The sequence below is a fragment of the Streptomyces sp. NPDC022552 genome (assembly GCF_055561875.1).
The window spans coordinates 57,672-114,849 of sequence record NZ_JBVHGJ010000016.1 but is presented as its reverse complement, the minus strand read 5'-3'; the positions used below and the strand labels follow the sequence as shown (position 1 = coordinate 114,849).

The 57,178-nt window shown below is 71.5% G+C and carries 49 protein-coding genes (2 of these 49 only partly in view); 30 read left to right on the top strand and 19 right to left on the bottom strand.

Going from position 1 to position 57,178, the window contains the following annotated elements; genetic code table 11:
- Window positions 1–114, bottom strand: the beginning of a protein-coding gene (locus tag ACZ3OF_RS31170; protein WP_361678975.1) for an ArsR/SmtB family transcription factor. It extends 249 nt beyond the left edge of the window; the window shows 114 of its 363 coding nt (coding positions 1–114); its start codon is at window positions 112–114; its stop codon lies off the left edge, out of view.
- A gap of 183 nt (window positions 115–297) precedes the next feature.
- On the opposite strand from ACZ3OF_RS31170, the gene ACZ3OF_RS31165 reads away from it, so the two are divergent.
- From ACZ3OF_RS31165 to ACZ3OF_RS31140, 6 genes are all read left to right on the top strand, one after another.
- Window positions 298–1,668 (top strand): NAD(P)-binding domain-containing protein, encoded by a 1,371-nt coding sequence (locus ACZ3OF_RS31165; RefSeq protein ID WP_361678972.1) that lies wholly within the window; start codon window positions 298–300, stop codon window positions 1,666–1,668.
- Window positions 1,665–2,894 (top strand): MFS transporter, encoded by a 1,230-nt coding sequence (locus ACZ3OF_RS31160; protein ID WP_361678969.1) that lies wholly within the window; start codon window positions 1,665–1,667, stop codon window positions 2,892–2,894. The genes ACZ3OF_RS31165 and ACZ3OF_RS31160 overlap by 4 nt, the downstream gene beginning before the upstream one ends.
- A 231-nt stretch (window positions 2,895–3,125) precedes the next feature.
- Window positions 3,126–4,232 carry a dual-specificity RNA methyltransferase RlmN gene (gene rlmN, locus ACZ3OF_RS31155; protein ID WP_361678966.1) on the top strand — a complete coding sequence of 369 codons (1,107 nt, stop codon included), beginning with the start codon at window positions 3,126–3,128 and terminating at the stop codon, window positions 4,230–4,232.
- Window positions 4,233–4,454: 222 nt separating this feature from the next.
- The gene (locus ACZ3OF_RS31150; RefSeq protein ID WP_361679093.1) at window positions 4,455–5,534 is read left to right on the top strand and encodes a thiamine ABC transporter substrate-binding protein; all 1,080 of its coding nucleotides are present in this window, start codon (window positions 4,455–4,457) and stop codon (window positions 5,532–5,534) included.
- Window positions 5,535–5,602: 68 nt separating this feature from the next.
- Complete coding sequence (locus ACZ3OF_RS31145; protein ID WP_361679091.1) at window positions 5,603–7,219, top strand: ABC transporter permease; 1,617 nt, start codon at window positions 5,603–5,605, stop codon at window positions 7,217–7,219.
- Window positions 7,219–8,247: an ABC transporter ATP-binding protein gene (locus tag ACZ3OF_RS31140; protein WP_361678963.1), complete on the top strand. Its 1,029-nt coding sequence runs from the start codon at window positions 7,219–7,221 to the stop codon at window positions 8,245–8,247. Before ACZ3OF_RS31145 ends, ACZ3OF_RS31140 begins: the two co-directional genes overlap by 1 nt.
- Window positions 8,248–8,254: 7 nt before the next feature.
- Here the strand turns inward: ACZ3OF_RS31140 and ACZ3OF_RS31135 are convergent, their stop codons facing one another.
- From ACZ3OF_RS31135 to ACZ3OF_RS31105, 7 genes are all read right to left on the bottom strand, one after another.
- Window positions 8,255–9,223: a hypothetical protein gene (locus ACZ3OF_RS31135; protein WP_467308116.1), complete on the bottom strand. Its 969-nt coding sequence runs from the start codon at window positions 9,221–9,223 to the stop codon at window positions 8,255–8,257.
- A gap of 110 nt (window positions 9,224–9,333) precedes the next feature.
- A complete protein-coding gene (locus ACZ3OF_RS31130; protein ID WP_361678957.1) occupies window positions 9,334–10,329 on the bottom strand; it encodes a DMT family protein in 996 nt (331 codons plus the stop codon).
- Between the two features lie 117 nt (window positions 10,330–10,446).
- Window positions 10,447–11,547: an LOG family protein gene (locus tag ACZ3OF_RS31125; RefSeq protein WP_467308113.1), complete on the bottom strand. Its 1,101-nt coding sequence runs from the start codon at window positions 11,545–11,547 to the stop codon at window positions 10,447–10,449.
- Between the two features lie 110 nt (window positions 11,548–11,657).
- The gene (locus ACZ3OF_RS31120; RefSeq protein ID WP_361678951.1) at window positions 11,658–12,803 is read right to left on the bottom strand and encodes a hypothetical protein; all 1,146 of its coding nucleotides are present in this window, start codon (window positions 12,801–12,803) and stop codon (window positions 11,658–11,660) included.
- Entirely contained in the window at window positions 12,785–13,513 is a 729-nt protein-coding gene (locus tag ACZ3OF_RS31115) for an ABC transporter ATP-binding protein (protein ID WP_361678948.1), read from the bottom strand. The genes ACZ3OF_RS31120 and ACZ3OF_RS31115 overlap by 19 nt, the downstream gene beginning before the upstream one ends.
- Before the next feature lie 232 nt (window positions 13,514–13,745).
- Window positions 13,746–15,125, bottom strand: a complete 1,380-nt coding sequence (locus ACZ3OF_RS31110; protein ID WP_361603621.1) for an aspartate aminotransferase family protein — start codon at window positions 15,123–15,125, stop codon at window positions 13,746–13,748.
- The gene (locus ACZ3OF_RS31105; RefSeq protein ID WP_361434458.1) at window positions 15,110–15,601 is read right to left on the bottom strand and encodes an Lrp/AsnC family transcriptional regulator; all 492 of its coding nucleotides are present in this window, start codon (window positions 15,599–15,601) and stop codon (window positions 15,110–15,112) included. The genes ACZ3OF_RS31110 and ACZ3OF_RS31105 overlap by 16 nt, the downstream gene beginning before the upstream one ends.
- A 206-nt stretch (window positions 15,602–15,807) precedes the next feature.
- On the opposite strand from ACZ3OF_RS31105, the gene ACZ3OF_RS31100 reads away from it, so the two are divergent.
- From ACZ3OF_RS31100 to ACZ3OF_RS31090, 3 genes are all read left to right on the top strand, one after another.
- Complete coding sequence (locus ACZ3OF_RS31100) at window positions 15,808–17,244, top strand: gamma-aminobutyraldehyde dehydrogenase (protein WP_361678945.1); 1,437 nt, start codon at window positions 15,808–15,810, stop codon at window positions 17,242–17,244.
- Between the two features lie 164 nt (window positions 17,245–17,408).
- Window positions 17,409–18,572 (top strand): ABC transporter substrate-binding protein, encoded by a 1,164-nt coding sequence (locus ACZ3OF_RS31095; protein ID WP_467308109.1) that lies wholly within the window; start codon window positions 17,409–17,411, stop codon window positions 18,570–18,572.
- A 173-nt stretch (window positions 18,573–18,745) separates the two neighbouring features.
- The gene (locus ACZ3OF_RS31090) at window positions 18,746–19,300 is read left to right on the top strand and encodes a hypothetical protein (RefSeq protein ID WP_361678940.1); all 555 of its coding nucleotides are present in this window, start codon (window positions 18,746–18,748) and stop codon (window positions 19,298–19,300) included.
- Here the strand turns inward: ACZ3OF_RS31090 and ACZ3OF_RS31085 are convergent.
- From ACZ3OF_RS31085 to ACZ3OF_RS31060, 6 genes are all read right to left on the bottom strand, one after another.
- On the bottom strand, window positions 19,279–20,448 hold the full coding sequence (locus ACZ3OF_RS31085) for a serine hydrolase domain-containing protein (protein WP_467308107.1): 1,170 nt from the start codon (window positions 20,446–20,448) through the stop codon (window positions 19,279–19,281). The two genes, ACZ3OF_RS31090 and ACZ3OF_RS31085, sit on opposite strands and share 22 nt — an antisense overlap.
- 102 nt (window positions 20,449–20,550) lie before the next feature.
- The gene (locus ACZ3OF_RS31080; protein WP_361678933.1) at window positions 20,551–21,222 is read right to left on the bottom strand and encodes a response regulator transcription factor; all 672 of its coding nucleotides are present in this window, start codon (window positions 21,220–21,222) and stop codon (window positions 20,551–20,553) included.
- The gene (locus tag ACZ3OF_RS31075) at window positions 21,219–22,388 is read right to left on the bottom strand and encodes a sensor histidine kinase (RefSeq protein ID WP_467308104.1); all 1,170 of its coding nucleotides are present in this window, start codon (window positions 22,386–22,388) and stop codon (window positions 21,219–21,221) included. The genes ACZ3OF_RS31080 and ACZ3OF_RS31075 overlap by 4 nt, the downstream gene beginning before the upstream one ends.
- The gene (locus ACZ3OF_RS31070) at window positions 22,388–23,173 is read right to left on the bottom strand and encodes an SAM-dependent methyltransferase (protein WP_361678928.1); all 786 of its coding nucleotides are present in this window, start codon (window positions 23,171–23,173) and stop codon (window positions 22,388–22,390) included. Before ACZ3OF_RS31070 ends, ACZ3OF_RS31075 begins: the two co-directional genes overlap by 1 nt.
- Window positions 23,170–23,862, bottom strand: a complete 693-nt coding sequence (locus ACZ3OF_RS31065; RefSeq protein ID WP_361678924.1) for a glycerophosphodiester phosphodiesterase — start codon at window positions 23,860–23,862, stop codon at window positions 23,170–23,172. Before ACZ3OF_RS31065 ends, ACZ3OF_RS31070 begins: the two co-directional genes overlap by 4 nt.
- Window positions 23,863–23,883: 21 nt before the next feature.
- Window positions 23,884–24,909: an adenosine deaminase gene (locus tag ACZ3OF_RS31060; RefSeq protein ID WP_361678921.1), complete on the bottom strand. Its 1,026-nt coding sequence runs from the start codon at window positions 24,907–24,909 to the stop codon at window positions 23,884–23,886.
- Window positions 24,910–24,984: 75 nt separating this feature from the next.
- Between ACZ3OF_RS31060 and ACZ3OF_RS31055 the strand changes: the two genes are divergently transcribed.
- Entirely contained in the window at window positions 24,985–25,635 is a 651-nt protein-coding gene (locus ACZ3OF_RS31055; RefSeq protein WP_467308100.1) for a DUF4190 domain-containing protein, read from the top strand.
- A gap of 66 nt (window positions 25,636–25,701) precedes the next feature.
- On the opposite strand, the gene ACZ3OF_RS31050 is transcribed toward ACZ3OF_RS31055, so the two are convergent.
- A complete protein-coding gene (locus tag ACZ3OF_RS31050; RefSeq protein ID WP_361678916.1) occupies window positions 25,702–26,253 on the bottom strand; it encodes an NADAR family protein in 552 nt (183 codons plus the stop codon).
- 175 nt (window positions 26,254–26,428) lie between these two features.
- Here ACZ3OF_RS31050 and ACZ3OF_RS31045 point away from each other — a divergent pair, with 175 nt between their 5' ends.
- Genes ACZ3OF_RS31045 through ACZ3OF_RS31020 form a run of 6 tightly spaced genes read left to right on the top strand, consistent with a single transcriptional unit; the run spans window position 26,429 to window position 33,593 of the window.
- On the top strand, window positions 26,429–27,943 hold the full coding sequence (locus ACZ3OF_RS31045) for a gamma-aminobutyraldehyde dehydrogenase (RefSeq protein ID WP_467308097.1): 1,515 nt from the start codon (window positions 26,429–26,431) through the stop codon (window positions 27,941–27,943).
- 29 nt (window positions 27,944–27,972) lie between these two features.
- Window positions 27,973–29,220, top strand: coding sequence for a polyamine ABC transporter substrate-binding protein (locus ACZ3OF_RS31040; protein ID WP_361678910.1), 1,248 nt, complete (start codon window positions 27,973–27,975; stop codon window positions 29,218–29,220).
- 40 nt (window positions 29,221–29,260) lie between these two features.
- Entirely contained in the window at window positions 29,261–30,412 is a 1,152-nt protein-coding gene (locus ACZ3OF_RS31035) for an ABC transporter ATP-binding protein (protein ID WP_361678907.1), read from the top strand.
- Window positions 30,409–31,344 carry an ABC transporter permease gene (locus ACZ3OF_RS31030; RefSeq protein ID WP_467308094.1) on the top strand — a complete coding sequence of 312 codons (936 nt, stop codon included), beginning with the start codon at window positions 30,409–30,411 and terminating at the stop codon, window positions 31,342–31,344. Before ACZ3OF_RS31035 ends, ACZ3OF_RS31030 begins: the two co-directional genes overlap by 4 nt.
- Window positions 31,344–32,138, top strand: coding sequence for an ABC transporter permease (locus ACZ3OF_RS31025; RefSeq protein WP_467308092.1), 795 nt, complete (start codon window positions 31,344–31,346; stop codon window positions 32,136–32,138). The genes ACZ3OF_RS31030 and ACZ3OF_RS31025 overlap by 1 nt, the downstream gene beginning before the upstream one ends.
- A gap of 36 nt (window positions 32,139–32,174) precedes the next feature.
- The gene (locus ACZ3OF_RS31020; RefSeq protein ID WP_361678901.1) at window positions 32,175–33,593 is read left to right on the top strand and encodes an NAD(P)/FAD-dependent oxidoreductase; all 1,419 of its coding nucleotides are present in this window, start codon (window positions 32,175–32,177) and stop codon (window positions 33,591–33,593) included.
- A gap of 16 nt (window positions 33,594–33,609) precedes the next feature.
- On the opposite strand, the gene ACZ3OF_RS31015 is transcribed toward ACZ3OF_RS31020, so the two are convergent.
- Entirely contained in the window at window positions 33,610–35,904 is a 2,295-nt protein-coding gene (locus ACZ3OF_RS31015; protein ID WP_361678898.1) for an MMPL family transporter, read from the bottom strand.
- Window positions 35,905–36,186: 282 nt separating this feature from the next.
- Here ACZ3OF_RS31015 and ACZ3OF_RS31010 point away from each other — a divergent pair, with 282 nt between their 5' ends.
- A complete protein-coding gene (locus ACZ3OF_RS31010) occupies window positions 36,187–36,657 on the top strand; it encodes a hypothetical protein (RefSeq protein WP_467308089.1) in 471 nt (156 codons plus the stop codon).
- A gap of 67 nt (window positions 36,658–36,724) precedes the next feature.
- On the top strand, window positions 36,725–38,530 hold the full coding sequence (locus ACZ3OF_RS31005; RefSeq protein ID WP_467308087.1) for a chitinase: 1,806 nt from the start codon (window positions 36,725–36,727) through the stop codon (window positions 38,528–38,530).
- A gap of 73 nt (window positions 38,531–38,603) precedes the next feature.
- On the opposite strand, the gene ACZ3OF_RS31000 is transcribed toward ACZ3OF_RS31005, so the two are convergent.
- From ACZ3OF_RS31000 to gabT, 3 genes are all read right to left on the bottom strand, one after another.
- Window positions 38,604–39,269, bottom strand: a complete 666-nt coding sequence (locus ACZ3OF_RS31000; protein ID WP_467308085.1) for a hypothetical protein — start codon at window positions 39,267–39,269, stop codon at window positions 38,604–38,606.
- A 19-nt stretch (window positions 39,270–39,288) separates the two neighbouring features.
- A complete protein-coding gene (locus ACZ3OF_RS30995) occupies window positions 39,289–39,825 on the bottom strand; it encodes a phosphatase PAP2 family protein (protein ID WP_467308083.1) in 537 nt (178 codons plus the stop codon).
- A gap of 331 nt (window positions 39,826–40,156) precedes the next feature.
- Window positions 40,157–41,491 (bottom strand): 4-aminobutyrate--2-oxoglutarate transaminase, encoded by a 1,335-nt coding sequence (gene gabT, locus ACZ3OF_RS30990; RefSeq protein WP_361678883.1) that lies wholly within the window; start codon window positions 41,489–41,491, stop codon window positions 40,157–40,159.
- 216 nt (window positions 41,492–41,707) lie between these two features.
- On the opposite strand from gabT, the gene ACZ3OF_RS30985 reads away from it, so the two are divergent.
- From ACZ3OF_RS30985 to ACZ3OF_RS30930, 12 genes are all read left to right on the top strand, one after another.
- Window positions 41,708–44,074, top strand: a complete 2,367-nt coding sequence (locus ACZ3OF_RS30985) for a type IV secretory system conjugative DNA transfer family protein (protein ID WP_467308080.1) — start codon at window positions 41,708–41,710, stop codon at window positions 44,072–44,074.
- A 138-nt stretch (window positions 44,075–44,212) separates the two neighbouring features.
- The gene (locus tag ACZ3OF_RS30980; protein ID WP_361678877.1) at window positions 44,213–45,772 is read left to right on the top strand and encodes a PucR family transcriptional regulator; all 1,560 of its coding nucleotides are present in this window, start codon (window positions 44,213–44,215) and stop codon (window positions 45,770–45,772) included.
- Between the two features lie 128 nt (window positions 45,773–45,900).
- The gene (locus ACZ3OF_RS30975; protein WP_361678874.1) at window positions 45,901–46,863 is read left to right on the top strand and encodes an EamA family transporter; all 963 of its coding nucleotides are present in this window, start codon (window positions 45,901–45,903) and stop codon (window positions 46,861–46,863) included.
- Between the two features lie 171 nt (window positions 46,864–47,034).
- Complete coding sequence (locus ACZ3OF_RS30970) at window positions 47,035–48,480, top strand: aldehyde dehydrogenase family protein (RefSeq protein ID WP_361678871.1); 1,446 nt, start codon at window positions 47,035–47,037, stop codon at window positions 48,478–48,480.
- A 167-nt stretch (window positions 48,481–48,647) separates the two neighbouring features.
- Window positions 48,648–50,576, top strand: coding sequence for an acyl-CoA dehydrogenase family protein (locus ACZ3OF_RS30965; protein WP_467308076.1), 1,929 nt, complete (start codon window positions 48,648–48,650; stop codon window positions 50,574–50,576).
- A gap of 144 nt (window positions 50,577–50,720) precedes the next feature.
- Window positions 50,721–51,962 (top strand): 3-phosphoshikimate 1-carboxyvinyltransferase, encoded by a 1,242-nt coding sequence (aroA, locus tag ACZ3OF_RS30960; protein WP_361678865.1) that lies wholly within the window; start codon window positions 50,721–50,723, stop codon window positions 51,960–51,962.
- A gap of 25 nt (window positions 51,963–51,987) precedes the next feature.
- On the top strand, window positions 51,988–53,259 hold the full coding sequence (dxr, locus tag ACZ3OF_RS30955) for a 1-deoxy-D-xylulose-5-phosphate reductoisomerase (RefSeq protein ID WP_361678862.1): 1,272 nt from the start codon (window positions 51,988–51,990) through the stop codon (window positions 53,257–53,259).
- Window positions 53,256–54,560, top strand: a complete 1,305-nt coding sequence (locus ACZ3OF_RS30950; protein WP_361678859.1) for a M50 family metallopeptidase — start codon at window positions 53,256–53,258, stop codon at window positions 54,558–54,560. Before dxr ends, ACZ3OF_RS30950 begins: the two co-directional genes overlap by 4 nt.
- A 102-nt stretch (window positions 54,561–54,662) precedes the next feature.
- Window positions 54,663–55,820, top strand: coding sequence for a flavodoxin-dependent (E)-4-hydroxy-3-methylbut-2-enyl-diphosphate synthase (gene ispG / locus ACZ3OF_RS30945; protein WP_361434427.1), 1,158 nt, complete (start codon window positions 54,663–54,665; stop codon window positions 55,818–55,820).
- A gap of 140 nt (window positions 55,821–55,960) precedes the next feature.
- Window positions 55,961–56,107 carry a hypothetical protein gene (locus tag ACZ3OF_RS30940; protein WP_467308072.1) on the top strand — a complete coding sequence of 49 codons (147 nt, stop codon included), beginning with the start codon at window positions 55,961–55,963 and terminating at the stop codon, window positions 56,105–56,107.
- 117 nt (window positions 56,108–56,224) lie between these two features.
- Window positions 56,225–57,070 carry a GNAT family N-acetyltransferase gene (locus ACZ3OF_RS30935; protein WP_361678853.1) on the top strand — a complete coding sequence of 282 codons (846 nt, stop codon included), beginning with the start codon at window positions 56,225–56,227 and terminating at the stop codon, window positions 57,068–57,070.
- A 21-nt stretch (window positions 57,071–57,091) separates the two neighbouring features.
- A protein-coding gene (locus ACZ3OF_RS30930) for a GNAT family N-acetyltransferase (protein ID WP_361678850.1) crosses the window boundary here: on the top strand, window positions 57,092–57,178 show its beginning. It continues 459 nt past the right edge of the window; the window shows 87 of its 546 coding nt (coding positions 1–87); the start codon lies at window positions 57,092–57,094; the stop codon falls past the right edge of the window.

Genomic DNA, 57,178 nt, shown 5'->3' with positions numbered 1-57,178 from the left:
GAACATGATCGCGGTCCGTTCGGCCTCCTCCGCCGTCAGCGGGCGCTCGTTCAGCGGCGGACAGCAGGGCTCGACCTCGGGCTCCAGCAGCGGCAGCACCTTCACATTCGACATACGTCTATGTTGACACATGTCGAACCAAGCTCCCAGGGTGCAGCGGTCGCGAGGCCCGCGGGCTCGGCGCGCTCGACGAATGCAGCCGCTAAATCGAAGTCTGTCTATGTTGACGCTTGTCGATGTCGGTGTCATGCTGAGGGTGCAGGAGATCGACAAACGTCGAAACAAAGGGGATTCGCCATGAACGCCACCGCCACCGAGCAGCTGCCCGTCGTGGTCGTCGGGGCCGGGCCCGCCGGGCTGGCTGCCGCCGCGCACCTCGTCGACCGGGGCCTCGACGCCCTGGTCCTGGAGGCCGGCGCCCAGGCGGGTGCGGCGGTGCGCGAGTGGTCGCACGTGCGGCTCTTCTCCACCTGGGGCGAGCTCACCGACCCGGCCGCAGAGAAGCTCCTGGCTCCCACCGGCTGGGTGAAGCCGGACGCCGGCACGTACCCCACCGGCGGCGACTGGGCCGAGAAGTACCTCCAGCCACTCGCCGACGTCCTCGGCGACCAGGTTCGTGTCGGTGCCCGGGTCGCCGGCGTCTCCCGCGCGGGCCGCGACCGGATCGTCGACTCCGACCGCGAGGCCCAGCCCTTCACCGTCCACGTCGCCTACGCCGACGGCCGTGAGGAGCGGATCCTCGCCCGCGCCGTCATCGACGCGTCCGGCACATGGGCCATCCCGAGTCCGGCCGGCGGCGACGGCCTCCCGGCGCTCGGCGAGCGCGCGGCGGCCGACCGGATCTCCTACCGCGTCCCGGACCTGAGGGACCCTGCCACGCGGAGCCGGTACGCGGGCAGGCGCACCGCCGTCATCGGCTCCGGCGCCTCCGCGTTCACCGCCCTGGCGTCCCTCGCCGACCTCGCGAAGTCCGAGGAGGGCACCGGCACTCACGCCACCTGGATCCTGCGCCGGGGTATTTCCGGCTCCACCTTCGGCGGCGGCACCGCCGACCAGCTACCCGCCCGCGGAGCACTCGGCCTCGCCGCGAAGGCCGCCGTCGACGAGGGCCACGCCGACGCAGTCACCGGCTTCCGCACACAGGCGATCGAGCGCGCCGGCGAGCGGCTCGTCCTGGTCTCCGAGGACGGTCACCGCCTCGACCCCGTCGACGAGGTCATCGTCCTGACCGGCTTCCGCCCCGACCTGTCCTTCCTCGACGAGCTCCGCCTCGGCCTCGACGAGCGCCTCCAGGCTCCCGTCGACCTCGCCCCGCTGATCGACCCCAACCAGCACTCCTGCGGCACCGTCTACCCCCACGGCTTCAAGGAGCTCGCCCACCCCGAGGAGGGCGTGTACCTGGTCGGCATGAAGTCCTACGGACGCGCGCCGACCTTCCTCGCACTCACCGGATACGAGCAGGTCCGCTCCGTCGTCGCTGCGATCGCCGGTGACCGCGAGTCCGCCGCACGCGTCGAGCTCGTCCTGCCAGAGACCGGAGTCTGCGGCGGCGCGGGCCTCTTCGACCAGCCGCAGACCGACGAGGCGGCCGGCGGCGGTTGCTGCGCCCCGTCTCCCGACCTCATCCAGCTCGGCGCCGGCACCCCGGCACCCTCCTGCGGCTCGTGACCGACCTCGACACCTCTACGAGCGGGGCCGCGACAGGCGAAGGGGGCCGGTCGCGGCCCCGCGCCGTCCTGCCCGCGCTGTGCCTCACCCAGATCACGAGCTGGGGCATCGTCTACTACGCCTTTCCCGTCCTCAACCCGGCGATCCTCGCGGACACCGGTTGGAGCGCGGGCGCGACCACCGCGGCTTTCTCCGCGGCCCTCGTCGTCTCCGCCCTCGCCGGGATCTACGTCGGACGTGTGCTGGACCACCGTGGACCCCGCACCGTCATGACGGTCGGCTCCGTCCTCGGTGTCCTGAGCCTGCTGCTCGTGGCCGCAGCCCCCGACCCGGCAGTCTTCACCCTCGGATGGCTGCTCGCCGGCACGGCGATGGCCGCCACCTTCTACCAGCCCGCCTTCGCCGCGCTGACCCGCTGGTGGGCCCCGGACCACGTCCGCGCACTGACGATCGTCACGCTCGCCGGCGGGCTCGCCTCCACGGTCTTCGCACCCTTGACGGCGATCCTCGCCGACCACATGTCCTGGCGCGCCACCTACGTGGTGCTCGCCGGCATCCTCGCGGTCCTGACCGTCCCGGCCCACGCCCTCGCGCTGAAGGCACCCTGGCCACCAGCCCCCGAGAGCCCTCCGCACGTCACCGGCGGCAGCGGTGAAGCAGTGCGTAGCCGCGCGTTCTGGATGCTGGCCGCCACCTTCACCCTGTCCGCGTTCGCGATGTACGCCGTCGTCATCGGCCTCGTCCCCCTCCTCCTGGACCGCGGCTGCACCACGACCCAAGCCGCATGGGCCCTGGGCCTGGGCGGCGCGGGACAGACCCTCGGCCGCACCTTGTACGCGACTCTCGCCCGCCGCCTCGGTGTCACCGCGCGCACGGTCGCGCTCGTCGGCCTCGGAGGACTCACCACCGCGGCCCTGGCGGCCGTGGCCGGCCCGTACGCGGTTCTCATCGCGATCTCCGTGCTCGCCGGGGTGGTCCGAGGCAACCTCACACTTCTCCAGGCCACCTCCGTCACCGATCGCTGGGGGAGCGCGGACTACGGCCGGCTCTCCGGCCTCCTCGGCGCACCCGCCCACGTGGCAGCCGCTCTGGCCCCCTTCGCGGGCGCAGTCCTCGCTGGTCCGCTCGGCGGCTATCCCGCACTGTTCGCGCTGCTCGCGGCACTGTCGCTCGTCGCCGCCGTCACAGCCCTGGGAACCGGCCCTCGCCGAGATCGCGTGAGTTGAGGCCCGAAAGCTTCCCCGACCTGCCACGGCTCCGGACCCTGCCGTTGCACTCAGGGTGCCGGCGGTGCTGATCTGGGGTTTCGCGTGGCGGGCAGGGGCGCGAGGGAGTGATCCCGGGCCGTCTCCGGGCCGTCCGAGGTCCACGTGCGAAGTCCTGGGGCGGCCATGACGATCGCCTCCTACGGCTTCCGCCCCAGGCCACAGGGTTCGGTCTGCGACACTGGTACCACCATGCCCAAGCCCGGAGAACTCACTTTCGTCGCCCCCCGCGGAGCCAAGAAGCCGCCGCGGCACCTGGCCGACCTCACGCCCGCCGAGCGCAAGGAGGCCGTTGCCGCGATCGGCGAGAAGCCGTTCCGCGCCAAGCAGCTGTCCACGCACTACTTCGCGCGGTACGCCCACGATCCCGCCGAGTGGACCGACATCCCCGCCGCCTCCCGCGAGAAGCTGCAGGGGGAGCTGCTGCCCGACCTGATGTCCGTGGTCCGGCACATCTCCTGCGACGACGACACCACCCGTAAGACCCTGTGGAAGCTGCACGACGGCACGCTCGTCGAGTCCGTGCTCATGCGCTACCCGGACCGGGTCACCATGTGCATCTCCTCACAGGCCGGCTGCGGGATGAACTGCCCGTTCTGCGCCACCGGGCAGGCCGGGCTCGACCGGAACCTGTCGACCGCCGAGATCGTGCACCAGATCGTCGACGGGATGCGCGCCCTGCGCGACGGCGAGGTCCCCGGCGGGCCCGCGCGGCTCAGCAACATCGTCTTCATGGGCATGGGCGAGCCGCTCGCCAACTACAAGCGTGTCGTCGGTGCCGTCCGCCGCCTCACCGACCCCGAGCCGGACGGGCTCGGGCTGTCGCAGCGCGGCATCACCGTCTCCACCGTCGGCCTCGTGCCCGCGATGCTGCGCTTCGCCGACGAGGGCTTCAAGTGCCGCCTCGCCGTCTCGCTGCACGCGCCCGACGACGAGCTGCGCGACACCCTCGTGCCCGTCAACACGCGCTGGAAGGTCCGCGAGGTCCTCGACGCCGCCTGGGAGTACGCCGAGAAGTCCGGCCGCCGGATCTCGATCGAGTACGCCCTGATCCGCGACATCAACGACCAGGCCTGGCGCGGCGACCTCCTCGGTCGGCTGCTCAAGGGGAAGCGGGTCCATGTGAACCTGATTCCGCTGAACCCGACGCCCGGATCGAAGTGGACCGCGTCCCGGCCCGAGGACGAGAAGGCCTTCGTCGAGGCCATCGCCGCCCACGGTGTCCCGGTCACCGTCCGTGACACCCGCGGGCAGGAGATCGACGGCGCCTGTGGACAGCTCGCGGCGTCGGAGCGCTGACCTTGTAGTCTGTGCTCGAACACATCTCCATATTCCGACAGGGGAGCGCCACAGCGCTGAGAGTGCGGTCATCGGACCGCAGACCCTCTGAACCTCGCCCAGGTCATTCTGGGTAGGAAGTTCGGTCGCAACTCGAGCTGTTGCGCCCTGCCCACCTCCGGTGGGCAGGGCCGCGTCTCTTCCTGGTCACACCCAGGAGGAATTTCAGTGAGCACCAAGAAGATGGTCGCAGCGGCGATCGCCGCTGCGCTGGGCGTCACCACGCTCGCCGCATGCGGTACCGAGGACACCCGGGACGCTGCGGGCAAGAGCGGTGAGCCCGCGCCGAAGACCGTGACCCTCGTCAGTCACGACTCCTTCAACGCCTCCAAGGAGGTCCTGGCGGAGTTCACCAAGCAGACCGGCTTCACCGTCAAGGTCCTCAAGAGCGGCGACGCCGGCGTTGCCGTCAACAAGGAGATCCTGACCAAGGGCTCCCCGCAGGGCGACGTCTTCTTCGGCGTCGACAACACCCTCCTCTCCCGCGCGCTCGACAACGGCATCTTCGTGCCGTACGAGGCGAAGGGCCTGGACGGCGTGGCGGCCGAGACGAAGATCGACAAAGAGCACCGCGTCACCCCGATCGACACCGGCGACATCTGCGTCAACTACGACAAGAAGTACTTCGCCGACAAGAAGCTCGCGCCCCCGCAGACCTTCGACGACCTGGCCGAGCCGGAGTACAAGGACCTGCTCGTGGTCGAGAACCCCGAGAAGTCCTCTCCCGGCCTCGGCTTCCTCCTCGGCACCGCCGCGCAGTACGGCGACGACGGCTGGCAGGACTACTGGAAGAAGCTCAAGGCCAACGGCGTGAAGACCGTCGACAGCTGGGAGCTCGCCTACAACCAGGAGTTCTCCGGATCGGCCGGCGGCCAGAAGGCCAAGGGCGACCGGCCGCTGGTCGTCTCGTACGCCTCCAGCCCGCCGGTCGAGGTCCTCTACTCCGAGCCGCAGCCGAAGGACGCGCCCACCGGCGTCTCCACCGGCACCTGCTTCCGGCAGATCGAGTTCGCCGGTCTGCTGAACGGGGCGAAGAACCCCGAGGGCGGCAAGGCGCTGATCGACTTCCTGATCTCGAAGAAGTTCCAGGAAGACATGCCGCTGCAGATGTTCGTCAACCCGGTGACCGAGGGCGCCCAGCTGCCCGCGCTGTTCACGCAGCACGGCGAGGTGATCGACAAGCCGCAGACCATGGCGCCCGAGAAGATCGCCGACAAGCGAGACCAGTGGATCCAGTCGTGGTCCTCGCTCGTCCTGAAGTAGACCGCGGGAGCGGCGTCAGCGGTGTTCGCCGACGCGACGTGCGGGGAAGCGCGGCGCGGCTCGGCCTGATGGTCGTGCCCGTCGCCTTCTTCGCGCTCTTCTTCGCCTGGCCCGTCGCCTCGATCGTCGAGCGCGGGCTGCGGGCCGACGGCACCTGGCGGTTCGACCGGTTCGGCGCGACGCTCAGCCGGCCGGAGATCCTCGACGTCCTCTGGTTCACGCTGTGGCAGGCGCTCGCCTCCACCGCGCTGACCCTGCTGATCGCGCTGCCCGGCGCCTACGTCTTCGCGCGCTTCGACTTCCCCGGCAAGGGGCTGCTGCGCGCGGTCGTCACCGTGCCCTTCGTGATGCCGACCGTCATGGTCGGTACGGCCTTCCTGGCGCTCGTCGGGCGCGGCGGGCTGCTCGACGAGCTGTGGGGCCTCCGCCTGGACACCACCGTCTGGGCGATCCTCCTCGCACATGTCTTCTTCAACTACGCCGTCGTCGTCAGGACCGTCGGCGGCCTCTGGGCGCAGCTCGACCCGCGCCAGGAGGAGGCGGCCCGCGTCCTCGGCGCCTCCCGGTTCACCGCCTGGCGGACCGTGACCCTGCCGGCGCTCGCCCCGGCCGTCGCGGCGGCCGCGCTCATGGTGTTCCTCTTCACCGCCGGCTCCTTCGCCGTCGTCCAGATCCTCGGCGGACCGGCGTACTCCACCCTGGAGACGGAGATCTACCGGCAGACGGTCGACCGCTTCGACCTGACGACGGCCGCCGTCCTCACCCTCGTCCAGTTCGTGGCCGTCGGCGTCGTCCTCGCCGTGCACGCCCGGACGGTACGGCGGCGGGAGACGGCCCTGAAGCTCGTCGCGCCCGAACAGACCGCGCGACCGGTCAAGGGGCTCGGCCAGTGGACGCTCTTCGGAGGGGTCCTCGTCTCCATCGTGCTGCTGCTCGTGCTCCCGCTCGCCGTGCTCGTCGAGCGGTCCTTCGCCACGTCCGACGGGTACGGGCTCGACTACTACCGGGCCCTGCAGTCCGTCGACCCCTCCGGTACCTTCCTCGTGCCCATGGCCGACACGATCGGGAACTCCCTCCGGTACGCCCTCGTCGCCACCGCCCTCGCCCTCGTCATCGGCGGACTCGCGGCCGCCGCCCTCACCCGGCGGGCCGGACGGCTGGTGCGCGGCTTCGACGCGCTGCTGATGCTGCCGCTCGGGGTCTCCGCCGTCACCGTCGGCTTCGGCTTCCTGATCACGCTCGACGAGCCGCCGTTCGACCTGCGGGCGAGCTGGATCCTCGTGCCCCTCGCGCAGGCGCTGGTCGGTGTCCCCTTCGTCGTACGGACGATGCTGCCCGTCCTGCGCGCGGTCGACGAACGGCTCCGGGAGGCGGCCGCCGTGCTCGGCGCCTCGCCGCTGCGCGCCTGGCGTGAGGTCGATCTGCCGCTGGTGCGGCGGGCGTTGCTCATCGCGGCCGGGTTCGCCTTCGCGGTCTCCCTGGGCGAGTTCGGCGCGACCGTCTTCATCGCCCGGCCCGACAACCCGACCCTGCCCGTCGCCGTGGCCCGGCTGATCGGCCGGCCCGGCGAGCTCAACTACGGCCAGGCCATGGCCCTTTCGACGATTCTGATGGTGGTGTGCGCGGTGTCCCTGCTGCTGCTCGAACGGCTCCGCACGGGCCGGACCGCCTCCGGGGAGTTCTGATGCTGACGATCGAGCAGGCGACCGTACGGTACGGGGAGCGGGCCGCGCTCGACTCCGTGGACCTGGAGGTGGCCGAACACGAGATCGTGTGCGTGCTCGGGCCGAGCGGCAGCGGCAAGTCCACGCTGCTGCGGGCCGTCGCCGGGCTCCAGGCGCTCGACGGCGGACGGATCCTGCTCGGCGGCGCCGACCAGACCGGGGTGCCGGTGCACCGGCGCGGTGTCGGGCTGATGTTCCAGGACCACCAGCTCTTCCCGCAGCGGGACGTCGGCGGCAACGTCGCCTTCGGGCTGCGGATGCACGGGGTGGAGCGGGCCGAACGAGAGGAACGCGTAAGGGAGTTGCTGGAGCTCGTCGGCCTGCCCGGGGCCTTCGGGCGGGCCGTCGCCTCGCTCTCCGGCGGCGAGCAGCAGCGCGTGGCGCTCGCCCGCGCCCTCGCCCCGCGCCCCCGGCTGCTGATGCTGGACGAGCCGCTCGGACAGCTCGACCGCGGCCTGCGGGAACGGCTCGTGGTCGAACTGCGCGGTCTCTTCGAGCGGTTGGGGACGACGGTGCTGGCCGTCACCCACGACCAGGGGGAGGCCTTCGCGCTCGCCGACCGGGTCGTGGTGATGCGGGACGGGCGGATCGCCCAGACCGGGACACCGCCGGAGGTCTGGCAGCGGCCGGCCTCCGCGTTCGTGGCGCGCTTCCTCGGCTTCGACAACGTCGTGCCCGGGACGGTGAGCGGCGCGGCCGCCGACACCGTGTGGGGCAAGATCCCGGTGCCGGACGGATCGCCCGAGGGCGCGAGGCAGATCCTCGTACGCCCGGGCGGGGTCCGGCTCGGGGCCACGGCGGACGGCCTGGCGTGCGCGGTCGAGGCCCGCACGTTCCGCGGCACGCACGTCGCCGTCCTCCTCAGCCCGGCCGAAGGGCCGCCCCTGGAGGCGGAGTGCGCCTTGCGTGACGCGCCGGAGGTGGGCGCGGAGGTGGGCGTGACGTTCGCCGCCGACGAGGTCGTGGTCCTCGCGGGGGAGCAGCAGTGACGCGTCGTCAGCAGTGGGTGCAGGGCCGGCGGGTCGTCTGCCGGTAGGAGGCGGTCGCCCGGCCCAGCGCCAGCCCGTAGAGGCAGAAGCCGCCGTAGGCGATCACGACCACCCACGGGGCGTGGTCGTCGATCGAGCTCTCGATCACGCCCGTCCAGGCCAGGAGGCCGAACGCCGCCAGGAAGACCCCGAACGGGACCAGCGCGCCCGTGCCCGCCCAGCCCAGTGCCAGCAGCGGAACGCGGGGGAGCCGGCGGCCCCAGGGGCGGGTGAGGGCGAGGGCGAGTGCCATGCCGATCAGGGCGAGGACGGCCGTGATGTCGACGCCGTGGTCGTACAGCCAGAGCCCGGCGTCGCTGGTGTACTCGGGGTCGACGCCCGGCCGCCCCTCACCGGTGAAGCCCGGTGTCACGCCCAGCGCCCAGGCCGTCTTCAGAGTCGCGTACGGCACGAGGGCGGCGACCGCGACGAGACCGGCCCTGGTGTCCGGCGGCAGGACGGACGGGGCGCCGGGGCGGCCGCCGCAGTGCGCACAGGTGCCGCGGGTGCGTCGCCGGTACGCGAGCGCCGCGCAGCCCCACAGCACGGCGCCGAGCACCGCGACGCCCTGGTTCGCCCAGGCCGCCCAGTCGAACGGCGGCTGGTTGCGGGACAGGAGGAACAGCAGCCGCGTCGGGCTGAGCAGGAAGGTGAAACCCGAGCTCAGACAGAGGACGACGACCGCCCAGGCCACCCAGGGCGGCCTGCGGCGTCCGGTGCGCCGCCGCATCCTGTACGCGAGGACGGCGGCGGCCCCGTACAGCGCCGCGGCCGTGGCCTCGGCGGCCGTGCCCGTCGCCTTGCCGAGCACTGCGTAGCCGAACGCGGGCCCGGTGAGTGCGGCGAGGGCCGCACCCGCGGCGTACAGCGCGGACCAGACGAGGGTGGCGCGGCCGACCCAGGACGGCCAGGCGGTGAGGAGAGTCTTCGGGGTCATGGGACGAGCGTCCCGGGCCCCGGCCCGCCGGTCGTCGCCCGGTGGTCGCGAGGGGGTCCGCCGCGCGGCGGAGCGCCCGGTGGTACGCGATGCGTACGGGCCGCCGTGGCCTAGCGCAGCGCGGGCGCCCCGGTCTCGGAAACGGTCCCGGACTCACGCCCGGGTGTCCCGGTTCCGGACTCGGCCTCCGTTGTCCCGGGCGCGGGCTCCGGTGTGGCCGCGTCCTGCCCGCCATGGGCCTCCGGCGCGCCGAACCAGGCCACCGCGACCGCGCCCATGACGGCGAGGACGAAGCCGAGCACGGCCAGCCAGGCGAAGCCCGGGCGGGAGGAGTCGCCCAGCCACCACACCCCGATCATCCCGGGGAGCACCGTCTCGCCGACCACGAGCGCCGCCGTCGCCCCGTTCACCGAGCCGATCTGCAGCGCGACGGTGTGCAGGTACATCCCGCCGACCCCCGCGACGAGGATCGCGTACAGCGCGGGGTCGGTGAGGAGCGCGGTGAGGTCGAACGGGTCGATGCCGTTCAGGATCCGTACGCCCACGCCGAGGGCGCCGAAGCCGAGCCCCGAGAGCAGGCCGGCCAGGATCGCCGCCCGTGCGCCCAGGAACCTTACGAGGACCGTGCCGCCGGCCATCAGGAGCAGGGAGATCGCGAGCAGCCACCAGTGCGTGGCCGACGGCGTGTGCCCGCTGCCCTCGGGGCCCGCCGCGCTCGCGAGGAGCACGAGCGCCGAGCAGACCACACCGATCGAGGTCCACTCCGCGCGGGTCAGCCGGATCCCGAGCAGCCGGACGCTCAGGACCGCCGTGACGACCAGATTCGCACTGATCACGGTCTGCGACAGGAACAGCGGCAGCATCCGCGCCGCGAGCGCGCCGAGGCCGAAGCCGATGAAGTCCAGGATCGTACCGACGACGAACTCCCAGGTCATCGCCGCCTTCGCGGTCGACGACAGACTCGGCCCGCCCCGCTCCGTGACCTGCCCGGCCGCTGCGGCCGCCGCCTCGCGCCGGGCGGACCTGCGCGACCCGACGGCCTGGAGCACGGAGCCCGTGCCGTAACAGATCGAGGCGGCGACGGCGGTCAGCAGTCCTATGAGCACGAGTGGTTCCGTTCAGCCGGTGCGGAGGGGTACGGCGGTACGGACTGCCAGACGTGGGATCGGCCGCCGAAGTTGCCTCACGTGCCCAGGGGCTCCGGCGCGCGGCGCTCCGTCCCGTCAGAGGCCCTGGAGTGCCCGGAGGGCTTCCGGGGCCTCGTCGATCGAGTCGACCAGGGCGATGCGGGCCGCCATCGGACGGTCGGCGGCGAGGGACTGGAGCAGCGGCCAGGCGGGCAGCCGCTCCGTCCAGTGCGCCTTGTTCACCAGGACCATCGGGGTGGGCTCTCCGCGCGACTCGTAGTAGTTCGGAGTCGTGTTGTCGAAGATCTCCTGCACCGTTCCGGCCGCCCCCGGCAGGAAGACCACGCCCGCGTTGCACCGGGCGAGCAGCCCGTCCTCGCGGGTGGCGTTGGCGAAGTACTTGGCGATGTGACCGGCGAACGGGTTCGGCGGCTCGTGGCCGTAGAACCAGGTCGGGATACCGACCGAGTCGCCGCCCTCGGGCCAGCGGGCCCGTACGTCGAACGCGGCACGCGCCCAGTCGGTGACGGACGGGGTGAACGAGGGGGTCTTGGCGAGGAGCTCGAGCGCCTCGTCGAGGACGTCGTCGGCGAGCGGCGCGGTGTACGCGCCCAGGTTCGCGGCCTCCATCGCGCCGGGGCCGCCGCCGGTCGCCACGGTGAGTCCGGCACGGCCCAGGGCACGGCCGAGCCGGGCCGCTCCGGCGTACGCGTCGGTGCCGCGGCCCATCGCGTGCCCGCCCATGACGCCGACGACCCGTGCGCCGCGGAGGAGCTCGTCGAGGGCGTCGGAGATCGCGTCGTCGTGGATGGAGCGGAGCATCGACGCGAAGATGTCGCCGTCCGCCTTCGTCTGCTGGAACCAGTCGTACGCGAGGAAGTCCGGGGTCGCTTCGTACCCCTCGTCCTCGACGCGGTCGAACAGTTCGGCGGGGGAGTAGAGCAGGGCCCGGTACGGGTCGAACGGCAGATCCGGCACGGGCGGGAAGACGAGGGCCCCGTCGGCGCGGACCTTCGCGGCGGCCTCGGGCTGCAGCGTGCAGCCGAGGAAGACGGCGCCGGTGGTGGGGGTGGAGAGCAGCGCGGACGTGCGGCCGGTCAGGTCGACGGACTGGATCCGGTACCCGAGGAGGGACCCGCGCGCGACGACCGCGTCGAACTCGGCGGGGTTGTGGATCTCGCGCTCGTTGTGGGTCATGCGGACAGCGTAGGACCAGGTGTTGAGGGGCCCGTCGGTGCGGGGCCGGCAGGAGTGGGGGCGGCGCGGGGCGGTCGGGTGCACGCGCCCGCCGGGGCGCGGCCCGCGGCTCACGTCCCCAGAGGGACCGCCGCCAGGCCGCCCACCAGCAAGGTCAGCGGCAGGAAGACCGCCACCAGCACCCCCGCCCGCATCAGCGCCGCCGACCGCAGCACCGTCGGCGGGGCGCCGAGGCGGACCAGTGCCTCGGCCGTGTGGGCGCGGCACTGCTTGGACTCCAGCGCCGCCGTCAGCAGCGTCGCCGTCGTACAGGCCGCCACCAGCGCCGCCCCCAGACCGGTGAGCGGCCCGAAGTCGCCCGTCCCCATGTCGTAGAGCGTCGCCGCCGCGACCGCGCCCGAGGCCACCGCGCACACCACGCCCAGCGGGCGCCCGATGCGGCGGGACTCGTCCATCAGGACGCGGCCGGCGAGGAGCCGGATCGCGCCCGGGCGCACCGCCTGGAGCAGCCGGCCGCACCAGTGTGTGATGCCGGGACCCGCCATCGCGAGGCCGATCGCGGTGAGGATCCAGCCCGCGAGCACCCCCGCCGGATCGCCGTCCAGGCGCCCGGGGAGCGGCAGTCCGCCGCTGTCGCCGCCCTGCCCCGCGTACGTCTCGACCGCGAGGCCGACCGCGAGGAGGGCCACGCCCCAGGGCAGTCCCGAAGGTGCCGTCCTCTCGATGCCCTCGGGGGGCGCGGGAGCCTTCCGGGGGCGCAGGGCGAGGCCGGCGGCCGTGGAGGCGGCCACCGGCAGGATCGCGAGGAGCGTCAGCGCGGCCGCCAGCGGGATCGGGCGCCCCGCGGCGAGCAGCTCGGCGGCGGCGCCGTCGAACGGCAGCCCGGTGATGTCGCCGCGCAGGTGCAGGTAGAACAGCAGCGCGACCATCGAGCCGAGCGTGCAGGAGACGGCCGTCGAGGCCGCGGCGATCGCCGTGAGCCGGGCCGGGCCGAGCCCGATCGCCGAGAGCCCGGGGCGGGGCCGGGTGCTGGGATCCGTACGGGCCACGGCGACCGCGAACTGCACGGTCGCGGCCATCGGGATCACACACCACAGCAGCCGCAGGGTCGCGGATGCCGACCGGTCCGGGTGACCCACGGCGTACCCGAGCGTGCACAGCAGCAGAAAGCCGACCCCCGCGGCCGCCGAGGCGACCAGGAGGCGCCGCAGCAGCACGAGGGGGTGGGTCCCGCGGACTAGACGGAGAGCGAGCACGCGGCGACGCCCTCCGCCCCGGTGGTCGGTGCCGTGGTGCCCACCCGCCGGCCGTCGAGCAGGGCGACCGAGCGGTCGGCCAGGCCGGCGACCTCCGGGTCGTGGGTGGCGAGGAGCACGGTGATCCGGTGCGAGCGGGCCGCGGCCGTGAGCGTACGGAGCACCTGCGCCCCGTCGGCGCGGTGCAGGGAGGCGGTCGGCTCGTCGGCGAAGAGCACGGACGGTGTGGTGACCAGCGCCCGGGTGATGGCGATCCGCTGCCGCTGCGACTGGGTCAGCGCGTGCGGACGCTTGCGTGCGCACGCGCCGATGTCGAGCCGCTCCAGCCACTCCAGGGCGGAGGCCTTCGCGGTCCGGTGCGAGACCCCGCGCAGCAGGAGCGGCAGGGCCGCGTTCTCCCAGGCGGTCAGCTCCGGTACGAGTCCGGGCTCGGGGTCGATCCAGCCGAACCGGTCGCGGCGCAGCCGTTCACGCTGGACCGGGCTCATGGTGTGCACCGGGCTGCTGTTGAACCAGACCTCGCCCTGCTGGGCGACGGTCTGCCCCGACAGACAGCGCATCAGGGTGGTCTTGCCGCTGCCGCGCGGGCCGACCAGGGCGAGGATCTCGGCCTCGCGCACCCCCAGGGAGACGCCGGTCAGGACGTCCGATCCCTCCAGGGTGCAGTGCAGGGAACGCGCCCAGAGCACGTCGTTGTCCGGTGGGGCCATCGCGTACACCTCGATGTCGGATCCGATTCTTGCGTTCCCCCGTCCGAGGGAACGAAGGGACGGGCCTGTCAGTCACTGGGCACCGTAAGGATTCAGATCCGTTTGTACGGACAGCACACGGCCCGGGTTGCCGCCATCCACTCGGATGGCGGCAACCCGGGCCGTGGGGTCACGCCGTGAGGGCGGCGTGAGGTCCTGCGTCCCCGCGGGGGGGCGGGGACGGCGGGGAGGGTCAGAGCTTGGTCCACGCCTCGGTGAGCACCGAGCGCAGGATGCCTTCGATCTCGTCGAAGGTGCCCTGGTCGGCGATGAGCGGCGGGGCCAGCTGGATGACCGGGTCGCCACGGTCGTCGGCGCGGCAGTACAGACCGTTCTCGAAGAGCGCCTTGGAGAGGAAGCCGTAGAGCACGCGCTCGGTCTCCTCGTCCGTGAAGGACTCCTTGGTGACCTTGTCCTTCACGAGCTCGATGCCGTAGAAGAAGCCGTTGCCGCGGACGTCGCCGACGATCGGGAGGTCGTGCAGCTTCTTCAGGGTCTCGAAGAAGTTGCCCTCCTGGTCGAGGACGTGCTGGTTCAGGCCTTCCTTGTCGAAGATGTCGAGGTTGGCGATGGCGACCGCCGACGACACCGGGTGGCCACCGAAGGTGTAGCCGTGCAGGAAGGTGTTGTCGCCCTTGTAGAACGGCTCCGCGATGCGGTCCGAGACGATGCAGGCACCGATCGGGGAGTAGCCCGAGGTCATGCCCTTGGCGCAGGTGATCATGTCCGGCACGTAGCCGAACTTGTCACAGGCGAACATCGTGCCGAGGCGGCCGAAGGCGCAGATGGTCTCGTCCGAGACGAGCAGGACGTCGTACTGGTCGCAGATCTCGCGGACCCGCTGGAAGTACCCGGGCGGCGGCGGGAAGCAGCCGCCGGCGTTCTGCACCGGCTCCAGGAAGACGGCCGCGACGGTCTCGGGGCCCTCGAAGAGGATCTGCTGCTCGATCTGGTCGGCGGCCCAGCGACCGAAGGCCTCGGGGTCGTCGCCGTGGATCGGGGCGCGGTAGATGTTGGTGTTCGGCACCTTGTGCGCGCCGGGGACCAGCGGCTCGAAGGGGGCCTTCAGGGCCGGCAGGCCGGTGATCGACAGGGCGCCCTGCGGGGTGCCGTGGTAGGCGACCGCACGCGAGATGACCTTGTACTTGGTGTGCTTGCCCTGCAGCTTGAAGTACTGCTTGGCGAGCTTCCAGGCGGTCTCGACGGCCTCGCCGCCACCGGTGGTGAAGAAGACCTTGTTCAGGTCGCCCGGGGCGTAGTCGGCCAGACGCTCGGCGAGCTCGACGGCCTTGGGGTGCGCGTACGACCACACGGGGAAGAACGCGAGCTCCTGGGCCTGCTTGTACGCGACCTCGGCCAGCTCCTTGCGGCCGTGACCGGCGTTGACCACGAAGAGACCCGCGAGACCGTCGAGGTAGCGCTTGCCCTTGTCGTCGAAGATGTAGGTGCCCTCACCACGCACGATGGTGGGCACGGGAGAGTTCTCGTACGACGACATGCGGGTGAAGTGCATCCACAGGTGGTCGTACGCGGTCTTGGACAGGTCCTGGGTCACGATTATCGAGTTCCCCACATGTAGGTCTGCTTCTTGAGCTTGAGGTAGACGAAGCTCTCCGTGGAGCGCACGCCGGGGAGGGTGCGGATGCGCTTGTTGATCACATCCAGAAGATGGTCGTCATCCTCACAGACGACCTCCACCATCAGGTCGAACGAGCCCGCGGTCATCACCACGTACTCACATTCCGACATGGCAGTCAGGGCTTCCGCCACCGGATCGAGGTCGCCCTCGACGTTGATGCCGACCATCGCCTGCCGCCGTAGCCCCACGGTGAGCGGGTCGGTGACGGCGACGATCTGCATGACGCCCTGGTCGAGCAGCTTCTGGACGCGCTGTCGGACGGCGGCCTCGGAGAGGCCCACGGCCTTGCCGATGGCGGCGTACGGACGGCGACCGTCCTCCTGGAGCTGCTCGATGATCCCCAGAGAGACGGCATCGATCGTCGGGGACGAACCGGAACCGGTTCTGGAGTTCGTGCTTTGACTGGCCACGCCCTCACTCTGCACCGAGACTCGTCGGTCTGGCAAGCCCAGAGCGATGAAATTCGTTGTCTGAGGCTTCAGATCTCACCGAATCCGAAGTTGGCGGATGGCGGGCCTGTCGAAAGCGTCAGGGAAGCGATTAGGCTGAGGTGTCTCAGCAAACGGGACGCCGCACGACGAAGTGCGACCATGAACGTGACAGGAGGGGTGGCAAAGTGACCACCGAGCTGCGCCGGCTGCGTAACTACATCAACGGGGAGTTCCGGGACGCCGCCGACGGACGGACCATCGATGTGGTCAACCCGGCCACGGGCGAGGTCTTCGCCACGTCTCCGCTCTCCGGGCAGGCGGACGTCGACGCCGCCATGGACGCGGCCGCGGCCGCGTTCCCGGCCTGGCGTGACACCACGCCCGCCGAGCGCCAGAAGGTCCTGCTGAAGATCGCGGACGCCTTCGAGGAGCGCGCCGAGGACCTGATCGCCGCCGAGGTCGAGAACACCGGAAAGCCCGTCGCTCTCACCGCGAGCGAAGAGATTCCCCCCATGGTGGACCAGATCCGCTTCTTCGCGGGTGCCGCCCGGCTCCTCGAGGGCCGCTCGGCCGGCGAGTACATGGAGGGCATGACCTCCATCGTCCGCCGCGAGCCCGTCGGCGTCTGCGCCCAGGTCGCGCCGTGGAACTACCCGATGATGATGGCCGTGTGGAAGTTCGCCCCGGCGCTCGCCGCGGGCAACACGGTCGTCCTCAAGCCGTCGGACACGACCCCCGCGTCGACGGTCCTGATCGCCGAGATCATCGGCCAGATCGTGCCCAAGGGCGTCTTCAACGTCATCTGCGGCGACCGCGAGACCGGCCGGGCGATGGTCGAGCACCCGACCCCGGCGATGGCCTCCATCACCGGTTCGGTACGCGCCGGCATGCAGGTCGCCGAGTCGGCGGCCAAGGACGTCAAGCGCGTCCACCTGGAGCTGGGCGGCAAGGCGCCGGTCGTCGTCTTCGAGGACACCGACATCGCCAAGGCCGTCGAGGACATCTCGGTCGCGGGCTTCTTCAACGCCGGCCAGGACTGTACGGCCGCGACCCGTGTCCTCGTGCACGAGTCCATCCACGACGAGTTCGTGGCTCAGCTCGCCAAGGCGGCCACGGACACGAAGACCGGCCAGCCGGACGACGAGGACGTGCTCTACGGCCCGCTGAACAACGCCAACCAGCTGAAGCAGGTCTCCGGCTTCATCGACCGCCTCCCGGCCCACGCCAAGGTCGAGGCCGGTGGCCACCAGGTCGGCGAGAAGGGCTACTTCTACGCCCCGACCGTCGTCTCCGGCCTCAAGCAGGACGACGAGATCGTCCAGAACGAGGTCTTCGGCCCGGTCATCACGGTGCAGTCGTTCCGTGACGAGGGCCAGGCCCTGGAGTACGCCAACGGCGTCGAGTTCGCCCTCGCGTCCTCGGTCTGGACGAAGGACCACGCCCGCGCGATGCGGATGTCGCGCGCGCTGGACTTCGGCTGCGTGTGGATCAACACCCACATCCCGCTGGTCGCTGAGATGCCGCACGGCGGCTACAAGAAGTCCGGCTACGGCAAGGACCTCTCGGCGTACGGCTTCGAGGACTACACGCGCATCAAGCACGTGATGACGTCCCTGGGCTAGGACCCACGGCACCGACGGACCGGAACCAGCGGTCCGGACCGACGGCCCCGGCACCTTGATCGACAGGGTGTCGGGGCCGCGGTCGTTCCGTCGACGGACCGTCCATTGTCCCGGCGTGACGCGCCCGCGATGCTGCTCGGATGAGAGCGACAGCGAGGAAGACCATGTCCCGCCGGTCCGTGCTGCGTGGCATGGGCGGCGTCGGGGCCACCGCCCTGCTCGCCGGGTGCGGGGTGCCGGCCGCCTACGTCGAGCCGGTGGAGCGGGCCGGCCGGGACCTGTCCGCGCGGGACCGCACGCTCGACTTCGCCAACTGGCCGCTCTACATCGACACCGATGACGACGACACCTCGAAGCGGCCCACGCTGGACGCCTTCTCCGGGCGCACCGGGATCTCCGTCCGCTACACCGAGGAGATCAACGACAACGACGAGTTCTTCGGCAAGATCAGTCCCGCGCTGATGAACCACCAGGAGACCGGCCGGGACCTCATCGTCGTCAGCGACTGGATGGCCGCCCGGTTCGTACGGCTCGGCTGGGTGCAGGAGATGGACCGCGCCGCGCAGCCGAACGTCACCCGGTACCTGGACCCACAGCTTCGCTCGCCCGCCTTCGACGAGGGCCGGCTGCACACCGTCCCCTGGCAGTCGGGGATCACCGGCATCGCGTACAACCGCAGGAAGCTCGGCCGGGAGATCCGGTCGGTCAAGGAGCTGTGGGACGACGAACTGCGCGGGAAGATCACCCTGCTGTCCGGGCTCGACGAGTCCTTCGCGCTCCTCCTGCAGGGCAACGGCGTCGACGTGACGCGGTGGACCGCCGACGACTTCCACGCGGTGTGCGAGCAGGTCGAGGGGCTCGTACGGAAGCGGCACATCCGGCGCTTCACCGGCAACGACTACATCAAGGACCTGTCGACCGGCGACGTGCTGGCCTGCCAGGCGTACTCGGGCGACGTGATCCAGCTCCAGGCCGACAACCCCGACATCGAGTTCGTCGTCCCCGAGGAGGGCGCCGAGCTGTGGGCCGAGTCGCTCATGATTCCCAACCTGGCGCAGCACAAGGGCAACGCCGAGAAGCTGGTCGACCACTACTACGACCCCGAGGTCGCCGCCGAGCTCGCCGCCTGGGTCAACTACGTCTGCCCGGTCCCCGCCGCCCGCGACGTCCTCGCCGACTCGGACGACGAGGAACTGGCGGCCCTCGCCGAGGACCCGCTGATCTTCCCCGACGACGAGATGCGGGGACGGCTGGCGATCGCCCGGGACATCACCTCCGAGGAGCGGACGGAGTTCGCGAAGAGGTGGAACTCGATCGTCGGGCTGTGAGTTCCCCGGGGGTTACCTCGAACGTGAACTCGGCTGTGACGTACGGACTGTTGGCCGCCTGGGCCCTGCACGACGCCGAGGAGGTGCTCCTCGGGCCACGCTGGCTCCGGGAGCATCTTGTGACCGGACACCCCCGTTTTTGAACGCGTTCATGGTGGGCGTAGGGTGCTGTCATGAACGAGACGAAGGGGCCGAGAGCCCTTCTCAGGCGTATCCGCGTGTGGCTGGTCGTCTTCATCGTCTGCCTGGTGCTCAGCGGGCTCACCGCCTTCCCGCTCGTCACCGAACTCCGTCTGACCGAGGACGCGTTGACCTCCTGGGCGGCCCCGGTCGCGGAGCTCTTCCCCGGGCTCCTGGAGTGGATCCAGCGCGTACGGGACGGGCTCGACAGCGCCGACACCGCGTACCCGTTCCTGCTGTACGGCACCGACTGGCTGGCCTTCGCGCACCTCGTCATCGCCGTCGCGTTCTACGGCCCCTACCGTGACCCCGTACGGAACATCTGGGTGATCGAGTTCGGGATGATCGCCTGCGCGGGGATCATCCCGCTCGCCCTGATCTGCGGCCCCATCCGGGGCATCCCCTTCTGGTGGTCGGTCATCGACATGTCGTTCGGGGTCTTCGGTGTGATCCCGCTGCTCGTCGTACGACGGATGATCAAGCGCCTCGAAGCGGTGCAGGCGGCCCAGGCCCCGGCCGGAGCGCCTCAGTCCGTCGGCGCGCCGTAGGCCGCCACCATCAGGGCCAGGGCGGTCCTGTTCGTGCCCTGGCCCTTCGCGTCCGTCGCGTTGACGCTGTACACCAGGGTCCGCTCGCCGCGGCGGGTGGAGGCGATCGCCGCGTTGTAGCCCCACCGGCCGCCCGTCTTGCCCCACACCTCCCGCCCGCCGAGCTTCTTCATCGACAGCCCGACGGAGTACGCGCCGGGGGCGCCGCTCTTGAAGTCCGGCACCTCCGGCAGCGTGAACATCTCCTCCAGGAGCGGCCCGCGCACCACGCGCCCCTGGAACAGCGCCTCCGTGAAGCGCTCCAGGTCCGCCGTCGTGGACACGAGGTCGCCCGCCGCCCAGCCTTCCGTGGTGCCCCACACCGAGACGTCGCGCAGTCCGGTCGAGCCGTCCGCGAGCCTCATCGTCTGGTAGCCGTGGTTGTGCGGGCCCCGGATCCGCGGGTCGGTCCCGGGAAGGTACGTGTCGCGCAGCCCGAGCGGCCGCAGGACGCGCGCCGCGACCTGGCGCTCGTACGTGTCGCCCGTGACGCGCTCGATGAGCAGACCCGCGATCGTGTAGCCGATGTTGAGGTAGTGCTGCTTCTCGCCCGGCACGAACTCGGGCTGCTTCGCCGTCGCCGAGCGGACCGTCGCGCGCGGGTCATGGATCTCGAAACGGTTCGCGTACCACTCCTCGACCGTCGAACCGGCCACGTCGGCCGCCGGGATCCCGTGGGTGTGGTTCAGCAGCTGGCGGACCGTCACCTTCCCGTACCGGCCGGGGATCAGCTCCGGCAGATACGAGCGCGCCGGCCGGTCCAGGTCGAGCCGCCCATCGGCGGCCAGCTGGAGGGCGACCGCCGCCGTGAAGACCTTGGTCACCGAACCGGCGCGGAAGCGGGCGTCCGGATCGGCCGGCCGCATCGTCTTCAGGTCGTGCACGCCCGAGGTGCCGTGCCAGACGCCCTCGCGGCCCCCGACCCGCACCAGAGCGGCCGTCGCGTCCTTCGCGGGGAGCCCGGCGATCGCGTCCTCGAGCGCCCGGTCGGCGGTCCGTACGGAGACGGCCGCCGGCGCGCCCGAGGCGGCGGCGGGGAGAACCGCCGGGCCCGCCGCCACCCCCAGGACGAGGGTCGCGGCGAGCAGCGTGCGCGTGGTGCTCTTCATGGTCAACTCCGTTGGTGTGAGCCGTTGTTCTCGACGACTCCCATCCTGTTGACCTGCGGCGATCCACGGATCGCCGGAGCGGGGGATCTTCGCCCGCCCCGCTCATCCCCCGTGCGGGGGAGACCCCGCCGTGACCAGACCGCTCTCGTACGCGCAGATCACCGCCTGGATCCGGTCCCGCAGCCCCAGCTTCGCGAGCACGTTCCCCACATGCGTCTTCACCGTGTGGTCGCTGACGACCAGCTCCGCCGCGATCTCCGCGTTCGACAGGCCCCGCGCCAGGAGCAGCAGCGTCTCCCGCTCGCGGGCCGTCAGCCCGTCGAGACGCGGATCGGGCCGGGGCGCGCGCCGGGCCGGGCGGGTGTACTCCTCGACCAGCCGCCGGGCCACCGACGGGGCCAGCAGCGAGTCGCCCCGCGCCACCACCCGTACCGCGTGCACCAGGTCGTCCCGGCGGACGTCCTTCAGGAGGAAGCCGCTCGCGCCCGCGTGCAGCGCCTCGTACACGTACGCGTCGGAGTCGAAGGTCGTCAGCATCACCGTCCGGCAGCCCGACTCGCCGCTGATGGTCCGACAGGCCTCGATCCCGTCCATGCGCGGCATCCGGATGTCGAGGAGCGCCACGTCGGGGGAGTGGCGCCGCACCGCCTCCACCGCCTCGGCTCCGTCGCCTGCCTCCGCCACGACCTCGATGTCCGGCTGGACGTCGAGAATCATCGCGAAACCGCTGCGGACCAGCTCCTGGTCGTCCGCCACCACCACCCGGATCGTCAACGCGCCACCTCCCGGGCGGCGGCCACGGGGAGCGCGACCCGCACCTCGAAGCCCAGTCCCTCCGGCCCGGGCCCGCACACCGCCGTGCCGCCGTGCGCCGCCGCACGCTCACGTATCCCGACCAGCCCGTGCCCGCCGCCTCCGGGCCGCGCGCCCCGCCGAGGGCCGCGCCCGTCGTCCGTCACGACCACCTCCAGCACACCCTCCCCGTACGCCAGCCGGACGGAGGCGGTGCGCGCCCCCGCGTGCTTCACCACGTTCGTCAGGGCCTCCTGGACGATCCGGTAGACCGTCGCCCCGGTGGCCGCGGGGAGGGCCCGTACCCCGCCCGTCGTCCCGTACGCGACCTCGAGCCCGCCGGCCCGTACGCGCTCCAGCAGGCCGGGCAGCCCGCCGAGGTCCGGCTGCGGCTCCCGGGGCTCGGGGCCCTCCGTCCCCTCCCGCAGCACCCCCAGCATCCGGCGCAGCTGCCCCATCGCGTCCCGTCCCGTCGCCGAGATCGCGTCGAACGCGGCCTCCGCCCGCTCCGGAGCCGTCCGCACCGCCACCGGACCGGCCTCCGCCTGCACGATCATCAGGCTCACCGCGTGGGAGAGGATGTCGTGCATCTCCCGTGCGATCCGGGACCGTTCCCGAGCCGCCGCCCGCTCGGCCTCCACCCGTGTGGCCCGCTGCCGCGCGTCGGTGAGCCGTCCGAAGACGTACGCCGCGGCGAACACGAAGAGGGAGAAGGTCAGTTCACGCGCCGACCGGGTGTTCAGCCACACCGACACCGGCACCGCGACCAGCAGCAGCAGAACGGTCGCCAGCCGCTGCGGCGGCGACGAGAGCGCGGCGATCGTGTAGACGATCACGAGCCCGGTGTACGGAAGGGGCTGACCGGGCCCCTCCACGGCCAGCTGGTACAGCGCGCTGGCCGCCATCATGGCGAGGAGCACGGTGACCGGCGCGCGCCGCCGCCACACCAGCGGGACGACGGTGAGCGTCGTCAGGCCGTACGCGGACCAGGTCGCCGGCTCCAGCTCCGGCGGGCGCGGCACCACGAACGGCATCGTCACGGCCGCCTGGACGAGCAGTGCGATCCCGATGTCCACGGCCTGCGGACGGGACGCCCCGAACTCCCGCGCCCGCTCCCACCACCCCCGGACGTCCCCCCGTATGCCCACTACGGCTTCCGGCCCACCGCGCCGAACTGCGCCACCTCGCTCGCCGGGGCGAACCGCCAGCTCGCGCAGGACACGACACCCGGCTCCAGGACGTCGAGACCGTCCAGGAAGGAGGAGAACTCGGCGCGGGTGCGGGCCGTGATCGGCGGGGTCGCGTTCTCGTTCCAGAACGCCATGGCCGCCACGTTCCCCTCCCCGCCGAGCTCCGGCTCCAGCGTCGGGTGGGTCAGCGCGAGGTACGAGCCGGAGGGGACCGCGTCCATCAGCGTACGGACGATGGACCGCGCCTCGTCGGTGTCGAGGACGAAGTTGAGGATGCCGAGCATCATCACCGCGACGGGCCGGGACAGGTCGAGCGTCCGCGCCGCCTCCTCCAGGATCCGCTCGGGGGCCCGCGCGTCCGCGTCGACGTAGTCGGTGACGCCCTCAGGGGCACTGGTCAGCAGCGCGCGGGCGTGGGTCAGCACGATCGGGTCGTTGTCGACGTAGACGATCCGCGCCTCCGGCGCGAGGCGCTGGGCGACCTCGTGGGTGTTGTCGGCCGTCGGCAGCCCCGTACCGATGTCGAGGAACTGGCGCACCCCCGACTCGGCCGTCAGATGCGTCACCACCCGGCCGAGGAACGCCCGGTCCGCGCGGGCCACTTCGCCGATGCTCGGGTAGAAGCCGGTGACCTGGTCGCCGACCTCCCGGTCCACCGGATAGTTGTCCTTGCCGCCCAGCCAGTAGTTCCACACCCGCGCGTTGTGCGCGATGTCGGTACGGATCCTCTCGGTCCCGGTCACCTCGGCGTACCCCTTCGCAGTTCGGCGGCGAGAGCGTCCACACGGTTGGTGGTGATGGCGTCCACCCCGTGGGACAGGAGCTTACGCATGGACCGCCGTGTGTCCGCGGTCCATGCCGAGACGAGGAAGCCGTCCCGGTGCACCCGCTCCACCAGCTCCCGACTCACCAGCCCGAAGCGGTAGTTGAGCCAGCGCGGCCGCACCGCGTCCAGGAGCACCGCCCGCGGCGGGGCGAGCGTCGTCCAGGTCAGCGCGATCTCGGCGGCCGGGTCGGCGGCCCGCACCTGGAGCATGGCGACCCCGCCCGCGCAGTAGTAGACGCGCTCGGCCGCACCGCACTCGCGGACCGTGCCGACGATCGTGCGGACCGAGTCCTCGTTCCCGCCGGGCAGATCGAGCATCAGCCGGTACGGCCCCGCCGCGATGAGCGCCTCGCGCAGCGTCGGGACGCCGTCGTACGTCAGCTCGCCGAGCTGCGCCAGGGTGAGCGCGGACAGGGGCCGGTCATGGCCCCAGAGCCGCTTGAGCGTGTCGTCGTGGAGCAGGACGGGGACGCCGTCCGCGGTGAGACGTACATCGACCTCCACGGCGTCCGCGCCCGCCTCGATCGCCGAGACGATCGAGGCGAGGGTGTTCTCGCGGACGCGGTACGGGTCCCCGCGGTGGCCTACGACAGTGACGTGGTCCATGGGGCCATTGTCGCGAGTGTGTCAGCGCGCCAGCCACTTCTCCGTGTAGCTGTCGATCTCCGCGGCGATACGGGCCTTGCCGGCCGGGTCGAGGAAGGAGGCCTCGACCGCGTTCTTGGCGAGGGCCGCGAGACCGCGCTCGTCGAGTTCCAGAAGCCGGGCGGCGACCGCGTACTCGTTGTTCAGGTCCGAGCCGAACATCGGCGGGTCGTCGCTGTTGATCGTCACCAGGACACCGGCCGCCACCATCTCCTTGATGGGGTGCTGGTCCAGATCGGCGACGGCACGGGTCGCGATGTTCGAGGTCGGGCAGACCTCCAGGGCGATCCGGTGCTCGGCGAGGTACGCGAGCAGCTCGGGGTCCTGGACGGCGCTGGTGCCGTGGCCGATGCGCTCGGCGCCCAGCTCCTTCAGCGCGTCCCAGATCGTCTCCGGGCCCGTCGTCTCGCCCGCGTGGGGGACGGAACGCAGTCCGGCCGCGACGGCCCGGTCGAAGTACGGCTTGAACTGCGGACGCGGCACACCGATCTCCGGGCCGCCGAGCCCGAACGACACCAGGCCCTCCGGGCGCAGGTCGACCGCGAGCCGGGCGGTCTCCTCCGCGGCCTCGAGACCGGCCTCGCCCGGGATGTCGAAGCACCAGCGCAGCACGACGCCGAGTTCGGTCTCGGCGGCCTTGCGGGCGTCCTCGATCGCGGCCATGAAGGCGTGCTCGTCGATCCCGCGGCGGGTCGAGCTGTAGGGGGTGATGGTCAGCTCGGCGTACCGGATGTTCTGCCGGGCCATGTCCCGGGCGACCTCGTAGGTCAGCAGCCGGACGTCCTCCGGCGTGCGGATCAGGTCCACGACGGAGAGGTAGACCTCGATGAAGTGGGCGAAGTCGGTGAAGACGAAATAGTCGACGAGCGCCTCCGGGTCCGTGGGGACCTTGGAGTCCGGGTGCCGGGCCGCCAGCTCGGCGACGATCCGGGGGGAGGCGGAGCCGACGTGGTGGACGTGCAGCTCGGCCTTGGGGAGCCCCGCGATGAAGGAGTGCAGATCGGTCATCGGATCATCGTAGGCCGGGCGGGTCCCGTGTCGGAGCGAGGTCGTAGCATGGCGTGACCACGATGGGGGAGGCCCATGTCTGAGAACAGCGACCAGCCGCGGGGCGGATACGACCCGACGGACCCGTGGGCTCCGCCGAACCGCGACGGGGTGGAACTGAGCAAGGCGGCGACGCCCGAGCCCACGCCGCAGGACCGTCCGCCGGTGCACGACCATCCGACGATGACCGCCATGCCGTCGGGGGACGTACCGCCGCCGCCGGTCGCCCCCGGCGGCCCGGCGACCGGATCGTACGGCTACCCGACGCCGCCGCCCGTCACGGTGCCCGCGCCGTCCGGATACGGCTACCCCGGCTATCCGGGATACCCGGGAGGGGCCGTCGGCTACGGCCAGCAGCAGGGATGGCACCCGGCCCCGTCCAACGGGATGGGAACGGCGGCGATGGTGCTCGGCATCGTCGCGGTGGTCGGCTTCTGCCTGTACGGCCTCGGCGTCGTCCTCGGCATCCTGGCCCTGGTCTTCGGCATCATCGGCCGCAAGAAGGTCCAGCGGGGCGAGGCGAACAACGGAGGGATGGCGACGGCGGGCATCGTGCTCGGCTCCATCGGCATCCTGGTCAGCGCGGTCTTCCTGGCCTTCGTCGTCTGGGCCGTCGTCCAGGGCGAGAAGTACGAGGACAGCTCCGACGACCCGTTCGCGACGAGCCTGGTGGTCGAGAACCGCTAGGGGGTGTCCGGCCGCCGAGCGGCCACGGAGAAGGGCCCGGGCGCCATGGCGCCCGGGCCCTTCTTCTCATACGCCCGAGCGCAGCCGCTCCCGCGCCTCCATCAGCGCGAATCCCAGCAGGTTCAGGCCACGCCACCGGGCGGGGTCCTTCGCGCGCGGGTCGTCGGCGCCGAGGCCGATGCCCCACACCCGGTCCAGCGGGCTCGCCTCCACGAGGACGCGGCCCCCGGTGCCGAGCAGATACGCCCGCAGCGCCTCGTCGGACGCGAACTTGTGCACGCTGCCCGCCACGACGATCCCGAAGCGCTCCCGCTCCCACACCGTGTCGTCGAAGCCCCGCACCAGCCGCCCCGCCTTCTTCGCCTCCGCGGGCGTACGGGACGACAGCGCCGCCCGCTCCGCCTCCGCGTCCCCGAAGAGCCGGGCCTTGGCCGCCATCATCCAGTGCTCGGCGGTCGCGTACCGCACCCCGTCGACCTCGAACGGTGACTCCCACCACTGGCTCAGACAGCTCGCCGAGAGCTGTCCGTCCGGCCTCGGACGGTGGCCCCAGAAACACAGCCACTTCACCCGTTCACCCCGGCTGACCTGCTCCGTCAGCGTGTCGATCGTCACCATGCACGGGATTCTGGCAGCCGCCACGGACACTCCGTACGGTCATTTAACCGAGCCCTCGACACATGGTCGACCGATTCCGTCGCGTAACCAAAAGGCAACGACGGAATCACTTGTTGGACCGATCGGCCTCTGTCAGGATCGGCACTCAATTCGAACTGGAACAACGGAGAGCGTCATGGGCAACCGCTTCCAGGTGACGGACCGCTTCGCGGACGGCGCACAGTACATCGGCGGGCGGCTGCGGCCCGGAACCTCAGGGGACGAGCACAGCGTCGTCGATCCGGCCACGGGCGAGAGCGTCCACACCTACACCCTCGCGTCCACCGCCGACGTGGACGACGCCGTCGCCGCCGCGAAGGAGGCGTTCCCCGCCTGGGCGGGCGCGACCCCCGGCGAGCGCTCCGACGCCCTCCACCGGTTCGCGGGCGTCCTGGCCGAGCAGGCCGAGGACATCGCCCACGTCGAGTCCCTCCAGTGCGGCAAGCCGATCAAGCTGTCCACCGAGTTCGACGTACCCGGCACGGTCGACAACACGGCCTTCTTCGCCGGGGCCGCCCGGCACCTCCAGGGCCAGTCCGCCGGCGAGTACAGCGGCGACCACACCTCGTACGTCCGGCGCGAGCCCATCGGCGTCGTCGGCTCCATCGCACCCTGGAACTACCCGCTCCAGATGGCCGCCTGGAAGATCCTCCCGGCGATCGCCGCCGGCAACACGATCGTCCTGAAGCCGGCCGAACTCACCCCGCTCACCTCGCTGATGTTCGCCCAGGCCGCGACCGAGGCCGGCATCCCCGACGGCGTCGTCAACATCGTCAACGGCGCCGGCCGCACCGCGGGCGAGCACCTCGTCGGCCACCCCGACGTCGCCATGACCTCCTTCACCGGCTCCACCCCGGTCGGCAAGCGCGTCGCCGAGATCGCCACCTCCACCGTGAAGCGGCTCCACCTCGAACTCGGCGGCAAGGCGCCCTTCGTCGTCTTCGACGACGCCGACGTGGAGGCCGCCGCCCACGGCGCCGTCGCCGCCTCCCTCATCAACACCGGCCAGGACTGCACCGCCGCCACGCGCGCGTACATCCAGCGCCCGCTCTTCGACGCCTTCGTCGCCCGCGTCGCCGAGCTGATGGAGGGCGTCCGGCTCGGCGACCCCTTCGACCCCTCCACCGACCTCGGCCCGCTCATCAGCCACACCCAGCGCGACCGTGTCGCCGGCTTCGTCGACCGCGCCCGCGGCTACGCCACCGTCGTCACCGGCGGAGAGGCACCGGGCGGCGAGCTGACGAAGGGCGCGTACTACCGTCCGACCCTGATCACCGGCGCCGCGCAGGACAGCGAGATCGTGCAGTCGGAGATCTTCGGACCGGTCCTGGTGGCCCTGCCGTTCGACAGCGACGACGACGGCCTCCGGCTCGCCAACGACACCCCGTACGGCCTCGCCGCCTCCGCCTGGACCCGCGACGTGTTCCGCGCGAACCGCGCCACCCGCGAGATCAAGGCCGGGTGCGTCTGGGTCAACGACCACATCCCGATCATCAGCGAGATGCCGCACGGCGGCTACAAGGCGTCGGGGTTCGGAAAGGACATGTCGGCGTATTCCTTCGAGGAGTACACGCAGGTCAAGCATGTGATGTACGAAAACACCGCGGTGATCAGGAAGGACTGGCACCGCACGATCTTCGGAGACCGGTAGTCCTCCCCAACCCCCGAGAGGCACAGCGCATGGAGCAGTACGAGCCCGACAGCCTGTCCCCCGCACAGACAGCGGCGATGCGGCGCAGTCTGACGAGCGGCCGGGGCGCCCTCACCCGCCGCTCGATGCTGCGCGCCGGAGGCGTCGGCGCGCTCACGGTCGGCGGCCTCGCGGCCCTGAGCGCGTGTGGCATCCCGCCGGCCAAGCGGGAGGGCCAAGGCCCCGCGTCCACGGACGTCTCAGCCAAGGAGAAGCGGCTCGCCTTCTCCAACTGGACCGAGTACATGGACGTCAGCGAGGACGAGAAGTCCCGCCCCACCCTGGAGGCGTTCACCAAGCGCACCGGGATCACGGTCAAGTACACCGAGGACATCAACGACAACGTCGAGTTCTTCGGCAAGATCAAGCCGCAGCTCGCGGCCGGCCAGGACACCGGCCGCGACCTGATCTGCGTCACCGACTGGCTCGCCGCCCGCATCATCCGGCTCGGCTGGGCGCAGAAGCTGGACGCGGCCAACCTCCCCAACGCGTACGCGAACCTCTCCGCCCAGTTCCGCCGCCCCGACTGGGACCCGGGCCGTGCCTACTCGTACCCCTGGACCGGCATATCCACCGTCATCGCCTACAACTCCAAGGCGACCGGCGGGAAGAAGGTCGACTCGGTCACCCAGCTCCTGGACGATCCCTCCCTCAAGGGCCGGGTCGGCTTCCTCACCGAGATGCGCGACTCGGTCGGCATGACCCTGCTCGACATGGGCAAGGACCCCGGGAAGTTCACCGACGCCGAGTACGACGAGGCCATCGGCCGGCTCCAGAAGGGCGTCGACAAGAAGCAGATCCGGCGCTTCACCGGCAACGACTACACCTCCGACCTGGACAAGGGCGACCTGGCGGCCTGCCTCGCCTGGGCCGGTGACGTCATCCAGCTCCAGGCCGACAACCCGGACATCAAGTTCGCCATCCCGTCCGCCGGTTACATCACCTCCAGCGACAACCTGCTGGTGCCCGCCCAGGCACGCCACAAGGCCAACGCCGAGAAGCTCATCGACTACTACTACGAGCTTCCGGTCGCCGCCCAGCTGGCCGCGTACATCAACTACGTCTGTCCGGTCGACGGCGTGAAGGACGAACTCGCCAAGATCGACCCCGAGCTGGCGAGCAACACGCTGATCCTGCCGGACAAGGCCATGGCCGCGAAGTCGCGCGCCTTCCGTTCGCTGACCGGCGAGGAAGAGACGGCGTACGAGGAGAAGTTCGCCAAGCTCATCGGTGCCTGAGAACCGTCGTCCACCTCTTACGAACCTGGGATCGCAACCCATGACTGACAAGAACACCGGCGGCGACGTCCGTCTCACCGGCATCAGCAAGACGTACGGCTCCTTCACCGCCGTCCACCCGCTCGATCTCACCATCCCGCAGGGCTCGTTCTTCGCCCTCCTCGGGGCCTCCGGCTGCGGCAAGACCACCACACTGCGCATGATCGCCGGCCTGGAGGAGCCCACCGGCGGCACCGTTTTCCTCGGCGACAAGGACGTCACGGACCTCCCGCCGTACAAGCGGCCGGTCAACACCGTCTTCCAGTCCTACGCGCTCTTCCCGCACATGGACATCTACGAGAACATCGCGTTCGGTCTGCGCCGGCGGGGCATCAAGTCGGTGAAGAAGCAGGTCGACGACATGCTGGAGCTCGTCCAGCTCGGCGACAAGGCCCGGCACAAGCCGCACCAGCTCTCCGGCGGTCAGCAGCAGCGCGTCGCCGTGGCCCGCGCGCTCATCAACCACCCCCAGGTCCTCCTCCTCGACGAGCCGCTCGGCGCCCTCGACCTCAAGCTGCGCCGCCAGATGCAGCTGGAGCTCAAGCGGATCCAGACCGAGGTCGGCATCACCTTCGTCCACGTCACCCACGACCAGGAGGAGGCCATGACCATGGCCGACCAGGTCGCGGTGATGAACGGCGGCCGGGTCGAGCAGCTCGGCGCGCCCGCCGACCTGTACGAGAACCCGCGGACCACGTTCGTCGCGAACTTCCTCGGCACCTCCAACCTCATCGAGGCCGAGGTCGTCGAGACCGGCGGCTCCGACCTGGTCGTGACGGCCGGCGGCGGCAAGCTCCGGGTGCCCGCGGACCGATGTTCGGCGACCGTACGCACCGGAGGCCAGGTCCTCGTGGGCGTCCGCCCCGAGAAGATCTCGCTCACGCACGCCGACGACGCGGGGCAGATAGCCGACGGCCGGAACAAGGTCACCGGCCGGATCGTCGACTCCTCCTTCATCGGTGTCTCCACGCAGTACGTGGTGAACTCGCCGGCGGGCGCGGAGCTGCAGGTCTACGAGCAGAACATCGAGCGCGACACCCGCCTCGTCCCCGGCGCCGAGGTCGTCCTGCACTGGAACGCGGCCCACACCTTCGGCCTCGACGCGGCCCAGGACATCGACGCCGGTGTGGAGACGGTGGAGGACGCCTCGTGAGCGCACCCACTCTCACCAAGGAGGAGGAGGCGGCGCCGGCCGGAGCACCGGTGACGCGCAAGCCCTCCACCCGCAAGCGGCTCGTCCCCTACTGGCTGCTGCTGCCCGGCATCATCTGGCTGCTCGTCTTCTTCGCGCTGCCGATGGTCTACCAGGCCTCGACCTCGGTGCAGACCGGCTCCCTGGAGAAGGGCTTCGAGGTCACCTGGCACTTCCAGACCTACTGGGACGCCTTCCAGGAGTACTGGCCGCAGTTCGTCCGCTCCCTGCTGTACGCCGGTACCGCCACGCTCCTGTGCCTGCTCCTCGGCTATCCGCTGGCGTATCTGATCGCCTTCAAGGCCGGCCGCTGGCGCACTCTGCTGCTCGTCCTCGTCATCGCGCCCTTCTTCACCAGCTTCCTCATCCGGACACTGGCCTGGAAGACGATCCTGGCCGACGACAGCGTGGTCGTCGACGCCCTGAACGCGCTGCACGTCCTGGACGTGACCAGCTGGCTCGGCTGGACCGAGGGCGACCGCGTCCTCGCCACGCCGATGGCGGTGGTCTGCGGTCTGACGTACAACTTCCTGCCGTTCATGATCCTGCCGCTCTACACCTCCCTGGAGCGGATCGACGGCCGGCTCCACGAGGCCGCCAAGGACCTGTACGCGTCCCCCGCCACCACCTTCCGCAAGGTGACGTTCCCGCTCTCCATGCCGGGCGTGGTCTCGGGCACGCTGCTCACCTTCATCCCTGCGAGCGGCGACTACGTCAACGCCGAACTCCTCGGCTCGACCGACACCAAGATGGTCGGAAACGTCATCCAGTCGCAGTTCCTGCGCGTGCTCGACTACCCGACGGCCGCCGCCCTGTCCTTCATCCTCATGGCGATCGTGCTCCTCATGGTCACCGTCTACATCCGCCGCGCGGGAACGGAGGACCTGGTCTGATGCGTTGGATCCGTCGGAACCTTGTCGCCATCGCGGGCCTGCTGACGCTCGCGTACATGATCCTGCCGAACATCGTCGTGATGGTGTTCTCGTTCAACAAGCCGAACGGGCGCTTCAACTACGCCTGGCAGCGCTTCTCCCTGGACGCCTGGAAGGACCCCTGCGGCGTCGCCGACCTGTGCGGCTCGCTGACCCTGTCGCTTCAGATCGCGGCCTGGGCCACCCTCGGCGCCACGCTCCTCGGCACGATGATCGCCTTCGCGCTGGTCCGCTACCGCTTCCGGGCGCGTGGCGCGATCAACTCGCTGATCTTCCTGCCGATGGCCATGCCCGAGGTCGTCATGGCCGCCTCCCTGCTCACGCTCTTCCTCAACATGGGCGCCGAGCTGGGCTTCTGGACGGTCCTCATCGCCCACATCATGTTCTGTCTGTCGTTCGTGGTGACGGCCGTCAAGGCGCGTGTGATGTCGATGGACCCGCGCCTGGAGGAGGCCGCCCGCGACCTCTACGCGGGCCCGGTGCAGACCTTCGTACGGGTCACGCTGCCGATCGCCGCCCCCGGCATCGCCGCCGGCGCGCTGCTCGCCTTCGCGCTGTCGTTCGACGACTTCATCATCACCAACTTCAACGCGGGCTCGACCGTCACCTTCCCCATGTTCGTCTGGGGCTCGGCGCAGCGCGGCACGCCCGTCCAGATCAACGTCATCGGCACGGCGATGTTCATCATTGCCGTACTGGTGGTGGTAGCCGGACAGATCATCACCAACCGGCGCAAGAAATCAGCGACAAGCTGAGCACACCCTGAGCAACACCTGAAGGAGTTGGAACCCATGGCCCCAGTCGCCATGCGTCTCGCTGCACAATCTCTCTCCGACGCCCAGCCCGTCCCCTTCTGGCTGGAAGACCCCGGCAAGCCCGGAGCCGTGCCCGCCCTCACCGGCACCGAGAAGTGCGATCTTCTCGTCGTCGGCGGCGGCTACAGCGGACTGTGGACCGCGCTCCTCGCCAAGGAGCGCGACCCCTCCAGGGATGTCGTACTGATCGAAGGGCGCGAGGTGGGCTGGGCCGCCTCGGGCCGCAACGGAGGCTTCTGCGCGGCCTCCCTCACGCACGGCTTCGGCAACGGGCTCGCCCGCTGGCCGGGCGAGCTGCCGAAGCTGGAGGAGCTCGGCGAGCGCAACCTCGACTCCATCGAGGCGGCGGTCGCCCGCTACGGACTCGACTGCGACTTCGAGCGCACCGGCGAGATCGACGTCGCCACCGAGCCGTACCAGGTCGACGAACTCCACGAGGTGTACGAGGAGATCGAGCGGCTCGGTCTCGCGGACGGGCTCGAACTCCTCGACGGCGACACGGTCCGCGCGGAGGTCGACTCCCCGACCTTCCTCGGCGGCCTGTGGGACCGGCGCGGGGTCGCCATGCTCAACCCCGCCAAGCTGGCCTGGGGCCTGAAGCGGGCCTGCCTGGACCTGGGCGTGCGGATCTACGAGAACACCCCCGGCCTGGACCTCGTCTCCGTCGGCGCGGGCATGGGCGTGCGCACCCCGTACGGCAGGGTCCTCGCCCGCCGGGTCGCGCTCGGCACCAATGTCTTCCCCTCGCTGGTCAAGCGGGTCCGGCACTACACCGTCCCGGTCTACGACTACGCCCTGATGACCGAGCCGCTCTCGCCCGAGCAGCTCGCCGCCGTCGGCTGGAAGAACCGCCAGGGCCTCGGCGACAGCGCCAACCAGTTCCACTACTTCCGGATCACCGCCGACAACCGGATCCTGTGGGGCGGCTACGACGCGATCTACCGCTTCGGCGGCAAGGTCACCGCCGAGATGGACCACCGCCCGGAGACGTATCTGAAGCTCGCCGAGCACTTCTTCCGCTGCTTCCCGCAGCTGGAGGGGCTCCGCTTCAGCCACGCCTGGGGCGGCGCGATCGACACCTGTTCGCGCTTCTCGGCCTTCTTCGGTACGGCGTACCAGGGCAAGGTCGCGTACGCCGCCGGCTTCACCGGCCTCGGTGTGGGCGCCACCCGCTTCGGCGGAGACGTGATGCTCGACCTGCTGGCGGGGGAGCGCACCGAGCGGACCGAGCTGGAGATGGTCCGCTCCAAGCCGCTGCCCTTCCCGCCCGAGCCGATCGCGTGGGCCGGCATCGGCATCACCAAGTGGTCGATGGCGCGCGCCGACGAGAACGGCGGCCGCCGCAATCTGTGGCTGAAGGCGATGGACCGACTCGGCCTGGGCTTCGACAGCTAGGGGATGTCCGGCGGGGTCACGGAGTCTTCCGTGACCCCGCCGCCCCGTTCCCGGGCACCTCGGCCAGCGCGCCCTCGCCCTCGGTGTCCAGGTGCGGCAGGATGCGGTCCAGCCAGCGCGGGGTCCACCAGGCCTTCGGCCCGAGCAGCGTCATCACGGCGGGCACCAGCAGCAGCCGGGCGACCGTCGCGTCGATGAGCACGCTCGCGGCGAGGCCGAGGCCCATCATCTTGATGACGATGTTGTCGCTGACGATGAAGGCCGCGAAGACGCTGACCATGATGAGGGCCGCGCAGGTGATGACGCGGGCCGTGATCTCCAGGGCGTGCGCGACACTCGCCTTCGCGTCGCCGGTGCGCAGCCACGCCTCGTGGACACGGGACAGCAGGAAGATCTCGTAGTCCATGCTCAGACCGAAGACGATGGCGAACATCATCATCGGCACGTAGCTCTCGATCGGGACGTCTCCGGAGACACCCAGCGCCGGGCCGCCCCAGCCCCACTGGAAGACGGCGACCACCACGCCGTACGAGGCGCCGATCGAGAGCAGGTTGAGGATGGCGGCCTTGGCGGCGACGAGCGGCCCGCGGAAGACGACCAGGATCACGAGGAACGCCAGGGCCACGACGACGGCGATGATCAGCGGCAGCCGGCTGGAGACGATGTCGAGGAAGTCGACCTGCGAGGCCGTGGTGCCGGTGACGTACGTGGAGGCCTCGGTGCCGCTGACGGCCTTGGGGAGGACGTTGTCGACGAGGTTGTTGTTCAGCTCCGTGGTCAGCTCGTCCTGCGGCGCCGCGACCGAGTAGGCGGTGGCGATCAGGACGTCCCCGTCCGACGTCGGCGTCAGCGGGGTGATCAGGGCGGCGTTCGGCACGCCGGTGAGCGCCTTCTGCGCCTGCGAGGCGAGGGCGGACCGGTCGGAGGCGGGCACCGAGGTCTGGTCGATCACGAGGGTCAGCGGCCCGTTGGATCCGGGCCCGAAGGCCGAGGACATCAGGTCGAAGGCGCGCCGGTCGGTGAAGGACTTCGGGTCGGCGCCGTCGCCGATGTGCCCGAGCTGCATGAAGAACATGGGAATGGCGAGCACCACGAGCACGATGACGCCCGCGGCCAGGAACCACCACGGCCGCCGCTCGACCCGCAGGGCGTAGCGGTGCCAGGCCCCGTGCTCCTCGCCCTCCTGGATGTCGGTCTCGGCGATCGGGGTGCGCACCCGCAGTTTGTCGATCCGCCGCCCGATCAGCCCGAGCATCGCCGGTACGAGCGTCAGCGCGCCGAGGACGGCGGTGACGACGGTGGACGTCGCTGCGAGTCCGAGCAGTCCGATGAAGGTCAGCCCGGAGACCCACAGACCGGAGAGGGCGATGATGACCGTGCATCCCGACACGAGGACCGCCCGGCCGCTGGTGGCGGTGGCCGCCCCGGCGGCCGTCACCGGATCGGCGCCGTTCATCAGCAGCTGGCGGTGGCGGGTGATCAGGAAGAGCGCGTAGTCGATGCCGACACCGATGCCGATCATCGTGGCCAGGGTCGGGGAGACGGTCGCGAAGGTCCACACGGCGGCGAGCAGCCCGAGCACCGCGAGCCCGCAGAGCGCCGCGAACAGAGCGGTGACCAGCGGCAGAAGGGCCGCGAGCACGCTGCCGAAGCCGATCAGGAGCACCACGATCGCGACCCCGAACCCGATCGCCTCGCTGAGCCGGTCGTTCGGCTCCGGGCGGGCCAGCTCGCCCAGCGTGCCGCCGTACTCGACCTCGACGCCGGCGGCGCGCAGCGGCGCCACGGCGCTGTCCACGCCGTCCAGGTAGGAGTCGCCGAGGGTCGAGGGCTGGACGCTGAAGCGCATCGTGATGTAGCCGGTCTTGCCGTCCGTCGAGAGCGGGCCGGGGTTCGGCGTTCCCGGCGGGACGCTCGGCGGTGTGGTGCCGGGTGCCGGCAGCGGGTTCTGCGCGCTGAGGACGTCCGGCAGTTTCCCGAGGGAGGTGACCGCCTCGGAGACCTGGTCGCTGACCTCGGTGAGCGGCTTCGCGGAGTCGTACAGCACCACCTGGGCGCTGTATCCGCCGGCGGCCGGCTCGTGCGCGCGCAGCACGTCGAGCCCCTCGGCGGACTGGGTGCCGGGCAGCGAGTAGTTGTCGGAGTACTCACCGCCGTACGCGTGCTCAAGGGCCAACAGACCGGCAAGCGCGACGATCCACGCGGCGATCACCAGCACGAAGTGGCGTGCCGACCACGCGCCGAGCCGCCACAGCAGCCCCTTCTTACGGGAGCTTCCGGGTGCGATACCCGAGGGCGGCGGGATCGGCATGGGGGGTACTCCCGTGGTGGTGGGCGCGGCGCGGAGGCCCATACGACCACGCTGAAGGCGGCGAGTGACGGAAGCCGCCGACCCGGCCCGCCGCCGTCCACCCGATCGGGCGCGCCCGGAAGGCATCGGTGCGCCGGGTGTGCGCCCCTGGCGCACACCACTTCCTCGCCATGTGACCCACTTCACTACCAGCTGGTGGTCCGAACCCGCGTAATGATCGTCACCGACCCCGCTCTCTGCGTGTGGACGACGTGTCCGTACACGGAAGGGAGGCCGTTGGCCATGACTGGTTCGGGGGCGGCCAAGACCGCGGTGGAGTGGCTGGCATCGGTGGCGCCGGACCCCGACGCCTGCCGGTGGGAGTGGGAGCGCAGCCCCCTCGGCATCGCCCTGCTGCCGGCCGGGAAGCGGTGGGACGTGCTGATCCTGCCGGGGGAGCTCGGGTATCCCACGCTCGATGTGCTGACCAGGCTCGTGGACCGGCCGGGGCCGGTCCTCGCCGACTTCGGCGAGGCGCGGATGGGGTTCTTCGTCCCCCCGGGCACCGCCTCGCGCTGGCTCGGCACGGGGGTGCGCAGCGCGGGCCGAGGCACCTGGATCGTCGTCCCGCACCCGGGGCGGGTGGCCGGCGGGGTGCGCTGGCTGGTGCCGCCCGACGGCAGCGGCACCCTCAACGACGCCTCGCTCCTTGAGCTGGCGATGCACGAGGCGGCGGGCCGGTTGGCGTGCGGGGAAGGGGAGCAGAGGTCTTGACCACTTGATTGGTCTGGACCATGCTGTGGCGCGCTCCACCTCGATTCCCCCACCCCCGGAGGCAGTTGTGGACCGCACCAGACCTCTCACGCTTCTGCTGGCGGGCGTGCTCGCCGCCGGCGGACTCGTCTCCCTCACCCCCGTGGCCCAGGCCGCGGACCCCGAACTGGCACGCAACGGCGGCTTCGAATCCGGCCTCGACGGCTGGAGTTGTACGGCGGGCAGCGGTGCCGTCGTCTCCTCACCCGTCCACGGCGGTACGAAGGCGCTGCAGGCGACCCCGGCCGGCAGCGACCAGGCCAGGTGCTCCCAGACCGTCACCGTGAAACCGAACTCCGCCTACACGCTGAGCGGTTGGGTGCGCGGCAGCTACGTCTACCTCGGCGCGTCCGGCACCGGTACGACCGACGTCTCCACCTGGACCCAGTCCGCCCCCGACTGGCAGAAGCTCACCACCGGCTTCACCACCGGCGCCTCGACCACCTCCGTGACCCTCTACACCCACGGCTGGTACGGCACCGGCGCCTACCTCGCCGACGACCTCTCCCTGATCGGTCCCGGCGGCGACCCCGTCCAGACACCGGCCACCCCCACCGGCCTCGCCGCGGGCTCCCCGACCTCCACGTCCATACCGCTGACCTGGCCCGCGGTCTCCGGTGCCACCTCCTACAAGGTGTACCGCGGCGCAACCCTGGCGGCGACGGTCACCGGCGCCTCGTACACCGCGACCGGCCTCACGCCCTCCACCTCGTACACCTTCCAGGTCTCGGCCGTGAACAGCGCGGGCGAGTCGGCGAAATCCACGGCCGTCACCGCGACCACGACCTCCGGCGGCGGCGGGAACCCGGGCGGCGGCCTCCCGGCCCACGCGCTCGTCGGCTATCTCCACGCCAGCTTCGCCAACGGCTCCGGCTACACCCGGATGGCCGACGTCCCCGACTCCTGGGACGTCATCAACCTCGCCTTCGGCGAACCGACCTCGGTGACCTCCGGCGACATCCGCTTCTCCCTCTGCCCGGCCGCCGAATGCCCGAACGTGGAGGCCGTCGCGGACTTCAAGGCGGCGATCAGGGCCAAGCAGGCGGCGGGCAAGAAGGTCCTGATCTCGATCGGCGGCCAGAACGGCCAGGTCCAGCTCTCCACCACGGCCGCCCGCGACACCTTCGTCTCCTCCGTCTCGAAGATCATCGACGAGTACGGTCTCGACGGCCTGGACATCGACTTCGAGGGCCACTCCCTCTCGCTCCAGACCGGTGACACCGACTTCCGGAACCCCACCAGCCCGGTGATCGTCAACCTGATCTCGGCGGTCAAGTCCCTGAAGGCCAAGTACGGATCCGACTTCGTCCTGACGATGGCCCCGGAGACCTTCTTCGTCCAGCTCGGTTACCAGTTCTACGGCTCCGGCCCCTGGGGCGGCCAGGACCCGCGCGCCGGTGCCTACCTCCCGGTCATCCACGCCCTGCGCGACGACCTCACCCTGCTCCACGTCCAGGACTACAACTCGGGCCCGATCATGGGCCTCGACAACCAGTACCACTCCATGGGCGGCGCGGACTTCCACATCGCCATGACCGACATGCTCCTCACGGGCTTCCCGGTCGCGGGCAACACGGACCGTGTCTTCCCGGCCCTCCGCCCCGACCAGATCGCCATCGGCCTCCCCGCCTCCACCCAGGCGGGCAACGGCCACACGACCCCGTCCGAGGTGAACAAGGCCCTGGACTGCCTGACGAAGAAGACGAACTGCGGCACGTACCAGACCCACGGCACCTGGCCGGCCCTGCGCGGTCTGATGACGTGGTCGATCAACTGGGACCGCTTCAACGCCTGGGAGTTCAGCCGCAACTTCGACGCCTACCGCTGGAGCTGACGGTCACCCCACCACCTCCCCGAACAGCCGGACCGGAGCCGTCGTCGGCTCCGGTCCGGTCGTGGTGCCGGGGTCAGGCCGTCGGGGCCTCGGTGGCCGAACGGGACGTCAGCTCCGCCCGGTGCAGGGCGCGGGTCATGGCCGGGAGGTCCGGGGCGGTTCCGTCGGCGGGGGTGGCGAGGGAAGCGAGGAGATCCGCTGTCAGGCGGTACCCCTCGGCGTGCTCCATGAGCGTCTCGGCAGACGTGCCTCCGTCGCGCCGGACGTGGTCGGCCAGCAGGCGCAGGGCGTCGGCCCGGTCGACGAAGCGGCTCATCCCGCAGTCGAGGCCGTCGTCCTTCAGGTCCTCGGGGTACGGGGCGCGTGCCCAGGCGCCGTTCTCGTACCAGTAGACGCACCCCAGTTCGTTCCCCTCGAGCCGGTCGCGCAGCTCCTCGTAGGGGAGCCAGTCGGGACCGCCCGCCAGCATGTCGATCGGCGTACCGTGCCACTTGACGTCGCTCGACTCGTCCTCGCCGAAGAGCACGTACCGGCCCTCACCGACGTGGGAGAACGTCCACCAGGTGCAGCCGCAGTCGTCGAGGTGGAGCCCCTCGTCGTCGATCCAGCAGCCGGTCCGGTACCCCTTGGCCTCCTCCGCCTCCGTGGTCGCCTCCAGCGCGGCCACAAGGGCCCAGCGCGCCCACAGCACCTCCGGGGACGGCAAGTCTCCCGGCAGTCCCGGCCGTTGAATGGTCATCTGCACTCCGCTTGGTCGGTCACGAACGTGAAGCGCGACCGTATCGCTCGGCGACGACAGGCCAGCGGAGCAGGGGTACGCAGAGGGCCACCGAGGCCAGGACGTCCAGGGGCCAGTGGAAGCCGCGGAGGATCAGGCCGATGGCCGTCAGGGTCGTCAGGACGGCGGCCAGGGGGAGCAGGCGCTTGGAGACGAGGAACGCCGCGCCGACGTACGCCACCATCGCCGTCGCCGTGTGGCCCGACGGGTAGTAGCCCGCCGCCCACGGCTCCAGCGGGCCCGGGCGGGCCGTCCACTCCTTCAGCGGGATGATCAGGAGCGGTACGAGGGCCATCGTCAGGCCCGCGGCGAGGCCCTGGGAGCGCCGGCCGCGCCAGAGCGCGTACGCCATCGCGGCACCGAGGACCGGGAGGGCGACCGTCATGTTGCCGAGGTCGGCGCCGAGTTCGGAGAACCAGCGGGGGACGCGGTCGACCAGGGAGCGCGAGAGGTGCTCGTCGAGGCGGGCGAGCGGGCCCGCCACGACGACCTGCCAGGTGATGACAGCGAACAGCACGACCGCCGAGAAGACAGCCGGACGCCCCGGAACAGGGGGGGTGGTTCCGGGGCGTCCGAGGTGACCGGGCTGCCGCGCGCCCCGGGGGGTGTGGGGCGGGCGGCCATCCGATCGGTGAGGAGTTCCGGAGCACGAGGCTCCAGTGGTGTGCGCCAGGGCGCGGGCAGGGCGGGGCTGGGGAGGCTCCGCCCTGTTGTCGCTCGCAGTTTCCTGCGAGCGGGGTGTTTCTCTCATCTGCAGAAACCGTACGGCAGAGAGAAGGGGACCGACAGCCGGATCTCCATCCCGCCATCGGCCCCCCACACTCTCTTCACACGCCGTGTCGAAGGGGTCAGATCTGCCCGAACGCGCTCTCGATGATGTCGAGACCCTCGTTCAGGAGATCGTCACCGATCACCAGCGGCGGCAGGAAGCGGAGCACGTTGCCGTAGGTGCCACAGGTCAGGACCAGCAGGCCCTCGGCGTGGCAGGCCTTCGCGAGCGCGCCCGCGGCCTCCGGGTTCGGCTCCTTGGTCGCGCGGTCCTTGACCAGCTCGATGGCGATCATGGCGCCGCGGCCACGGATGTCACCGATGGCGTCGAACTTCTCCGCCATCGCCGACAGGCGGGTCTTCATGACGGACTCGATGTGCTTCGCCTTGGCGTTGAGGTCGAGCTCCCTCATGGTCTCGATGGAGCCGAGCGCACCGGCGCAGGCCACCGGGTTGCCGCCGTAGGTGCCGCCCAGGCCGCCGCCGTGCACGGAGTCCATGATCTCGGCGCGGCCGGTGACGGCGGCGAGCGGCAGACCGCCCGCGATGCCCTTGGCGGTCGTGATCAGGTCCGGGACGATGCCCTCGTCCTCGCACGCGAACCACTGGCCGGTGCGGCAGAAGCCGGACTGGATCTCGTCGGCGACGAAGACGATGCCGTTGTCGTTGGCGAACTTCACGATCGCCGGAAGGAAGCCCTTGGCCGGCTCGATGAAGCCGCCCTCGCCGAGGACCGGCTCGATGATGATCGCGGCGACGTTCTCGGCACCGATCTGCTTGGAGATCTGGTCGATCGCCTGGGCGGCGGCCTCGGGGCCGCAGTTCTCGGCGCCGGTGGGCCAGCGGTAGCCGTAGGCGACCGGCACGCGGTAGACCTCGGGCGCGAACGGACCGAAGCCCTGCTTGTACGGCATGTTCTTCGCGGTCAGCGCCATCGTCAGGTTCGTACGGCCGTGGTAGCCGTGGTCGAAGACGACGACGGCCTGGCGCTTGGTGTACGAACGGGCGATCTTGACCGCGTTCTCGACGGCCTCGGCGCCGGAGTTGAACAGCGCGGACTTCTTGGCGTGGTCGCCCGGGGTCAGCTCGGAGAGCGCCTCACAGACCTCGACGTAGCCCTCGTACGGCGTGACCATGAAACAGGTGTGCGTGAAGTCGGCGAGCTGCGCGGCGGCGCGGCGCACGACGGCCTCGGCGGAGGCGCCGACGGAGGTCACGGCGATGCCGGAGCCGAAGTCGATCAGGCGGTTGCCGTCGACGTCCTCGATGATGCCGCCGCCGGCCTTCGCGGTGAAGACGGGCAGCACGGAGCCCACGCCGCCGGCCACGGCGTCGAGGCGGCGGGCCTGCAGCTCCTGCGACTTCGGACCGGGGATGGCGGTGACGACGCGCCGCTCCTGCGGGACAGCGTTCATGCGAGGCTCCTGGGGTGTTCTGGACGCTCTTGTGGGTTTCTTCCGCAGGCTAGGCGCGGGGGAGGGGCGCGGGCATGCGCCGATCGGGAGTGTTGAGGGGTGTGTCGTTGTCCGGTGTGGACATGGCGGCCGGGAAACCGCTCCGGGCCGGGCCTCGCCCACTAGATTGACGGTGGCACAGATGCGGCGACCTGGCTGGTCAGGGGGCAGGGGTTCATGGAGACCGAAGGCACGTACGAGTCACGCGACACCCGAGGAGGCGCGGTCCCGCGCCCAGCGGGCCCGCCCGTGCCCCCCGGCCCTCCGCCGCACGACCCCGCGGGGCCCGGGGTGGTGCCTCCCACCGCGCAGGTCGGGCGGCCGGCCGCGCCGTCCCTCGTACCGCCGCCGCCCGCCCACGCCCCCGCCCGCATCGGTGTCGCCGAGTGGCTCAGGATCCCCCGCCCCGCCGCCGGCCCCGGCGTCTGGCGGCTCGGGCACCGCGAGCGGCCCGAGCAGGAGCCCGACCTGGTGCCCGGCCGCCAGCTGATCACCGGCGCGTTCGTCGCGTACCTCTGCGGCTGGCTCCTCTGGTCACTGCTGTGGAACGGCTACCTGTCGGGGTGGTGGATCTTCGTCGAGAGCTGGTGGCTGCTCCCGATGCTGTGGCTCGTCCCCGACGAGTGGCAGGTCGGCACGAGCCCGAACGTCGGGGTCTACATCGGCGCGACCTACCTCTGGTACGCCGCTCTGCTCGTCCTCTTCGCCATCGGCTTCGGCCGCGTCGGCAACTGGCGTGAGGTCTGGCACCGGTACGGCGTCCCCATCTGGCCCCTCTTCGTGCTCCTGCCGGGTGTCTGGCGCGAGATGCCCCGCACGGCCACCTGGCTCACCTGGGTCTCCAACGTCTACTACGTGCTCCTGATCGCCGCCCTCGTCGCGGCCGTCGGCCGGGCCGGCGCCTGGCCCGTCGTACGCCGCCGCCTCGGCACCCGCGGCTCCCCGGCCGCCGGCTCGCCGCCCCCGCCCGCCCAGGCCGCCGACCCCGCCGAATGGCCCGAGCTGCGGGACGCCGGGCTGACCGAGGCCGCGGCCCAGCTCGCCGAGGCCACCCGGCAGGGGACGCTCGGCGACGTCGACTACGCCCGGATCCGCCGTGCCTGGCAGGGCGTACGGACCCGGCCCGAGCGCCTCGCCGCCTTCACCGACGCCGTACGCACCCGAGGCGCCGCCGCCTGCGGCCACCCGTCCGGACGGCGCGACCTGCCCGTGCGCACCGCCACCCACGACCTCGCCACCGACCAGGTCCTCATCGGCACCGCCGCCGACCACCCGCGCAACCCCTACGCCCGGCGCACCACGGGCGTCGCCCTGGAACCGGCCGTGCTCGGGACCTCCCTTGTCGCCGTCGGGCCCGCGGGTGCCGGGAAGACCGTGCGGCTCGTGCGGCCCGTCGTCGAGGCGCTCTGTCTGCAGGCGCTCGCCAATCGGGCCGCCGTCGTCGCCGTCACCTCGCACGGTGCCGCCCTCGGGCCCGACGAGGCCTTCGACGTCGTCGTGTCCGTCGGGCGGCCCGAGTCCACCCACGACCTCGATCTTTACGGCGGCGCGGACGACCCCGACGAGGCCGCCCGGGTGCTCGCCGAGGCCCTCGTCGGGGATCTCGTCGCCGACAGCCGCCGGGCCGCCACCGCGCTCGCCCAGCTGATCGGCCCGTTCCTGGCCGCGTACGGCCGCTTCCCCGGCGTGCCCGAGTTGCGCGAGCTGCTCGCCGGGACGCCCACGGCCCTCGCCGCCCTGCGCGAAGCCGTCGCGGGCGACCCCGCCCAGCTCCGCGAGCTAGACGCCCGGCAGCGCCAGGCGGAACGCGGCGACGAGGTCGGCGTCCTGCTCGCCGAGCGCGTCGCCTTCCTCGACCGGCCCGCCTTCGCCCGTTTCTTCCGCACCGAGGGCTCCGGCGGCGAGAAGCCGCAGTTCTCGCTGCGCGCCGTCGAGCACCCCCTCCGCGTCCGCGTCGACCTCCCCGAGCGCGGCCACGCCGAAGCCTCCCGGATCGTCTCCCGGCTGCTGCTCGCGCAGTTCGCCGACGCCGCCCTCACCCGCCGCGACCGCTCCCTCTTCGCCTGCCTGGTCCTCGACGACGCCACGTACACCGTCACCGGCGAATCCGTCCGCGCCGTCCAGCGGCTCCGCTCCGCCCACGCGGGCGTCGTCCTCGCCCTGCGCAGCCTGGAGGACGTGCCCGAGGCGCTGCGCGGGCCGCTGCTCGGGGCCGTCGGCTGCCGGATGGCGTTCGCCGGGATCGCGCCCTGGGACGGTGGCCGGTTCGCCGAGACCTGGGGCACGGAATGGGTGCAGACCCGCGACGTCACCAACCGTCAGATCGTCTCCGACGAGCCCCTCACCAAGGCCCTGCACTTCATGCGACGCCTCGTGACCGGCAAGGCCACGACGGCGGAGGCCGTGACCGTACGGGAGGTCGAGCGGCAGCGCTGGTCCGCCTCCGACCTCGCCCACGACGTCCCCGCCGGGCACGCCGTGCTCTCCCTCACCCATGTGCGGGGCGAGCACACGCCACCCCTGCTGGTGGATCTGCGGAGCTGACGGCGAGCCGACCCCGACCCGACGCGAACCCGGCGCCGGGCTCGGGCCGAGCCGGAGCGGGCACCGGCGCACCCTGGCACAATCGAGGGCGCCGCTCGGCTGAGCGGCGCCCCCTGCCTTAAGGTCCGACGGTCGCCAATGCCGCCCACCCTCGCCTCACTCGCCCAGCACTCGGCGCTCAAGCTCACCGTCCGCGCGGGTGAGGACCGCCTCGACACCCCCGTGCGCTGGGCCCACGTCAGCGAGCTCACCGACCCCGTCCCCTACATGGAGGGCGGCGAGCTGCTGCTCACCACCGCGCTCACCCTGGACGCCGAGGACCCCGAGGCGATGCGCCGCTACGTGCGACGGCTGCTCGCCGCGGGCGTGGTCGGTCTCGGCTTTGCCATCGGTGTCAACTACGAGGACATCCCGGCCGCCCTCGTCGACGCCGCGGGCGCCGAGGGGCTGCCGCTCCTCGAAGTCCCGCGGCGCACACCGTTCCTGGCCATCAGCAAGGCGGTCTCGGCGGCCATCGCGGCCGACCAGTACCGGGCGGTCACGGCCGGCTTCGAGGCCCAGCGGGAGATGACCCGCGCCGCGCTCGCCGAGGGCCCGGACGCGGTGGTCGCGCGGCTCGCGGCCCATGTGGACGGCTGGGCGGCGCTGTACGACACCTCCGGCACCGTCCTCGCCGCGTCCCCCGAGTGGGCGGCGCGCCGGGCCGCCCGGCTGACGCCCGACGTCGAACGGCTCCGGGAGCGGCCCGCGCCCGCCAGCGCCGTCGTCGGCGGCACGGACGACCGGGTCGAGCTCCAGTCCCTGGGTACCGGCCGACGGGTCAGGGGCGCCCTCGCGGTCGGCACGGGCGCGCCGCTCGGGACGGCGGAACGGTACGCCGTGCACTCCGCGATCGCCCTGCTCACGCTCACCACCGAACGCTCGCGCTCGCTCCAGGCGGCCGAGAGCCGGCTCGGCGCGGCGGTGCTGCGGATGATGCTGTCCGGCCAGCCGGACCACGCCCGGGCGGTTGCGGGCGACCTGTACGGCGGGCTTCTCGACGCCCCCTTCCGGCTGCTGATCGCCGAGGCGGCGTCGGGGGAGCGGGAGGGCGAACCCCCACTGCCCGTGCTGGCCGAGGAGCTGGAGTCGGCGGCCGCCCGCGCGGGGGAAACGGTGCTGACCGTCCCCGAGGGCGAGGAGCGGCTCCTGGTCCTGGCCGGCGACGGCGGCGCGGTCGTCACGGCCTGCGAGGCGTACACCGAGCGGGACGCCGAGGAGGCCGGTGTCGTCGTCGGGCTCTCCGCCCCGGCGGGACCGATCGCGGCGGCGGCCGCGTACAAGCAGGCCGAGCAGGCCCTGTCGGTGGCGCGGCGGCGCGGCCGGGCGCTGGTCGAGCACGAGGACCTGGCGGCGGGCTCCGTGCTGCCGCTCCTCGCCGACGACGCCGTCCGCGCCTTCGCGGACGGCATGCTGCGGGCGCTGTACGAGCACGACGCGACGGGCCGCGGCGACCTGGTCGCCTCGCTGCGGGCCTGGCTCTCCCGGCACGGCCAGTGGGACGCGGCGGCGGCGGACCTGGGCGTCCACCGTCACACCCTGCGGTACCGGATGCGTCGCGTGGAGGAGATCCTCGGCCGCTCCCTGGACGACCCGGACGTACGGATGGAGCTGTGGCTGGCCCTCAAGGCGACGGGCGCGGACACGGAGGAGCGGTAGGGCCGGCGTACGTCTGGCGGAGGGCTTTCGGAGGGCCACTCCTCGAATCGCCGTTCCGCAGCGCCATTTCTGCCCGATAGCGGGCAAATCATTGGTCATTCACCCTGGAACTCCTTACTCTCCTGAGCATGACAACCCCCGCGGCTGATCCCGCCTCCGTGGAACGCACCTCGCCCACCGCCGCCCCCGGACGCCGCCCCACCCGCCGCATCTCCGGCGCCGTCTGGTTCGCGCTCGGGATCGTGTACGTCGTCTGGGGGTCGACCTACCTCGGGATCCGGATCGTCGTCGAGACGATGCCGCCGTTCCTCTCCGCCGGAATCCGGTACGTCACCGCGGGCCTGCTCCTCGCCGCGGTCATCGCCTGGCGGCAGGGCCCCGCCGCGCTGAAGGTGACCCCGCGCCAACTCGGCTCGGCGGTCCTCGTCGGCATCCTGCTCCTCGTCGGCGGGAACGCGCTCGTCGTCCTGGCCGAGACCTCCATCCCGTCCGGCCTCGCCGCGCTGCTCGTCGCCGGCGTGCCCGCCTGGGTCGTCGTCCTGCGCGCCGTCGCCGGCGAGCGCCCCGGTCGCGGCGCCTTCGCCGGAGTGGCCCTCGGCCTCGTCGGCCTCGGCGTCCTCACCCTCCCCGGCCTCAACGGCGAGGTCAGGATGGGCGGCGTCGTCCTCGTCGTGGTCGCCGCGCTCCTGTGGTCCATCGGCTCGTACTCCTCGGGCCGGCTCCCGATGCCCGCCAACCCCTTCACCGCCAGCGCGTACGAGATGCTCGCCGGAGGCCTCGGCGGCCTGGGCATCGCCCTGGTCCGCGGCGAGCAGCACGGCTTCGACCTCTCCGACGTGTCCACCCGCTCCTGGGCCGCCCTCGCCTACCTCATCGTCTTCGGCTCGCTGATCGCCTTCACCGCGTACGCCTGGCTCCTCCAGACCGCCCCGCTGTCGCTCGTCGCCACGTACGCGTACGTCAACCCGGTCGTCGCCGTGCTGCTCGGTGCGCTCGTCCTCGGCGAGGCCCTGACCTGGCCCATCGCCCTCGGCGGCGCGATCGTCGTCGGCGGGGTCTGCCTCATCGTCTCCACGGAGCGACGGCGCTGACCCTCGCGCGCCGATGACGGGCGGGGGCTCCTTCCGGCGATCCTTCCGCCAAAGCGGACAGGAGCCCTGGCCCATCACTCCACCGCGGACAAGCGTCACGCCGCCCGCTTCGCCCTAACGTGTCACGAGAGCGATCGCTCGCACCCCCGATACGGAAAGGGCCGGGACGCAATGACGACCACCCACGCCTTCTGGCTCGCCGGCCGCGAGGCCACCGGCGAGGCCACCTTCGACGTCACGAACTCCTTCGACGGACGTCTCGTCGGCAAGGTGAGCGTTCCCACCGAGGCCCAGGTCGAAGAGGCCGTCGCCGCCGCGCACGCCGTCGTCGACGAGTTCGCCGCGACCCCGGCGCACGTCCGCGCCGCCGCCCTGGACCACGTATCGAAGCGTCTCGCCGAGCGCACCGAGGAGATCGCCCAGGTGATCTCCGCCGAGAACGGCAAGCCCATCAAGTGGGCCCGCGGCGAGGTCGGCCGTGCGGTCTCCGTCTTCCGTTTCGCCGCCGAGGAGGCTCGCCGCTTCAACGGCGGAGAGGCCCAGCGCCTGGACACCGAGGCCGGTGGCGTGGGCCGCCTGGCGATCACCCGCCGTATCCCCAAGGGCGTCGTCCTCGGCATCGCGCCGTTCAACTTCCCGCTGAACCTCAGCGCCCACAAGGTCGCTCCGGCCATCGCCGTCGGCGCCCCGATCATCCTCAAGCCGGCCCCGTCCACCCCCATCTCGTCCCTGATCCTGGGCGAGCTGCTGGCCGAGACCGACCTGCCGGCCGGCTCCTGGTCCGTCCTGACCGTGCCGAACGACCGCATGCCCGCCCTGGTCCAGGACGAGCGCCTCCCGGTCATCTCCTTCACCGGCTCCGACAAGGTCGGCTTCGCCATCCAGGAGTCCGTGCCGCACAAGCACTGCACCCTGGAGCTCGGCGGCAACGCCGCCGCCGTCGTCCTCGGCGACTGGGCGTCCGAGCAGGACCTGGACTGGGCGGCGACCCGTATCGCCACCTTCTCCAACTACCAGGGCGGCCAGTCCTGCATCTCCGTGCAGCGCGTGATCGCCGACGCCTCGGTCTACGACCGCCTGGTGCCGAAGATCGTCGCCGCCGTCGAGGCCCAGGTCACCGGTGACCCGGCGGACGACGCCACCGACGTCGGCCCGCTCGTCGACGAGAACGCCGCCAAGCGCGTCGAGGCCTGGGTGGACGAGGCCGTCGCGGCCGGCGCGAAGCTGCTCGCCGGCGGCAAGCGCGAGGGCGCGACCTACGCCCCGACCGTCCTGACCGACCTCCCGGCCGACGTCACCCTGGCCCGCGCCGAGGTCTTCGGCCCGGTCCTCACCATCGCCAAGGCCGACGGCGAGGCCGAGGCCTTCGCCGCGGTCAACGACTCGGACTTCGGCCTCCAGGCCGGCGTCTTCACCCACGACCTGCAGACCGCCTTCCGCGCCCACCGCGCGCTCGAGGTCGGCGGCGTGATCATCGGCGACGTCCCGTCCTACCGCGCGGACCAGATGCCGTACGGCGGCGCCAAGAAGTCCGGCGTCGGCCGCGAGGGCGTCAAGTACGCCATGGACGACTACACCTACGAGCGCGTCCTCGTCCTCACGGGCCTCGCCCTGTAACCCGTCCGTACGTACGCGTACGGAACCACGAGACCGACGGCCGGAGCCCACTGTGCGGGGGCTCCGGCCGTCCTCGTCCGCTTCCGCCGTCTTTCGGGGTGCCGCGAAATCGGGTACTACGGACGAGTAGCCACAAGGCACCCGACGAGCGGCGAGGTGAGCTCCTCATGTCCGCACCCACCCAGCGGCCCAAGGTCACCGAACGCGAGGCCCGGCAGGTCGCCGAGGCAGCGCGCGAGCAGGACTGGCGCAAACCCAGCTTCGCCAAGGAGCTGTTCCTCGGCCGCTTCCGACTGGACCTCATCCACCCCCACCCCATGCCCTCCGAGGAGGACGTACGGCGCGGCGAGGCCTTCCTCGCCAAGCTGCGCACCTTCTGCGAGACACGGATCGACGGCCGGCTCATCGAACGCGAGGCCCGGATCCCCGACGAGGTCGTCACCGGCCTCAAGGAGCTCGGCGCGTTCGGGATGAAGATCGACCCGAAGTACGGCGGGCTCGGCCTCACCCAGGTGTACTACAACCGAGCCCTCGCCCTGGTCGGCTCCGCGAGCCCCGCGATCGGTGCGCTGCTCTCCGCGCACCAGTCGATCGGCGTACCGCAGCCACTGAAGATCTTCGGTACGCAGGAACAGCGCGACACCTACCTGCCGCGCCTCGCCCGCACCGACATCTCCGCCTTCCTCCTCACCGAGCCGGACGTCGGCTCCGACCCGGCCCGGCTCGCCACCACCGCCGTACCGGACGGCGACGACGCCTACGTCCTCGACGGGGTGAAGCTCTGGACGACCAACGGCGTCGTCGCCGACCTGCTCGTCGTCATGGCGCGGGTGCCGAAGTCCGAGGGCCACCGCGGCGGCATCACCGCGTTCGTGGTCGAGGCGGACTCGCCCGGCATCACCGTCGAGCGCCGCAACGCCTTCATGGGCCTGCGCGGCCTGGAGAACGGCGTCACCCGCTTCCACGGCGTCCGCGTCCCGGCCGAGAACCGCATCGGTCCGGAGGGCGCCGGTCTCAAGATCGCCCTCACCACCCTGAACACCGGACGGCTCTCCCTCCCCGCGATGTGCGTCGGCGCGGGCAAGTGGGCGCTGAAGATCGCCCGCGAATGGGCGGCCGTACGGGAACAGTGGGGCAAGCCGGTCGCCCGGCACGAGGCCGTCGGCACGAAGATCTCCTTCATCGCGGCGACCACGTTCGCCCTGGAGGCGGTCGTGGACCTCGCCTCCCAGATGGCCGACGAGGACCGCAACGACATCCGTATCGAGGCGGCCCTCGCCAAGCTCTACGGCTCCGAGATGGGCTGCCTCATCGCCGACGAACTGGTCCAGATCCGCGGCGGACGCGGCTACGAGACGGCGGACTCGCTCGCGGCCCGGGGCGAGCGCGCGGTCCCGGCGGAACAGCTCCTGAGGGACCTGCGGATCAACCGCATCTTCGAGGGCTCGACCGAGATCATGCACCTGCTCATCGCCCGCGAGGCGGTCGACGCGCACCTGGCCGTGGCGGGCGACATCATCGACCCCGACAAGTCGCTGGGCGACAAGGCGAAGGCGGGCGCGCGGGCGGGCGGCTTCTACGCCCGCTGGCTGCCGAAGCTGGTGGCCGGACCGGGCCAGCTGCCGAACTCGTACGCGGAGTTCGGCACCCTCGCGACCCATCTGCGGTACGTGGAGCGGACGTCGAGGAAGCTGGCCCGCTCGACGTTCTACGCCATGTCGCGGTGGCAGGGCCGCATGGAGCTCAAGCAGGCGTTCCTCGGCCGGATCGTGGACATCGGCGCGGAGCTCTTCGCGATGAGCGCCGCGTGCGTACGGGCGGACCTGCTGCGGTCCTCGGGCGAGCCGCACGGCCGCGAGGCCCAGGCGCTGGCTGACGCGTTCTGCCGGCAGGCGCGGCTGCGGGTGGAGGAGCTCTTCGGCCGCCTCTGGTCCAACACGGACGACCTGGACCGGCGGGTGGTGGACGGGGTCCTTGCTGGCCGCTTCGAGTGGCTGGAGGAGGGGATCGTGGACCCGAGCGACGACGGCCCCTGGATCGCCGACGCGACCCCGGGCCCGTCGACGCACGAGAACGTCCACCGCAAGATCCCCTGACAGGCCGTTGACGGGCATTCGTTCCGCCGGGGGAGCCCCACCCCCCGGCGGAACAGATGCCCACGACCCCGGCCGGGGCCACCGCCCCGTCCACGGTGCGGACGCCCCACGCCGGGCGCCCGAGCCCACGGCACCATGGCCCCCGTGACCGTCATCGACATCCCCGGCTCCAAGTCCCTCACCGCCCGCGCCCTCTTCCTCGCCGCCGCCGCGCACGGGACCAGCACCCTCCTCCGCCCTCTCCTCTCCGACGACACCGAGGGCTTCGCCGAAGGGCTCAGGGCCCTCGGTCACCAGGTACGGCAGGAGCCGGGCGGCGGTGCCTGGCACATCGAAGGACGCCCCGCAGGGCCCGCCGTCGACACCGTCGAGGTCTACTGCCGCGACGGCGCCACCACCGCCCGCTTCCTCCCCACCCTCGCCGCCGCCGGCCACGGCACCTTCCGCTTCGACGCCTCCCCGCAGATGCGCCGCCGCCCGCTGGGCCCCCTCACCACCGCCCTGCGCACCCTCGGCGTCGACCTCCGCCACGAGGAGAACGAGGGCCACCACCCCCTCACCGTCCACGCCGCCGGCATCAAGGGCGGTGCGCTCTCCCTCGACGCCGGCCAGTCCTCCCAGTACCTGACCGCGCTCCTCATGCTCGGCCCGCTCACCGCCGAGGGCCTCACCATCACCGTGACCGACCTGGTCTCGGAGCCGTACGTCGAGATCACCCTCGCGATGATGCGGGCCTTCGGGGCGCAGGTCACCCAGGAGGGACGTACGTACACCGTCGCCCCCACCGGCTACACGGCGACCGCCTACCCCATCGAGCCCGACGCCTCCACGTCCTCGTACTTCTTCGCCGCCGCCGCGCTCGACCCCGGCCGCACCGTCACCGTTCCCGGCCTCGGCACCGGCGCCCTCCAGGGCGACCTCGGCTTCGTCGAGGTCCTGCGCCGGATGGGCGCGGACGTCGAGATCACCGACACGGCCACCACCGTCCGCGGCACCGGAACCCTGCGCGGTCTGACCGTCAACATGCGTGACATCTCCGACACCATGCCGACCCTCGCCGCCCTCGCGCCCTTCGCCGACGGGCCGGTCCGCATCGAGGACGTCGCCAACACCCGCGTCAAGGAGTGCGACCGCCTCGACGCCTGCGCCGAGAACCTCCGCCGCCTCGGCATCACCGTCGCCACCGGCCCCGACTGGATCGAGATCCGGCCCGGCACCCCCACCGGCCCCGTCGAGATCGCCACGCACGGCGACCACCGGATCGTGATGTCCTTCGCCGTCACCGCCCTGCGCACCCCCGGCATCACCTTCGACGACCCCGGCTGTGTACGGAAGACGTTCCCCGACTTCCACCACGTCTTCGGAGCGTTCCCCCGCACCCCGTGAAGGGCGCGCGGTCTTTGCGGCAAGAATGGGGGGCATGAGCGACCGCCCCTCTCCTCTCGCCGACCCGCATCTCGTCTTCGATCCGATCGAAGGCCGCCGGGACATCGTCGTCCTCGGCTCCACCGGGTCCATCGGCACCCAGGCCATCGACCTGGTCCTGCGCAACCCCGACCGCTTCCGGGTCACCGCCCTCGCCGCCTCCGGCGGCCGGGTGGAGCTGCTCGCCGAGCAGGCACACCGGCTCAGGGTCGAGGCGGTCGCCGTCGCCCGCGAGGACAAGGCCTCCGAGCTGCGCTCAGCGCTGACCAGGCTGTACGGCCCCGGAGCCACGCTCCCCGAGATCCTCGCCGGGCCCGACGCCGCCACCACGCTGGCCGCCTCGCCCTGCCACACGGTCCTCAACGGCATCACCGGCTCCATCGGACTGGCGCCCACACTCGCCGCCCTCGAAGCCGGCCGCACCCTCGCCCTCGCCAACAAGGAGTCGCTGATCGTCGGCGGCCCGCTGGTCAAGGCCCTGGCCGAGCCCGGCCAGATCATCCCCGTCGACTCCGAGCACGCCGCCCTCTTCCAGGCGCTCGCCGCCGGCACCCGCGCCGACGTCCGCAAGCTGGTCGTCACCGCCTCCGGCGGCCCCTTCCGAGGCCGTACGAGGGCCGAGCTGGCGCACGTCACCCGAGAGGACGCGCTCGCCCACCCGACCTGGGCCATGGGCCCGGTCATCACGGTCAACAGCGCGACCCTGGTGAACAAGGGCCTGGAGGTCATCGAGGCGCACCTCCTCTACGACATCCCCTTCGACCGCATCGAGGTCGTCGTCCACCCGCAGTCGTACGTGCACTCGATGGTCGAGTTCACCGACGGCTCCACGCTCGCCCAGGCCACCCCGCCGGACATGCGCGGCCCGATCGCCCTCGGCATCGGCTGGCCCCAGCGGGTCCCGGACGCGGCCCCCGCCTTCGACTGGACCAAGGCCTCCAGCTGGGAGTTCTTCCCGCTCGACACCGAGGCCTTCCCCTCCGTCGGCCTCGCCCGCCACGTCGGCGAACTGGGCGGCACCGCGCCGGCCGTCTTCAACGCGGCGAACGAGGAGTGCGTCGAGGCGTTTCTCGCCGGAAGGCTGCCGTTCAACGGAATCATGGATACGGTCACGGCAGTCGTCACCGAGCACGGCACCCCCGAGCGGGGAACCTCACTGACGGTGTCGGACGTCCTGGAAGCGGAGACCTGGGCCCGGGCCCGGGCCCGCGAACTGGCAGTACTCGCTGCGAAGGCAACCGCGGAGGCGCGCGCATGACCGTTCTTCTGACGCTCCTCGGCATCGCGCTGTTCGCGTTCGGGCTGCTCGTCTCCATCGCCTGGCACGAGCTGGGCCACCTCTCCACCGCCAAGCTCTTCGGCATCCGCGTGCCCCAGTACATGGTCGGCTTCGGCCCGACCATCTGGTCGAGGAAGAAGGGCGAGACGGAGTACGGCATCAAGGCCATCCCGGCCGGCGGCTACATCCGGATGATCGGCATGTTCCCGCCCGGCAAGGACGGCCGGATCGAGGCCCGCTCCACCTCACCCTGGCGCGCCATGATCGAGGACGCCCGGGAGGCCTCCTTCGAGGAGCTCCAGCCCGGCGACGAGAAGCGGCTCTTCTACACGCGCAGGCCGTGGAAGCGCGTCATCGTGATGTTCGCCGGCCCGTTCATGAACCTGATCCTCGCCGTCCTGCTCTTCTTCGGCAGCGCCATGGCCGTCGGCTTCGAGGCCCAGACCACCAAGGTCGCCGGCGTCACCAACTGCGTCATCGACCAGAGCGAGAAGCGCGACACCTGCCAGGCCGGCGACCGCCCGTCGCCCGCCAAGGCCGCCGGCCTGCTGAAGGGCGACCGGATCGTCGCCTTCAACGGCGAACGCGTCACCGACTGGAACACCCTCTCCGACCGCATCCGCGCCACCACCGGGCCCGCCACCGTCACCGTCCAGCGCGACGGCAAGGAGCTGGACCTCAAGGCGACGCTCCTGGAGAACAAGGTCCTGAAGAAGGACGCGGACGGCAACGTCGTCCAGCCGCTCCAGTACGTCTCCGCCGGCTACCTGGGCTTCGAGTCCGGCCGCGAGGTCGTCCCGCTCACCTTCGGCGAGTCCGCCTCCCGGATGACCGACCAGCTCCAGGCCGGTTTCGAGTCCGTGCTCGCCCTGCCCGGAAAGATCCCGGACCTCTGGGACGCCACCTTCGGCGACGGCGAACGCAAGCAGGACTCACCCGTCGGCGTCGTCGGCGCGGCCCGGATCAGCGGCGAGCTGATGAGCATCGAGGCACCGGCGGAGACCCGGCTGGTCTTCTTCCTCCAGCTGCTCGTGATGTTCAACGTGTCGCTCTTCCTCTTCAACATGCTGCCGCTGCTCCCGCTCGACGGCGGTCACATCGCGGGCGCCCTGTGGGAGTCCGTACGCCGTCACACCGCGCGGATCTTCCGGCGTCCGGACCCGGGGCCGTTCGACGTGGCCAAGCTGATGCCGGCCGCCTATGTCGTGGCGGGCGTGTTCGTCTGCTTCACCCTGCTCGTCCTCGCCGCGGACATCGTCAACCCGGTGAAGCTGACGTGACCGATCGGTGGCCGGACCCCCTGGGTGTCCGGCCACTCGCGCCCGGGGCGGTAATCTCGAAGACCTGAGCCCGATGAACCACACCTTGGGGTTGTACAGCTGATGACCGCGATTTCTCTCGGTATCCCGTCCGTTCCGACCCGGCTCGCCGAGCGGCGCAAGAGCCGCCAGATCCAGGTCGGATCGGTCGCGGTGGGCGGGGACGCGCCCGTCTCGGTGCAGTCGATGACGACGACCCGTACGTCCGACATCGGCGCCACGCTCCAGCAGATCGCCGAGCTGACGGCCTCCGGCTGCCAGATCGTCCGGGTCGCCTGCCCCACGCAGGACGACGCCGACGCGCTCGCCACGATCGCGAAGAAGTCGCAGATCCCGGTGATCGCCGACATCCACTTCCAGCCGAAGTACGTCTTCGCGGCCATCGACGCCGGCTGCGCGGCCGTCCGCGTCAACCCGGGCAACATCAAGCAGTTCGACGACAAGGTCAAGGAGATCGCGCACGCCGCCAAGGCCGCGGGCACCCCGATCCGGATCGGCGTCAACGCGGGCTCGCTCGACGCCCGGCTGCTGAAGAAGTACGGCAAGGCCACCCCCGAGGCGCTGGTCGAGTCCGCGCTGTGGGAGGCCTCCCTCTTCGAGGAGCACGGCTTCGGCGACATCAAGATCTCGGTCAAGCACAACGACCCGGTCGTCATGGTCAACGCCTACCGCCAGCTGGCCGCCGCCTGTGACTACCCGCTGCACCTCGGTGTCACCGAGGCCGGTCCGGCCTTCCAGGGCACCATCAAGTCCGCGGTCGCCTTCGGCGCGCTGCTCTCCGAGGGCATCGGCGACACCATCCGCGTCTCGCTCTCCGCGCCGCCGGTCGAGGAGGTCAAGGTCGGCAACCAGATCCTGGAGTCGCTGAACCTCAAGCCGCGCCGCCTGGAGATCGTCTCCTGCCCGTCCTGCGGCCGCGCCCAGGTCGACGTCTACAAGCTCGCCGAAGAGGTCACGGCCGGCCTGGAGGGCATGGAGGTCCCGCTGCGCGTCGCCGTCATGGGCTGCGTCGTCAACGGCCCCGGCGAGGCCCGCGAGGCCGACCTGGGCGTCGCCTCCGGCAACGGCAAGGGGCAGATCTTCGTCAAGGGCGAGGTCATCAAGACAGTTCCCGAGTCGAAGATCGTCGAGACCCTCATCGAGGAGGCGCTGAAGATCGCCGAGCAGATGGAGAAGGACGGCGTGATGTCGGGCGAGCCGACGGTCGCCATCGGCGTCTGAGCCCTACGCACGGACACCACGAGGCCTCGGCGCCACCCGCGCCGGGGCCTCCTGCCGTCCTCCGGAACTGATCGCTCCCCGTCGGCGTCGTGACGTTCATGGCATCGGGTGGGAACACGATTGGGCGACGAGCCCGCGACATGGGAGAGATGCTGCCGCACTCCCTCCTCGTCGCTGCCGTACCCACGCTCGTCGGAGGGGCGCTGCTCGTCTCCCTCGTCGGACCGACGATGTGGGCGACGGGCCCGCTGCGCCGCCGGAGGCGGGCACGCTCCGCCGACGGGTAGGGGAGCGGGCACGGGGCTCCCGGGCGGCCGGCAGGCTCCCGGCTCACTCGCCCGCCACCTCCTCGACGCGCCAGGTACAGTGCGGAGAATCAGCAGACCGCATGGTGAGGCCCCCTCGTGTTGACGCAGACCACCACCCGGGTCCTCGAACCCGCCGACCTCGGAGCCGCGCTCGCCGTCCTCGAGAGCGCCCCCGTCGAGAACGCCTTCGTGACCGCCCGCGTTCAGGCCGCCGGGCTCGACCCCTGGCGCCTCGGCGGCGAGATGTGGGGCTGGTACACCGACGGACGACTGCGCTCCCTGTGCTACTCCGGCGCCAACCTCGTCCCCATCTGCGCCACTCCCGAAGCCGTCCGTGCCTTCGCCGACCGCGCCCGCAGGACCGGCCGCCGCTGCTCGTCCATCGTCGGCCCCGCCGAGCCCACCGCCCAGCTCTGGAGCCTCCTGGAGCCGAGCTGGGGCCCCGCGAGGGACGTCCGTGGCAACCAGCCGCTCATGGTCACCGAAGGGCCCTCCGCCACCGTCGATCCCGACCCGCTCGTCCGCCGCATCCGCAAGGACGAGATGGAAGTGATCATGCCCGCGTGCGTGGCGATGTTCACCGAGGAGGTCGGCATCTCGCCGATGGCCGGCGACGGCGGACTGCTCTACCAGGCCCGCGTCGCCGAACTCGTCGGCACGGGCCGCTCCTTCGCCCGGATCGAGGACGGCAGGGTCGTCTTCAAGGCGGAGATCGGCGCGGCCACCCGCCAGGCCTGCCAGATCCAGGGCGTCTGGGTCGCCCCCGAGTACCGGGGCCGCGGCCTCTCCGAGACCGGCATGGCCGCCGTGCTGCGCTTCGCCCTCGCCGACGTCGCCCCCGTCGTCAGCCTCTACGTCAACGACTACAACACCCCGGCCAGAGCCGCGTACCGCCGCGTCGGCTTCCGCGAGGTCGGCTCCTTCATGAGCGTGCTCTTCTGAGGCACTTGTAAGGTGCGGCGCATGGATGACGCTGACGTCACGATCGGACCGGTCGACCTCGCCGCACGTGTCGACGACGCCCTCGCCGTACAGGCCATCGCCTTCGGA

Excerpts from the sequence above, each read along its gene's own strand:
- ACZ3OF_RS31090 (WP_361678940.1), top strand. The coding sequence starts at position 18,746 with ATGAACGAGACGAAGGGGCCGAGAGCCCTTCTCAGGCGTATCCGCGTG.
- ACZ3OF_RS30940 (WP_467308072.1), top strand. The coding sequence starts at position 55,961 with ATGGGAGAGATGCTGCCGCACTCCCTCCTCGTCGCTGCCGTACCCACG.
- ACZ3OF_RS31045 (WP_467308097.1), top strand. The coding sequence starts at position 26,429 with ATGGGCAACCGCTTCCAGGTGACGGACCGCTTCGCGGACGGCGCACAG.
- ACZ3OF_RS31150 (WP_361679093.1), top strand. The coding sequence starts at position 4,455 with ATGGTCGCAGCGGCGATCGCCGCTGCGCTGGGCGTCACCACGCTCGCC.
- ACZ3OF_RS30965 (WP_467308076.1), top strand. The coding sequence starts at position 48,648 with ATGTCCGCACCCACCCAGCGGCCCAAGGTCACCGAACGCGAGGCCCGG.
- ACZ3OF_RS31125 (WP_467308113.1), bottom strand. The coding sequence starts at position 11,547 with ATGACCCACAACGAGCGCGAGATCCACAACCCCGCCGAGTTCGACGCG.
- ACZ3OF_RS31015 (WP_361678898.1), bottom strand. The coding sequence starts at position 35,904 with ATGCCGATCCCGCCGCCCTCGGGTATCGCACCCGGAAGCTCCCGTAAG.
- ACZ3OF_RS31165 (WP_361678972.1), top strand. The coding sequence starts at position 298 with ATGAACGCCACCGCCACCGAGCAGCTGCCCGTCGTGGTCGTCGGGGCC.
- ACZ3OF_RS31140 (WP_361678963.1), top strand. The coding sequence starts at position 7,219 with ATGCTGACGATCGAGCAGGCGACCGTACGGTACGGGGAGCGGGCCGCG.
- ACZ3OF_RS31145 (WP_361679091.1), top strand. The coding sequence starts at position 5,603 with ATGGTCGTGCCCGTCGCCTTCTTCGCGCTCTTCTTCGCCTGGCCCGTC.
- ACZ3OF_RS31010 (WP_467308089.1), top strand. The coding sequence starts at position 36,187 with ATGACTGGTTCGGGGGCGGCCAAGACCGCGGTGGAGTGGCTGGCATCG.
- ACZ3OF_RS31085 (WP_467308107.1), bottom strand. The coding sequence starts at position 20,448 with ATGAAGAGCACCACGCGCACGCTGCTCGCCGCGACCCTCGTCCTGGGG.
- ispG (WP_361434427.1), top strand. The coding sequence starts at position 54,663 with ATGACCGCGATTTCTCTCGGTATCCCGTCCGTTCCGACCCGGCTCGCC.
- ACZ3OF_RS31115 (WP_361678948.1), bottom strand. The coding sequence starts at position 13,513 with ATGGCCCCACCGGACAACGACGTGCTCTGGGCGCGTTCCCTGCACTGC.
- ACZ3OF_RS31025 (WP_467308092.1), top strand. The coding sequence starts at position 31,344 with ATGCGTTGGATCCGTCGGAACCTTGTCGCCATCGCGGGCCTGCTGACG.
- ACZ3OF_RS31035 (WP_361678907.1), top strand. The coding sequence starts at position 29,261 with ATGACTGACAAGAACACCGGCGGCGACGTCCGTCTCACCGGCATCAGC.
- dxr (WP_361678862.1), top strand. The coding sequence starts at position 51,988 with ATGGGGGGCATGAGCGACCGCCCCTCTCCTCTCGCCGACCCGCATCTC.
- ACZ3OF_RS31000 (WP_467308085.1), bottom strand. The coding sequence starts at position 39,269 with ATGACCATTCAACGGCCGGGACTGCCGGGAGACTTGCCGTCCCCGGAG.
- ACZ3OF_RS30970 (WP_361678871.1), top strand. The coding sequence starts at position 47,035 with ATGACGACCACCCACGCCTTCTGGCTCGCCGGCCGCGAGGCCACCGGC.
- ACZ3OF_RS31020 (WP_361678901.1), top strand. The coding sequence starts at position 32,175 with ATGGCCCCAGTCGCCATGCGTCTCGCTGCACAATCTCTCTCCGACGCC.
- ACZ3OF_RS31050 (WP_361678916.1), bottom strand. The coding sequence starts at position 26,253 with ATGGTGACGATCGACACGCTGACGGAGCAGGTCAGCCGGGGTGAACGG.
- ACZ3OF_RS31060 (WP_361678921.1), bottom strand. The coding sequence starts at position 24,909 with ATGACCGATCTGCACTCCTTCATCGCGGGGCTCCCCAAGGCCGAGCTG.
- ACZ3OF_RS31065 (WP_361678924.1), bottom strand. The coding sequence starts at position 23,862 with ATGGACCACGTCACTGTCGTAGGCCACCGCGGGGACCCGTACCGCGTC.
- ACZ3OF_RS31055 (WP_467308100.1), top strand. The coding sequence starts at position 24,985 with ATGTCTGAGAACAGCGACCAGCCGCGGGGCGGATACGACCCGACGGAC.
- ACZ3OF_RS31095 (WP_467308109.1), top strand. The coding sequence starts at position 17,409 with ATGTCCCGCCGGTCCGTGCTGCGTGGCATGGGCGGCGTCGGGGCCACC.
- ACZ3OF_RS30980 (WP_361678877.1), top strand. The coding sequence starts at position 44,213 with ATGCCGCCCACCCTCGCCTCACTCGCCCAGCACTCGGCGCTCAAGCTC.
- rlmN (WP_361678966.1), top strand. The coding sequence starts at position 3,126 with ATGCCCAAGCCCGGAGAACTCACTTTCGTCGCCCCCCGCGGAGCCAAG.
- ACZ3OF_RS30985 (WP_467308080.1), top strand. The coding sequence starts at position 41,708 with ATGGAGACCGAAGGCACGTACGAGTCACGCGACACCCGAGGAGGCGCG.
- ACZ3OF_RS31040 (WP_361678910.1), top strand. The coding sequence starts at position 27,973 with ATGGAGCAGTACGAGCCCGACAGCCTGTCCCCCGCACAGACAGCGGCG.
- gabT (WP_361678883.1), bottom strand. The coding sequence starts at position 41,491 with ATGAACGCTGTCCCGCAGGAGCGGCGCGTCGTCACCGCCATCCCCGGT.
- ACZ3OF_RS31135 (WP_467308116.1), bottom strand. The coding sequence starts at position 9,223 with ATGACCCCGAAGACTCTCCTCACCGCCTGGCCGTCCTGGGTCGGCCGC.
- ACZ3OF_RS30975 (WP_361678874.1), top strand. The coding sequence starts at position 45,901 with ATGACAACCCCCGCGGCTGATCCCGCCTCCGTGGAACGCACCTCGCCC.
- ACZ3OF_RS30950 (WP_361678859.1), top strand. The coding sequence starts at position 53,256 with ATGACCGTTCTTCTGACGCTCCTCGGCATCGCGCTGTTCGCGTTCGGG.